The 55,887-nt window shown below is 61.3% G+C and carries 54 protein-coding genes, 4 pseudogenes and 1 riboswitch (1 of these 59 only partly in view); of the genes and pseudogenes, 23 read left to right on the top strand and 35 right to left on the bottom strand.

The features are described from left to right. Positions 1-462 precede the first annotated feature (462 nt). The gene (locus NGM28_RS22660; protein ID WP_240066139.1) at positions 463-1,689 is read left to right on the top strand and encodes an MFS transporter; all 1,227 of its coding nucleotides are present in this window, start codon (positions 463-465) and stop codon (positions 1,687-1,689) included. A gap of 79 nt (positions 1,690-1,768) precedes the next feature. Here NGM28_RS22660 and NGM28_RS22665 read toward each other — a convergent pair whose 3' ends face one another. Then, positions 1,769-2,698, bottom strand: coding sequence for a malate dehydrogenase (locus NGM28_RS22665; RefSeq protein WP_240066140.1), 930 nt, complete (start codon positions 2,696-2,698; stop codon positions 1,769-1,771). A gap of 186 nt (positions 2,699-2,884) precedes the next feature. Continuing rightward, the gene (locus NGM28_RS22670; RefSeq protein WP_252091562.1) at positions 2,885-4,606 is read right to left on the bottom strand and encodes a hypothetical protein; all 1,722 of its coding nucleotides are present in this window, start codon (positions 4,604-4,606) and stop codon (positions 2,885-2,887) included. A 333-nt stretch (positions 4,607-4,939) separates the two neighbouring features. Between NGM28_RS22670 and NGM28_RS22675 the strand changes: the two genes are divergently transcribed. Next, the gene (locus NGM28_RS22675; protein WP_502943883.1) at positions 4,940-6,517 is read left to right on the top strand and encodes an alpha/beta hydrolase; all 1,578 of its coding nucleotides are present in this window, start codon (positions 4,940-4,942) and stop codon (positions 6,515-6,517) included. Positions 6,518-6,584: 67 nt separating this feature from the next. Here the strand turns inward: NGM28_RS22675 and NGM28_RS22680 are convergent, their stop codons facing one another. After that, entirely contained in the window at positions 6,585-7,169 is a 585-nt protein-coding gene (locus NGM28_RS22680; RefSeq protein WP_353620533.1) for an arginase family protein, read from the bottom strand. A 163-nt stretch (positions 7,170-7,332) separates the two neighbouring features. Further along, a pseudogene (locus tag NGM28_RS22685) lies at positions 7,333-7,461 on the bottom strand (LLM class flavin-dependent oxidoreductase); the annotation flags it as partial. Between NGM28_RS22685 and NGM28_RS22690 the strand changes: the two are divergent. From NGM28_RS22690 to NGM28_RS22715, 6 genes and pseudogenes are all read left to right on the top strand, one after another. Further along, positions 7,451-7,701: pseudogene (locus NGM28_RS22690) on the top strand (type 2 periplasmic-binding domain-containing protein); the annotation flags it as partial. The pseudogenes NGM28_RS22685 and NGM28_RS22690 overlap by 11 nt on opposite strands. Positions 7,702-7,833: 132 nt before the next feature. Beyond that, positions 7,834-8,340 carry a sigma-70 family RNA polymerase sigma factor gene (locus NGM28_RS22695; RefSeq protein ID WP_240066143.1) on the top strand — a complete coding sequence of 169 codons (507 nt, stop codon included), beginning with the start codon at positions 7,834-7,836 and terminating at the stop codon, positions 8,338-8,340. Then, positions 8,337-9,335, top strand: a complete 999-nt coding sequence (locus NGM28_RS22700) for a FecR domain-containing protein (RefSeq protein WP_252091566.1) — start codon at positions 8,337-8,339, stop codon at positions 9,333-9,335. The genes NGM28_RS22695 and NGM28_RS22700 overlap by 4 nt, the downstream gene beginning before the upstream one ends. An 81-nt stretch (positions 9,336-9,416) precedes the next feature. Next, positions 9,417-11,825, top strand: a complete 2,409-nt coding sequence (locus NGM28_RS22705) for a TonB-dependent siderophore receptor (protein ID WP_252091568.1) — start codon at positions 9,417-9,419, stop codon at positions 11,823-11,825. A gap of 331 nt (positions 11,826-12,156) precedes the next feature. Then, entirely contained in the window at positions 12,157-12,714 is a 558-nt protein-coding gene (locus tag NGM28_RS22710; RefSeq protein WP_240066146.1) for a hypothetical protein, read from the top strand. A gap of 57 nt (positions 12,715-12,771) precedes the next feature. Next, positions 12,772-12,879 (top strand): annotated as a pseudogene (locus tag NGM28_RS22715) (LysR family transcriptional regulator); the annotation flags it as partial. A 341-nt stretch (positions 12,880-13,220) separates the two neighbouring features. Here the strand turns inward: NGM28_RS22715 and hutH are convergent. The 4 genes from hutH to NGM28_RS22735 form a co-directional block, all read right to left on the bottom strand. After that, positions 13,221-14,744 carry a histidine ammonia-lyase gene (gene hutH / locus NGM28_RS22720; protein ID WP_240066147.1) on the bottom strand — a complete coding sequence of 508 codons (1,524 nt, stop codon included), beginning with the start codon at positions 14,742-14,744 and terminating at the stop codon, positions 13,221-13,223. A gap of 12 nt (positions 14,745-14,756) precedes the next feature. After that, positions 14,757-15,590, bottom strand: coding sequence for a quaternary amine ABC transporter ATP-binding protein (locus NGM28_RS22725; protein WP_252091570.1), 834 nt, complete (start codon positions 15,588-15,590; stop codon positions 14,757-14,759). After that, a complete protein-coding gene (locus NGM28_RS22730) occupies positions 15,587-16,438 on the bottom strand; it encodes an ABC transporter permease (protein ID WP_252091572.1) in 852 nt (283 codons plus the stop codon). The genes NGM28_RS22725 and NGM28_RS22730 overlap by 4 nt, the downstream gene beginning before the upstream one ends. Before the next feature lie 74 nt (positions 16,439-16,512). Continuing rightward, a complete protein-coding gene (locus tag NGM28_RS22735) occupies positions 16,513-17,481 on the bottom strand; it encodes an ABC transporter substrate-binding protein (RefSeq protein WP_252091574.1) in 969 nt (322 codons plus the stop codon). A gap of 102 nt (positions 17,482-17,583) precedes the next feature. Between NGM28_RS22735 and NGM28_RS22740 the strand changes: the two genes are divergently transcribed. Next, on the top strand, positions 17,584-18,498 hold the full coding sequence (locus tag NGM28_RS22740; RefSeq protein WP_252091575.1) for a LysR family transcriptional regulator: 915 nt from the start codon (positions 17,584-17,586) through the stop codon (positions 18,496-18,498). Positions 18,499-18,800: 302 nt separating this feature from the next. On the opposite strand, the gene NGM28_RS22745 is transcribed toward NGM28_RS22740, so the two are convergent. From NGM28_RS22745 to NGM28_RS22770, 6 genes are all read right to left on the bottom strand, one after another. Next, positions 18,801-19,130 carry a hypothetical protein gene (locus tag NGM28_RS22745; RefSeq protein WP_240066152.1) on the bottom strand — a complete coding sequence of 110 codons (330 nt, stop codon included), beginning with the start codon at positions 19,128-19,130 and terminating at the stop codon, positions 18,801-18,803. An 84-nt stretch (positions 19,131-19,214) separates the two neighbouring features. Continuing rightward, positions 19,215-19,544, bottom strand: a complete 330-nt coding sequence (locus NGM28_RS22750; protein ID WP_240066153.1) for a DUF3630 family protein — start codon at positions 19,542-19,544, stop codon at positions 19,215-19,217. A 115-nt stretch (positions 19,545-19,659) separates the two neighbouring features. Then, positions 19,660-20,397: a (2Fe-2S) ferredoxin domain-containing protein gene (locus NGM28_RS22755; RefSeq protein WP_252091577.1), complete on the bottom strand. Its 738-nt coding sequence runs from the start codon at positions 20,395-20,397 to the stop codon at positions 19,660-19,662. 94 nt (positions 20,398-20,491) lie between these two features. Then, positions 20,492-20,696, bottom strand: a riboswitch (cobalamin riboswitch). A gap of 191 nt (positions 20,697-20,887) precedes the next feature. Further along, entirely contained in the window at positions 20,888-21,175 is a 288-nt protein-coding gene (locus NGM28_RS22760; protein ID WP_213660922.1) for a DUF3077 domain-containing protein, read from the bottom strand. Between the two features lie 144 nt (positions 21,176-21,319). Further along, complete coding sequence (locus NGM28_RS22765) at positions 21,320-21,577, bottom strand: hypothetical protein (RefSeq protein WP_252091640.1); 258 nt, start codon at positions 21,575-21,577, stop codon at positions 21,320-21,322. Between the two features lie 360 nt (positions 21,578-21,937). After that, positions 21,938-22,312, bottom strand: coding sequence for a c-type cytochrome (locus NGM28_RS22770; RefSeq protein ID WP_252091579.1), 375 nt, complete (start codon positions 22,310-22,312; stop codon positions 21,938-21,940). A 146-nt stretch (positions 22,313-22,458) separates the two neighbouring features. Here NGM28_RS22770 and NGM28_RS22775 point away from each other — a divergent pair, with 146 nt between their 5' ends. Next, positions 22,459-23,364 carry a LysR family transcriptional regulator gene (locus tag NGM28_RS22775; RefSeq protein WP_240066210.1) on the top strand — a complete coding sequence of 302 codons (906 nt, stop codon included), beginning with the start codon at positions 22,459-22,461 and terminating at the stop codon, positions 23,362-23,364. Between the two features lie 31 nt (positions 23,365-23,395). Here the strand turns inward: NGM28_RS22775 and NGM28_RS22780 are convergent, their stop codons facing one another. Beyond that, positions 23,396-24,793 carry an SGNH/GDSL hydrolase family protein gene (locus NGM28_RS22780; protein ID WP_240066157.1) on the bottom strand — a complete coding sequence of 466 codons (1,398 nt, stop codon included), beginning with the start codon at positions 24,791-24,793 and terminating at the stop codon, positions 23,396-23,398. A 265-nt stretch (positions 24,794-25,058) separates the two neighbouring features. Beyond that, entirely contained in the window at positions 25,059-25,505 is a 447-nt protein-coding gene (locus NGM28_RS22785; RefSeq protein WP_240066158.1) for a VOC family protein, read from the bottom strand. A gap of 235 nt (positions 25,506-25,740) precedes the next feature. Here NGM28_RS22785 and NGM28_RS22790 point away from each other — a divergent pair, with 235 nt between their 5' ends. After that, positions 25,741-26,136 carry an ACT domain-containing protein gene (locus tag NGM28_RS22790; RefSeq protein ID WP_240066159.1) on the top strand — a complete coding sequence of 132 codons (396 nt, stop codon included), beginning with the start codon at positions 25,741-25,743 and terminating at the stop codon, positions 26,134-26,136. A gap of 37 nt (positions 26,137-26,173) precedes the next feature. Here NGM28_RS22790 and NGM28_RS22795 read toward each other — a convergent pair whose 3' ends face one another. The 3 genes and pseudogenes from NGM28_RS22795 to NGM28_RS22805 all read right to left on the bottom strand — a co-directional run bounded on the left by NGM28_RS22795 (position 26,174) and on the right by NGM28_RS22805 (position 29,573). Then, positions 26,174-27,655 carry an AlkA N-terminal domain-containing protein gene (locus tag NGM28_RS22795; RefSeq protein ID WP_252091581.1) on the bottom strand — a complete coding sequence of 494 codons (1,482 nt, stop codon included), beginning with the start codon at positions 27,653-27,655 and terminating at the stop codon, positions 26,174-26,176. A 252-nt stretch (positions 27,656-27,907) separates the two neighbouring features. Next, positions 27,908-28,900: pseudogene (locus tag NGM28_RS22800) on the bottom strand (chitinase); the annotation flags it as partial. A 37-nt stretch (positions 28,901-28,937) separates the two neighbouring features. Beyond that, a complete protein-coding gene (locus NGM28_RS22805) occupies positions 28,938-29,573 on the bottom strand; it encodes a lytic polysaccharide monooxygenase auxiliary activity family 9 protein (protein WP_240066161.1) in 636 nt (211 codons plus the stop codon). 482 nt (positions 29,574-30,055) lie between these two features. Here NGM28_RS22805 and NGM28_RS22810 point away from each other — a divergent pair, with 482 nt between their 5' ends. Continuing rightward, positions 30,056-31,414, top strand: coding sequence for a glutamine synthetase family protein (locus NGM28_RS22810; RefSeq protein ID WP_252091583.1), 1,359 nt, complete (start codon positions 30,056-30,058; stop codon positions 31,412-31,414). Positions 31,415-31,418: 4 nt separating this feature from the next. Here NGM28_RS22810 and NGM28_RS22815 read toward each other — a convergent pair whose 3' ends face one another. Then, complete coding sequence (locus NGM28_RS22815) at positions 31,419-32,189, bottom strand: ribonuclease T2 family protein (RefSeq protein WP_240066163.1); 771 nt, start codon at positions 32,187-32,189, stop codon at positions 31,419-31,421. Positions 32,190-32,388: 199 nt separating this feature from the next. Between NGM28_RS22815 and NGM28_RS22820 the strand changes: the two genes are divergently transcribed. Both NGM28_RS22820 and NGM28_RS22825 read left to right on the top strand, forming a co-directional pair. After that, positions 32,389-32,562 carry a DUF2986 domain-containing protein gene (locus tag NGM28_RS22820; protein ID WP_252091585.1) on the top strand — a complete coding sequence of 58 codons (174 nt, stop codon included), beginning with the start codon at positions 32,389-32,391 and terminating at the stop codon, positions 32,560-32,562. A gap of 27 nt (positions 32,563-32,589) precedes the next feature. Continuing rightward, positions 32,590-33,051 (top strand): VOC family protein, encoded by a 462-nt coding sequence (locus NGM28_RS22825; protein WP_252091588.1) that lies wholly within the window; start codon positions 32,590-32,592, stop codon positions 33,049-33,051. Positions 33,052-33,054: 3 nt separating this feature from the next. On the opposite strand, the gene NGM28_RS22830 is transcribed toward NGM28_RS22825, so the two are convergent. The 4 genes from NGM28_RS22830 to NGM28_RS22845 form a co-directional block, all read right to left on the bottom strand. Further along, positions 33,055-33,876: a MipA/OmpV family protein gene (locus tag NGM28_RS22830; RefSeq protein WP_240066166.1), complete on the bottom strand. Its 822-nt coding sequence runs from the start codon at positions 33,874-33,876 to the stop codon at positions 33,055-33,057. A 191-nt stretch (positions 33,877-34,067) separates the two neighbouring features. Next, positions 34,068-35,408, bottom strand: coding sequence for an MFS transporter (locus NGM28_RS22835; RefSeq protein ID WP_252091590.1), 1,341 nt, complete (start codon positions 35,406-35,408; stop codon positions 34,068-34,070). Between the two features lie 42 nt (positions 35,409-35,450). After that, a complete protein-coding gene (locus NGM28_RS22840; RefSeq protein ID WP_252091592.1) occupies positions 35,451-36,992 on the bottom strand; it encodes a class I adenylate-forming enzyme family protein in 1,542 nt (513 codons plus the stop codon). A 1-nt stretch (position 36,993) separates the two neighbouring features. After that, entirely contained in the window at positions 36,994-38,172 is a 1,179-nt protein-coding gene (locus tag NGM28_RS22845) for an acetyl-CoA acetyltransferase (RefSeq protein ID WP_252091594.1), read from the bottom strand. A gap of 140 nt (positions 38,173-38,312) precedes the next feature. Between NGM28_RS22845 and NGM28_RS22850 the strand changes: the two genes are divergently transcribed. Continuing rightward, complete coding sequence (locus tag NGM28_RS22850) at positions 38,313-38,885, top strand: LuxR C-terminal-related transcriptional regulator (protein ID WP_252091596.1); 573 nt, start codon at positions 38,313-38,315, stop codon at positions 38,883-38,885. Between the two features lie 232 nt (positions 38,886-39,117). Here NGM28_RS22850 and NGM28_RS22855 read toward each other — a convergent pair whose 3' ends face one another. From NGM28_RS22855 to NGM28_RS22870, 4 genes are all read right to left on the bottom strand, one after another. Continuing rightward, the gene (locus tag NGM28_RS22855) at positions 39,118-40,161 is read right to left on the bottom strand and encodes a hypothetical protein (protein ID WP_252091598.1); all 1,044 of its coding nucleotides are present in this window, start codon (positions 40,159-40,161) and stop codon (positions 39,118-39,120) included. 373 nt (positions 40,162-40,534) lie between these two features. Next, entirely contained in the window at positions 40,535-41,251 is a 717-nt protein-coding gene (locus tag NGM28_RS22860) for a tellurite resistance TerB family protein (RefSeq protein ID WP_252091599.1), read from the bottom strand. Positions 41,252-41,366: 115 nt separating this feature from the next. After that, positions 41,367-41,762 (bottom strand): hypothetical protein, encoded by a 396-nt coding sequence (locus NGM28_RS22865; RefSeq protein WP_252091600.1) that lies wholly within the window; start codon positions 41,760-41,762, stop codon positions 41,367-41,369. 303 nt (positions 41,763-42,065) lie between these two features. Beyond that, positions 42,066-42,671, bottom strand: a complete 606-nt coding sequence (locus NGM28_RS22870) for a T3SS effector SopD family protein (protein ID WP_252091601.1) — start codon at positions 42,669-42,671, stop codon at positions 42,066-42,068. Positions 42,672-42,797: 126 nt separating this feature from the next. Between NGM28_RS22870 and NGM28_RS22875 the strand changes: the two genes are divergently transcribed. Further along, on the top strand, positions 42,798-43,025 hold the full coding sequence (locus tag NGM28_RS22875; protein WP_252091602.1) for a hypothetical protein: 228 nt from the start codon (positions 42,798-42,800) through the stop codon (positions 43,023-43,025). Positions 43,026-43,187: 162 nt separating this feature from the next. Here the strand turns inward: NGM28_RS22875 and NGM28_RS28835 are convergent, their stop codons facing one another. From NGM28_RS28835 to NGM28_RS22890, 4 genes are all read right to left on the bottom strand, one after another. After that, positions 43,188-43,346, bottom strand: a complete 159-nt coding sequence (locus NGM28_RS28835; RefSeq protein ID WP_243431341.1) for a DUF3077 domain-containing protein — start codon at positions 43,344-43,346, stop codon at positions 43,188-43,190. After that, positions 43,289-43,474 (bottom strand): hypothetical protein, encoded by a 186-nt coding sequence (locus NGM28_RS28840; RefSeq protein ID WP_353620534.1) that lies wholly within the window; start codon positions 43,472-43,474, stop codon positions 43,289-43,291. The genes NGM28_RS28835 and NGM28_RS28840 overlap by 58 nt, the downstream gene beginning before the upstream one ends. 144 nt (positions 43,475-43,618) lie before the next feature. After that, positions 43,619-43,876, bottom strand: a complete 258-nt coding sequence (locus NGM28_RS22885; protein ID WP_240066185.1) for a hypothetical protein — start codon at positions 43,874-43,876, stop codon at positions 43,619-43,621. Between the two features lie 353 nt (positions 43,877-44,229). Further along, positions 44,230-44,781, bottom strand: coding sequence for a hypothetical protein (locus tag NGM28_RS22890; protein ID WP_252091614.1), 552 nt, complete (start codon positions 44,779-44,781; stop codon positions 44,230-44,232). Positions 44,782-44,890: 109 nt separating this feature from the next. Here NGM28_RS22890 and NGM28_RS22895 point away from each other — a divergent pair, with 109 nt between their 5' ends. The 3 genes from NGM28_RS22895 (at position 44,891) to NGM28_RS22905 (ending at position 48,943) form a co-directional block, all read left to right on the top strand. Continuing rightward, entirely contained in the window at positions 44,891-45,412 is a 522-nt protein-coding gene (locus NGM28_RS22895) for a sigma-70 family RNA polymerase sigma factor (protein WP_252091616.1), read from the top strand. Further along, positions 45,409-46,371, top strand: coding sequence for a FecR domain-containing protein (locus tag NGM28_RS22900; protein ID WP_252091618.1), 963 nt, complete (start codon positions 45,409-45,411; stop codon positions 46,369-46,371). Before NGM28_RS22895 ends, NGM28_RS22900 begins: the two co-directional genes overlap by 4 nt. Positions 46,372-46,462: 91 nt before the next feature. Beyond that, on the top strand, positions 46,463-48,943 hold the full coding sequence (locus tag NGM28_RS22905) for a TonB-dependent siderophore receptor (RefSeq protein ID WP_252091620.1): 2,481 nt from the start codon (positions 46,463-46,465) through the stop codon (positions 48,941-48,943). A gap of 48 nt (positions 48,944-48,991) precedes the next feature. Here the strand turns inward: NGM28_RS22905 and NGM28_RS22910 are convergent, their stop codons facing one another. The 3 genes from NGM28_RS22910 to NGM28_RS22920 all read right to left on the bottom strand — a co-directional run bounded on the left by NGM28_RS22910 (position 48,992) and on the right by NGM28_RS22920 (position 50,840). Further along, positions 48,992-49,888, bottom strand: coding sequence for a serine hydrolase domain-containing protein (locus NGM28_RS22910; RefSeq protein WP_252091621.1), 897 nt, complete (start codon positions 49,886-49,888; stop codon positions 48,992-48,994). 261 nt (positions 49,889-50,149) lie between these two features. After that, a complete protein-coding gene (locus tag NGM28_RS22915) occupies positions 50,150-50,437 on the bottom strand; it encodes a DUF3077 domain-containing protein (protein WP_240066184.1) in 288 nt (95 codons plus the stop codon). Positions 50,438-50,582: 145 nt separating this feature from the next. Beyond that, a complete protein-coding gene (locus NGM28_RS22920) occupies positions 50,583-50,840 on the bottom strand; it encodes a hypothetical protein (protein ID WP_252091622.1) in 258 nt (85 codons plus the stop codon). Positions 50,841-51,273: 433 nt separating this feature from the next. Here NGM28_RS22920 and NGM28_RS22925 point away from each other — a divergent pair, with 433 nt between their 5' ends. The 4 genes from NGM28_RS22925 to NGM28_RS22940 form a co-directional block, all read left to right on the top strand. Then, the gene (locus NGM28_RS22925; RefSeq protein WP_252091623.1) at positions 51,274-51,789 is read left to right on the top strand and encodes a sigma-70 family RNA polymerase sigma factor; all 516 of its coding nucleotides are present in this window, start codon (positions 51,274-51,276) and stop codon (positions 51,787-51,789) included. After that, entirely contained in the window at positions 51,786-52,706 is a 921-nt protein-coding gene (locus NGM28_RS22930; protein WP_252091624.1) for a FecR domain-containing protein, read from the top strand. Before NGM28_RS22925 ends, NGM28_RS22930 begins: the two co-directional genes overlap by 4 nt. Positions 52,707-52,844: 138 nt before the next feature. Beyond that, the gene (locus NGM28_RS22935) at positions 52,845-55,256 is read left to right on the top strand and encodes a TonB-dependent siderophore receptor (RefSeq protein ID WP_252091626.1); all 2,412 of its coding nucleotides are present in this window, start codon (positions 52,845-52,847) and stop codon (positions 55,254-55,256) included. Between the two features lie 119 nt (positions 55,257-55,375). After that, positions 55,376-55,887 carry the 5' portion of a hypothetical protein gene (locus NGM28_RS22940; protein ID WP_252091627.1) on the top strand. The gene runs 163 nt beyond the window's last position, so 512 of the gene's 675 nt are visible here — the first part of the coding sequence; it begins with the start codon at positions 55,376-55,378; its stop codon lies off the right edge, out of view.

Genomic DNA, 55,887 nt, shown 5'->3' on the forward strand with positions numbered 1-55,887 from the left:
GAAACCCCGTCAACCTTTAATTTCAATAAATTCAAATAATTAGCGAGAAGACCGCATCACGGCCGCCGGGCGTGCGCTCAGCAGTTGCATCGCTCTGGGGATCGAGCGCCGCCTTGCGGCGCATCGCGGATGAATCCGCTCCTACAGAGGTTTGTTCCAAGCCCGTACACAGACAGGCAACCATGGTCTTGCAGGTGCGCCACGTTGCATATAGATGTAGGAGCGGATTCATCCGCGATACGCCGCGCGGGCGGCACTCGATCTCATAGGCGCTGCACCTCTAACGTCAAACGCTTGCAATCAACAGCTGGCGCTCTATTCAGGGCGTTCCATCGACCACGCTGATGATGACTATCGAAAGGCGCATCTGTTTGAGTGCAAAGGCCACCCTCTATAATCGCCCCGAATTGTCTCCTCGCTCCTCTCGCCTGCTCCAGGCGACACTCCCTTGGAATCCGCACCATGCCAAGCGCCAGCCAGGCCTCACACGGCCGTCCCGAACATGATCAGCAAAGCGTCAGCCAGCAATGGCTGGCAATTCTCTCGGTTGCCGTGGGCGCCTTCGCCCTGGTCACCAGCGAGTTCCTCCCGGTCGGGGTGCTCAACGATGTCGCCAGCGACCTCGGCATCAGTGCCGGCCACGCCGGGCTGATGGTGACCCTGCCCGGTATCATGGCGGCCCTCGCCGCCCCCTTACTGTCGGTGGGCATCGGCGCCCTGGACCGGCGCTACCTGCTGATCGGCCTGACGCTGATCATGATCATCGCCAACGCAGTCGTGGCCTACGCCACCGACTTCAGCCTGCTGCTGTTCGGCCGGGTACTGCTGGGCATCAGCATCGGTGGCTTCTGGGCCACCGCCATCGCCCTCAGCGGCCGCCTGGCGCCCAAGGGTGTGAGCGTGGCGCAGGCCACCTCGATCATCATGGTCGGGGTGACCCTGGCCACCGTACTGGGCGTGCCGGTGGGTACCTGGTTGAGCGGGCTGATGGGATGGCGCACGACCTTCCTGGTCACCGCGCTGGTGGGCATACCGGTGCTGCTGGCACAGGTTTTCCTGCTGCCACGGCTCAACCCGGACAAGGCCATCCGCATCAGCGACCTGCCTGCCCTGTTCGTCAACCCGAAGGCTCGGGTCGGCCTGATCGCGGTCCTGCTGATCGGCCTGGCCCACTTCGCCGCGTACACCTATGTCGCGCCGTTCTTCAAACACAACGCCAGTTTCGATGGGCCGACCATTGGCTCCCTGCTGTTGCTTTATGGCGTGGCCGGGGTACTGGGCAATATCTTCGCCGGTTTCGCCGCCAACCAGAGCGTGCGCCACACCTTGATGCTGGTGGCGCTGATGATCGGCGTCGGCACCGCGCTGTTCCCCTACTTCGCCACCAGCCTGACCGGCGCGGCGATGCTGATCGCACTGTGGGGCTTCGCCTTCGGCGCCTTCCCGGCCTGCGCCAGCATCTGGATGTTCGTCGTGGCGCCCAAGGATGTCGAACGCGGCATGCCCCTGTTCGTTGCCATGTTCCAGGTGATCATCGCCCTGGGTTCGTTCTTCGGCGGGCAGATCGTTGACCAGATGGGCAGCGCGGTGCTGTTCAGCCTGGCCACGGCGCTGGTTGGCTGCGGCTTTGTGACGGTGCTGGTACTGGGGCGTAGCGTCAGCAACAGCCTGGCAGCTCAACCTTCCTAATGCCTGGCGGCAGCCTTGCAGCGCTCGATCTCGAAGGCGCTGCAAGCGCTCTCGCCGCCACCTTTATAGCGCCCTCCTTCTATAACGCCTTCATCTCAGCAATGTCCCGTACCACAGCGTCCGCGGAGTGGTCGAACATCGCCTGCTCCTGCGCATCCAGGGGCAACTCGATCACTCGTGCAAGCCCCTCTGCCGCCAGTACGCAGGGCACCCCCATGGCAATGTCGTTGCGCCCATACTCGCCCTCGAGAATCGCGACCGTCGGCAGGATGCGATTGCGCCCATTGGCGATGGCATCCACCATCTGCGCAATGGCCACGCCCGGCGCATCGCAGGCGCTGCCCATTTTCTTCAAGCCCAGGATCTCGCCGCCGCCCTGGCGCGTGCGCTGCACAATCCGTTCTATCTGTTCACTGGAGAGAAAGTGAGACAGCGGCACCGAACCGATCGCGCAGCAGCGCATCAACGGCACCATGCTGTCGCCATGCCCGCCCAGAACCAGCGCCGTGATATCCCGGGCGGAAAAACCGGTTTCCTCGGCAATGAAGCACTTCATGCGCGCGGTATCCAGCACCCCCGCCTGCCCGAACACCTTGCCGCGCCCCAACCCGCTCAGGCTCCAGGCCCGGTAGGTCAGCACGTCTACGGGGTTCGACACCACCAGGACCGTCGCCGCCGGAGCATGCCGGTTGATGTCCTGCATGATGCCGTCGAGAATCGGCAGGTTGATGCTCAGCACATCCTGGCGCGACTGACCGGGCTTGCGCGGCACGCCCGCGGTGATCACCACCAGGTCGGAATCCTGCAGCATCTCGGCGTTGGCGCCGCCGTGAACCCGGGTATCGGAACCGGACTCGACGGCGGCCTGCCAGATGTCCAGCGCCTTGCCCTGCGCCAGGTCGCCCTGCACATCGACCAGCATCAACTCACGGCAGTACTCCTCCCGGGCGATGATCTGCGCCGCCGCCTCACCGACCATGCCGGCACCCACGATTGATAGCTTGTTCACCTCACACCTCTCTCAGCGTGCTGATCGCCGCACGCTCGGCTGTACAGAGAAGTATTGCCCGCCAAAGCCAAAGGGCCACTCGATTAGGGCCAGTCTTGCGCGCGATGCCTGGTAAAGCTGGGCCAGGGGCGACAAGCCGACGTGGCAGTTAACCCGCAGCGCTCGCCCCCCTTCGACGGCGTCGCATCATCCATGAATCCAGAAAGCACTCTCGGCAAACTGCTCGCCGTTCCACCAGTTGGCCGTCCCCGTCTCCATGCGGAAACTCCTTGCCCCAGCCTGACTCTGCAGCGGCGCCACCACCTCGCCACTGGCATCGCGCCTCGCGCTCTTCTGCGCCGTTTCAGGGACAACGGCAACGATGTGCCCGGACTTCCCTTCCGCCTTGCGCCGCGCAACGATCAGCGCTATGCCGCCCTGGTTGGCGGCCTGCTGCAATTTGCTCAGGGTGCCCGTCTGGCGCCAGCCAAAGTCGGGGCCAAAATCGCGCAGCCAGCGGAACAGGTCGTTGGCCCGCATTTCGCGCAGGGAGGTGCCGATCAGCGGCTCGACCGGCGTGCCCTGCGACAGCGTGATCAGGGCTTTCTCCGTCCACCACACCCGCGGCAGGTACGCACCTGCCAGCATGCAGTAGTCATGGCAATAGATATTGCAGAAGGTCAAGCCGTCCCTGGGCTGGTAGCGCTTGTGCGCCGGCTTGTCCACGGCCAGCCAGTCAACGATGGCCGCCAGTTCAGCGCGCAAACTGTCGGCCGAGTCACCAAGCCGCTGCGGCATGTTCGCTTCATTGAGTGAATGGGCACCGGCGAAATCGACCCGCCGCGTCACCACACCCGGCTTGCGTGGCATGGAGACGGCGACGATACCACTGGTAGGCGGTGATGCAGATGGGCTGACGACCGGAATGTCCTGTACCGTCGAATCTGCGATCAGGAATTTCTGTGCAACGAAACCGCGCAGCAAGGCACCGTTGAGTGACGTCTCCACCTCCACAAAACCATTGCGCACTTTGCCGGTGACGGTTCGCACTGGCTGGCCGTCCGGCAGGTTAGCGATCACGTTGGCTTGCGGCGGGTCGCTTTTGCGCGGTTCGCTGCGCATACGCAACGGGCTCTCGCGCGTGTCGACCCTGAAGAATTCTCCTTGTGCCGTCAGCTCGCTGGGAGGGGGCACCAATGAAAGCCCCGGCGCAGGCTGAGGCAACAGTGGGGGCTGGCCCTCCACGGCAACGGTGTGTGCCAAGCGGATGAAGTCGAAGAGGTGCTCGCCGTAGAACCGTTTTCCATCGAAAAAGCCTTGGCGCAGCCCTTTGCGGGGATTGAAGCCGCCGGTGTTGTAAGCAATACCGACGGCCGCAAGTTCCATGTCGCTGAGGGACGATCGCTTGCTCAGACCGAGTTGCTTGAGGCCGCGCTTCAATTCGGCAACGCTCAGTTGCAACGCATCGTCGAAGTTGACGTAGCGCCGTTGCAGGAAATAGTCGGGGTCGGTCTTGAAGAACTGCAAATCACGTTGGAATATCCCGAAGCCATGGCAAAGCTTGTCCGGGTTGCGGGCAACTTTGGCGTAACCGTCAATATGTTTGGCCATGTCCACCAGGGCCTGATGGGCAATGTCGAACATGGCCTGGCCGTTGGGGGCGGCCAGCAGTGCCGCCTTGTCCTTGGGGAAGGCCTGGCGCCCCTTCTTTGTATCCTGCTTGTTCACATCCAGGGTGTCGCCGACACAGAGTTCCAGGATCTCGGGCACCGGCAGGCCTTTGTTGCGCAGTACCGGCCAGACTTCTCCCGTTTCCTGGCACGCGATCGCGGCCATGAAGTCCACCGTCAAGGGCGTATTGGCTAGCGCAGGCGACATCTGGCTCTGAAACTGGTTCTTGAACCACTTCACATCGTTGGCGTTGGGCATGTGGGGGATCCTTGACCGGTGAGTCGCCGGTCCGCTTGCGCCCCCATCGCAAACTGCTGGTAAATGAATGACCTGACCTCTTCAGTAAAGTCTCGAACGTTCGAGTGTCAAGTTCATGGCGCGACTCGCCACTCAGCGGCCTTGAAACCAGTGGAAGCGGTGAATGCTGAATGCGCGAAAGCGGCTAGAGTCATTTTGATATCACCCCAACCAAATGGAAAACACCGCTCCACGGAGGACTCCATGCCCAGGTTCCCGCAAGCAGGTTTGACGACACTGTCCGCGCTTCTGATGTCCATGACCATGATCGCCTGCACCTCGACGGATCGCGTCATGACGCCCTATGAGAACGAACTGAAGGTAGATAGCGTCAACGCAGTGAAATTCCACAGCATGCTCTATTTCCCCTCCGGGACAGCCCTCCACTTCCCCGGTTACGTGGTCGCGCTCGAAAAGAGCCCACAGCCGATCATCGGTGGTCCCAAGGTCAACAAAGAGAGCAAGAAGCTGTTTCACGCCGACGCTGCCTACTTCAAGGAGGAGGAAGACAGCAGCACCAATACGTCCCACCAGATCAATCGCATCCAGCGCCTGGATACCAAAGCGATGTTCGTCTCGCACATACTCAAGAATGGCGCGCTATTTGACCAGGCCACAGGCTACGTGGCCAAGTCCCATTGCTTTGTTTACAACGCTTATGTAAGCGACGCCGTGGCCGGCATCCGCAAAGACTACAACCTGACGAAAGTCAGTGACTGGAATGCCTGCAAAGCCCCGCATAAAGTGGAGCCGACTCAATCAAACCTCAAGAGTTTGTACCGAGAGAGCCAGCAAGCACTGGAGTTGCTCGAACACAACCTGACCGAGGACCTTGGCGGCTCTCGCTACACCCATGTCGTCGTCGTGGTCATGGGCTGGAACACCGCCCAGGACGAGGCCATACGCAATATCAACGACATTACGGGCAACCTGATGGCCGCGGCCTATGAAGTTGGCCAAGCGCAAAAGCAAACGCATGACCAGGCCAAGGCCCTGCAGAGCCTGCAGGTCTACAAGCCGTCAGACGAAGAGGCCATCGCCACCCGTCCCAAGACAGACGTCCTCGACACCACTCGCTTTCGCCCTCTCGTCATCGGTGTGACCTGGCCATCGTTCTGGTCCAACTCGTTCACCAACTTCTTCAGCTATGGCAACAAGGCCAACGACGCCGACGAAATTGGCCTGACCTGGCTGAACATGCTCATCAACCAGACCGTGCCCAATGCACTCGCGGCGTCCAAGAGCAAGGCCAAAGTCGTCACCATCGGCCACAGCTTCGGCGCGCGCGCCATGATGCGTGCGCTGTTCAGCTCGCCCGCGCTGGCGCCACAGCAGGCCTATCCGCAAAGCCATGTGGACCTGGCCGTGGGCCTCCAGGGCGCGGTCAGTATCAACCGCTTCACCGTCGGAGACGGCAAGGAAGGCGCCCCCTATCGGGATTTCGCAAAACTGCAGAACACCCATATCGCGCTCACTGCCTCGGAGCACGACGGCGCCGCCGGCGGGCCGGTTTTCTGGTACGACCCCTCCGGTTCGATCAAATCCTGGAACCTGGTCTGTGGGCCGGCAGCCCCGGCCAAGTCCGCCACATTCGACTGCTTGAAAGCCAGCGATACCTCCGCCACCCCGAATGGCCTGTTCAGCCTGTGCAAGGTAGGTGACAGCCATTGCACGGCATCGACGTTAAGTCGAGGCAAGGTCAGTTACATCGATGCATCCAACGGCATTACTCAATTCAACTCACCGGGCTCGGGCGGGGGTGCTCATAGCGATATCTACCGCCTTCCCATGGGTAGATTGTTGTGGCGCCTGGTCGAGCAATATGCGCCGAGCGCCGAGTCTCGGTCCGAGACGCCGTTAGCCGCCCAGTGAGTGCTGCGCATCAGCCCCGTGCCTGCCGCCGCTGACGACCGTCAGCGGCGGCGAATAGCGATAGACCTCAATGGCGACTGTTGGGAAACGGCAGCCGGGCCAAGATCCCGATGATCACGGCGGCGAATCGTCCATCAGGGTCCAGGTCAGGATCAAACACGGTGACCGTCATGCCCCGGCAACGTCGATCGGCCACGAAGGGCGTCATGATCTTCACCAGGTCGTCAGGCGCGATCCCTGGAGACCCCGGGGAGTCGACGGCGGGCATGCTGGCCTGGTCCAGCACATCGACATCGAGGTGAATCCAGAATCCTTGGGCGGCAGCCTGGTCAAGTACACCGCTGATACGCTGTACAACGGCATCGGGGCCGATCGCCAAGGCCTCGAAGATATCGATCCGGTTGATCGAGGTGTGGTTGATATCGGGCCATGCGAAATCCTCGTCGCGGCTTTCACGCTCACCCAGCTGCACGACGTGGGCATCGGCAACCAGCGGAGCCGTTATCCCCGGCCAATGCGTCGCCAGTGCTTCCCCACGGCCAGTCGCCAGGGCAAGGTCCATGCCTGCCACGGCGCCCAGCGTCTGCTCGGGGTCGTAATTGCCGGGATGACGGAAATCGCTGTGCCCATCGATATGGATCAGTGAAAGCAGCCCTGCCTGTCGCGCGCCTGCAAGTCACCTTGGCGCTTTCCCAGGCATCGCAGTAACGCTCAACCAGGGCAGCGGAGCATTGGCCAGCCGCTCGCGGGTGAGTGCCCGTGTCCGACCTATGGAAACGGGCAACCCCCGCCATGGCTACCATGGTTTGCGCATGAGGCTCTGGCCCAATCAGCGATGGAAACAGCGGCAGTACTTCTTCTGCCAGCTCCTCGATGATCTCCAACGGCGGGCGCCGCGCCATCTGCATGCCCAGTGCCGCATGATTGACCCCAGCCCTACGCCATGGCCTGGGCGATTACCCTGGGCTGGCGTCGATACCGCTACTGGCGCCTGTGTTGCTGCCGGTGGGCCGGCGCTGGATGAGCCGCAGGACTGCCTGCAATACCCGCTTCTGCAAGATGCCGAGCATGCCGACTGGACGTTGTGGTTGCAGGCTCATGGTGTCGCCCCCGACCACCGTAGCCGCCGCGGCCCGAGTTTTGATGAAAACTTGCTTTTGTTGCGCGCCGCCACCAGCGGCCAACCCTCTGCCTGCTCTGCGCAGTCATCGAGCACGGGATAACCGACATTGGCCATATCGGTTTTGCGTTCTTGTCGGCACTGAATTAGTCAAATATGATACTAAGTCTCATTTGCATCGATTCCGTGACCGCTAATGGCATCCGTCGATACCGCTCAGTTCACTGCTCTTTACGAACAGCAACACCGCTGGTTGCGTAGCTGGCTATATCGGCAATTGAGCTGCTCGCACCGCGCTGCTGATTTGATGCAGGACACCTTCATGCGTCTGTTGGTCAGCCACGAGGTGTTTGAAGTCCGCCAGCCTCGGCCTTTCCTGGCCAAGGTGGCACGCAGTGTCCTGTCCAACCACTATCGCCGCGCACGCTTGGAAAAAGCCTATCTGGATGCGCTCCGGACGGAAGACGAAAGCGTGCTGCCGGATTTGGCGACCCAATTGATTATTTTCGAGACGCTGGTTCGACTCGACGAAGCGCTATGCGAACTGGATGTCGCCGTCAAAAAGGCTTTTCTCTGGTCGCAACTGGATGGGCTCAGCCACGCAGACATAGCCGAGCGCCTGGGTATTTCAATCGCCACCGTCAAGCGCCATATCATCAAGGCGGGTGCGCGCTGCATGCTGGTGACGGCATCGCTGCAATGACGAGCAGCGCGAACGCCTTTACCCGGGAACCCTCGCTATCGCCGAAAATGTGTGAAGAGGCGATGGAGTGGTGGCTCGATATGCAAGAGGCCAATTTCGATTCACCCGCACAGGCCGCTTTCATGGCATGGCGTAATGAACACCCCTTGCATGCGCTGGCCTGGGAAAAAGCCTTGGCGCTGGGGGAGCAGCTCGACTCATTGCGCACCCGAGGCGATCCAGACCTCGCCCGACAGGCCCTGTTGCTCCCCTCCCCGGAAGGCCTGAGCAGGCGCCGAGCCATAAAGGGCCTGGCCTTGTTGCTGGCTGCAGGCACCGGCGCCTGGTTGAGCCGAGACAGCGAAATGGTGTCGCGGATAAGTGCCGACTACAGCACGGGTGTGGGCGAGCAGCAACGTATTGCGCTGGCCTCGGGTCTGTCGCTTGAGCTCAATACCCGTAGTGCGATAAACGCGCGTGCGACCGACCACCGCTGGCACCTTCGATTGCTCAGCGGCGAGGTCTTGATCGACACTGCCCTGAACCCGGCTCTGTTTATCGATACCGCCCAGATTCGGGCGCAGACGCCCTCGGCGCGCTTCACCATACGGCAGTTTGACAATGGCTCAACCCAGTTGGCGGTCTATCGTGGCTCGCTTCAAGTAATTGCGACTCAAGCCAGCCACTGGACTGCCCTGCAAGCCGGACAACTGGCTCGTTTCGGGCCACTAGGGATGCTCGACCAGCGTGCAATGCAAGCGTCCGCTCCCGCCTGGGCCGAAGGCATGATCGTCGCCAACGGGCAACCGCTTCAGGCGTTCCTCGATGAACTTGGCCGGTATCGTCATGGGCATCTTGGGTGCGACCCCGCATTGGCCAACCTGCAAGTATGGGGCACCTACCCGCTGGCGGACAGTGACCGAATCATCGATGCCGTCGCCCAGACACTGAAACTGGATGTACAGCGTTTCACTCGCCTGTGGGTCAACTTGCGCCCCCCACCCGCTAACGTTTGAAGTTTTTTCGTCCTCGATGAGCCGTTTTGATTTCTGGCGAGACTCATAGGCCATACATCAAAAATCATCGGGAAACTTCACATGCACCACCGCCGTATTTCGTCGTACTACGCAACCTCGCTCGCCACCACCCGTGGTTGCGCCGCAGCGGTGCTGATCGCCACTTCATCGCCCGTGTGGGCAGCCGCCGATAGCAGCGTGCAACACTATGAAATCCCCCCAGCGCCCCTGGGCACTGCGCTCAATCAACTGGGCCAGCAAGCCCATTTGTTGTTGTCGTTTCCCAATGACTTGATTGCCGGACAAAACAGTCCTGGCTTGAGTGGTGACTACACGGTCGACGGTGCTTTACAGGCGCTACTCGCGGGCAGCCAACTCATCGCGGTTCGCCAGCCGGATGGGCGATACACCCTTCAGCCAGCGCCGGTCTCCACCGCTCTGGAGCTTCAAAGCATTTCAATCTCGGGCAAGGCTCCCGGGTCGACTACAGAAGGTACCGGGCTCTACACCACCTACTCCTCCAGCAGTTCGACCCGTCTGAACCTGACGCCCAAAGAAACCCCGCAGTCGCTGACCGTCATGACCCGCCAGCGCCTGGACGACCAACGCCTGACCAATCTCAGCGATACCCTCGATGCCACACCGGGCATCATCGTGCTGCGCGACGGACTGGGTGCCGAATCCGACGGTTACTTCTCTCGGGGCTTCGAGATTCAGAACTTTGAAATCGATGGTGTGCCCACCGTCAAGCGCATGGACAATTACACCCAGAGCATGGCCATGTATGACCGTGTGGAGGTGGTGCGCGGTGCTACCGGCCTGATCAGCGGCCTGGGCAGCCCTTCAGCGACGATCAACCTGATCCGCAAACGCCCGACCGCCGAGGCTCAGGCCAGCGTTACCGCTGAAGCCGGTAATTGGGACCGCTACGGTACGGGCTTTGATGTGTCTGGCCCGCTGACCGAAACCGGCAATGTACGCGGTCGTCTGGTTGCCGACTTCAAGACCGAGCAGTCTTGGGTCGACCGCTACAAGCAGGACTCGCAACTGATCTACGGCATTACCGAGTTTGACTTGACTGAGGACACCCTGCTGACCATGGGCTTCAGTTATCAACGCACGGACGTCGACTCCCCCATGCGCTCTGGCCTGCCGACCCGTTTCACCGACGGCTCTCGCAGCAACCTCAAGCGCTCGCTCAATTCGGCTCAAACCTGGTCATACAACGACCATGAACAAACCAGCTTTTTCACCTCGATCGAGCAGCAGTTCGCCAATGGCTGGAGCGGGAAGATCGAACTGACCCACTCCGAAAACAAGTTCGACGAAGTCTTCAACTACGTCAACGGCAGCCTCAACCCGGATGGAAGCGGCACCACCCAGTTGCCAGTGCGCTTCTCCGGTATCCCGCGCCAGAACAACATCGATGCCTACCTGACCGGTCCGTTCGGACTTTTGGGCCGCGAGCACGAGTTGATCGCCGGCGTGACCTTGTCCAACTACTACGAGAGCGTGCCCAGTTACGGCGGCTGGAAATACGACTACTCCGGCTCTCCGGCCGGCGCGATCGACAACCTGCTGAACTGGAACGGCGGCTCGGTTAAACCGGCATTCGACGTCACTGGCAAATCCACTGCCGACGAAACCCAATACGCCGCCTACCTCGCCACGCGCCTGCACGCCACCGACGATCTCAGTATCTTGCTGGGTAGCCGCGTGATCGACTGGCAGCGCGACATCGAAGATAAGCCCTACAACGCAGAACACACCAAGACCAAGGAGTCGGAAACCGGCGTCTACATTCCGTATGCCGGCGTGGTATATGACGTCAACGACACGTGGTCGCTGTATGCCAGCTATACGAAAATCTTCAACCCTCAGTCGTCCTGGGTTCGCGACATCAACAATAAACCACTGGATCCGATGGAAGGCACCGGTTATGAAGTCGGTGTCAAAGGCAGCCACTTCGACGGCAAGCTGAACTCCAGCGTCGCGCTGTTCAAGATCGAGCAGGACAACCTGGCGATCTGGATCGATACCCCAGGCGGCAACACTTACAAGTCAGAACAGGGAACCACTACCAAAGGCGCTGAGTTCACCCTGGACGGAGAACTGGCTGAAGGCTGGCAGGCATCTGCCGGTTATGCCTATGCGGTCAGCACCGACGCTCACGACCAGCGTATCGTGACCACCCTGCCCCGCCACAGTCTGAAGACCTTCACCCGCTATCGCCTGCCGGGAATTCTGGACAAGGTCACCATCGGCGGCGGTGTGAACTGGCAGAGCAAAACCGGTGCCGACCTGCACACCTTCACTCAGGGCAGCTACGCCGTCACCAACCTCATGGCCCGCTACGACTTCAACCAACACCTGAGTGCGTCAGTCAATCTGAACAACGTGTTCGACCGCGAATACCTCAGCTATGCCGGTGATCACGGTATGTACGGCGCGCCAAGAAACATCATGACGGGTATCAAATACAACTTCTGACGTTCGCACGCTCGGTGCTGTACCCGGGCCATCGGTTCAATCCAGTATCAACGTCCGCACAACCCAGCGGAATGTACATTACTGGAAATCGATGGCTCGAAAGCGTGCGCCTGCGGCGCTCGACACTTGGTTTCGCGACGGTTTGAGCCATGGCAGATTCGACCCCGATAATCCCTCAGTCAAGAGCGCTGCGACTTGGCGAAGATGCTTCGACTGCGTTGCCAACGATAAGCTAGCCCCCTGTTACACTCGTCCCCTTGGACACTGAGAATTCGCAATGAAATGGACCACTGTAGTGCTCGCTGTTGCTCTCTCGCTGGGAGGATGCGCCGTGAGCAAACCCACCTGGAAAGCGACCTCTTCGACGGACGAGTCCACCAACAACACGACCATGATGGTCAGCACTGGCGACACAGAGTGTGCCAGCTGGTTCTTCACCAGGCCGGTGTACTACTTCCCGGTGATTCGCAAGGACGGTGATGAGCTTTTAGTTGGCGTGATGTCCGGCGGCAGGGCCAGGCTGCCGGTCGGTACCGTGCAACTGCTTGTCGATCAACATGAAGCCTGGACCATCACCCCGCAGGAAAACCCGGTGAGTCTCTCCCCGACCGTTTTCCCGAAGGATGTGACTGCCTCTGGTGAGCACGCTGAAATTGTCAAAAATGCCGAAAAGCAGGCCAGGGATTCCGCTACGCAAATGATGAGCCCCTACACGCTGGCCTCCGGCGAAAAAGCGAAGCAGATCATCCGGGACCTTGTGACTGGGCAAAAGCTGCAGTACCGAATTGTGGCTATCGATCAAGCTGCCTCGACCACAGGCGAAGCTGTCATCGATCGCTCGTTCTCTCAAGCCCTTCGTGCGATCGGCATCGACCCCGACACCTTGTGAGCAAATGCTGCTCATCACACCCTGGTGCCCGGCCGACTCTGTGGTTCACACCTACGCACTTCAGCCAGCCGGCGCTGCAAGCAGTCTGTGGCGCCGCGGTTCGATGAAATCGAACTGGCCGCAGTCAGCGAGTTTCCTGACACCCCGGAAGGCAATGTGCGGATTGCGCGCGCTTGCAAATCAGTACATTCGGTCAGGGGCCGTCTCAGCAAGAAACCCGGCGCGGTGGCCTAACGCTGTTCATTTAAGCGCTGGGCCGGCTGAATTGGGGCCGCTTTGCGCCCCATCGCGACACAAGGCCGCTCCTACATCAACCGTGTATGCCTTTATTTTGGTGGCAAGCGCGGAAATGTAGGAGCGGCCTTGCCGGGGCGCCGGACCGGCCGGAAAAGGCTGCGCAGCAGCCCCGGCATTCTTGAATGAACAGAATTAGGCACGGTGGCCGGTTATGAAATTGCACCCGGATTCGACCCGCACGGGTCGAAACAGCCAGATGCCTGCCCCCGTCACAGCAGCTCGGGGAAGGCAGCGCCAAGCAGGCCGGGGTCCTTCAGGATCGATGCACTGCTGGCGATATCCGGGGCCAGCCAACGGTCCTGGGTATAGGCCGGGACCCGTTCGCGCAACAACCGCCAGGCAACGTGGGTGCCTGCGCCAAAGCGCTGCTCCTTGAGGAACTCGAATGCCTGGGCCGCCAACAGGTACTCGATGGCGAGGATCTGCGTACAGTTCTCCAAGGCGCGGTGCAGCTTCAACCCGGCATTGGTGCCCATGCTCAGATGATCCTCCTGCAGGCCGGAGGTGACGTAGTTGTCGATGACGGCCGGTTGGGCCAGCTGACGGTTTTCGGCACAGAGTGAAGCGGCCACGTACTGGACAATCATCATCCCCGAGTTCACACCCGGTTGGCTGACCAGGAAGGCCGGCAAACCGCTGACCAACGGGTTTATCAGGCGATCCAGTCGACGCTCGGCAATCGCCCCGATCTCGGCCACTGCGATGGCCAGCAAATCGGCCGCCATGGCCACGGACTGGCCGTGCGGATTCGCTTGGGAAACCACTCGATATGCCTCGGGTGTACCCAGCAGCATCGGGTTGTCGGTCGTGGAGTTGAGTTCGGTTTCGATCTGCCTTGCCGCGTGTTCCAACTGATCGCGCGCGGCGCCATGAACCTGCGGAATCGAGCGAATGCTCAAGGCGTCCTGGGTGCGAATGCCCTGGCTGCTGGCAATGATTTCACTACCGTCCAGCAGGCGACGCAAATTGCTGCCCACACGCTGCATGCCGGGGTGGGGTTTGAGCGCGATGATTTCAGGGTCGAAGGCATCGAGCTGGCCGCGCAGGGCCTCGAAGCTCATGGCGCCGATAACGTCCGCCCATTGGCTCAAACGGGTGGCGTCATCCAGAGACAGGCAGCTCAGGCCGGTCATGCAAGGGGTGCCGTTGACCAGGCACAGACCATCCTTGGCCCCCAGTTTGATCGGCGCCAGGCCGACCTCGGCCAAGGCTTGCTGCGCCGGCACGATCTGGCCGCGATAGCTGACCTGGCCGACGCCCAGCAAGCTGATGCTGATATGGGCCATGTGGGTCAGATACCCCACCGACCCCTGTTTCGGAACCTGCGGCGTGATGTGCTGATTGAGCAGGGTCAGCAGCGCCTCGACCACCTTGCGCTGAAGGCCGGAACGGCCCTGGCAGAAGTTGATGATCGCCGCGCACATGATCGCCCGGGTCTGTTCGTCCGACAGCGCGGCACCCACGCCGCAGGCATGGCTGAGCAAGGTGTTGTGCGAGAGCTGGCTGAGTTGTTCGTCCTGCAACGAGACATTGCACAAGGCGCCAAGCCCGGTGTTGACGCCATAGGCGCGATCACCGCTGGAAACGATGCGCTGGACAATCGCCTGGGCGTTCTCGATCCGCGCCCAGGCCGATGGGGCCAGCTCAAGCTTCGCGCCATGCCGGGCCACAGCCACCACGTCCTGCCAGCGAACGGGCGCCTCGGCGATGATGATTTTTTCGGCAAACGACATACACGCGGTTCCTTAAAGCGAAGCTACGCGACGCTGCACGAAACGATCTACGTATTCGTCCGCAGGCTGGTAGAGGATTTCCTTCGGCGTGCCGACCTGGATCAGGCGGCCGTCCTTGAGAATGGCAATTCGGTTGCCGATGCGCACCGCTTCGTCCAGGTCATGGGTGATGAAGACGATGGTCTTGTGCAGGGTCTTTTGCAGCTCCAGCAACTGGTCCTGCATTTCGGCGCGAATCAGCGGGTCAAGCGCACTGAAGGCTTCGTCCATCAGGATGATGTCGGTGTCGGCAGCCAGGGCACGCGCCAGGCCCACGCGCTGGCGCATGCCGCCCGACAACTGGTGCGGGTACGATCGCTCGTAGCCCTTGAGGCCCACGGTGTTGATCCAGTGCAGGGCACGCTCCGTGCACAGGGTTTTGCTCTCGCCACGGACTTTCAGGCCGTAGGCGACGTTGTCCAGCACGGTACGGTGCGGCAACAGGCCGAAGCTCTGGAACACCATGCTGATCTTGCGCCGGCGGAATTCGCGCAGGGCTTGCATGTCGTATTGCAGAATGTCCTCGCCATCGACCAGGATCTGACCGCTGGTGGGGTCGATCAGGCGGTTGAAGTGACGCACCAGGGTCGACTTGCCCGAGCCCGACAGCCCCATGATCACGAAGATCTCACCGCTGCCGATGGACAACGAGAGGTCGTTGACCCCGACCACGCAGCCGGTTTCGGCCAGGACCTGCTCTTTGGTGTTGTTCTGGCGGATCAGGTTCAGGGCATCTTCGGTACGTGCACCGAAGATCTTGAACACATGTTTGACTTCGATCTTGTTCATCGTCTGCTTGCTGCTCATTTGCCCACCCCATGCCGTGGCCGGCCATAGGCCTGGGTAATGCGGTCGATCACGACCGCCAGAATCACAATGGCCAGGCCCGCTTCGAGGCCGCGCCCCACATTGAGGGTCTGGATGCCGACCAGGACGTCTTCACCCAAGCCACGGGCACCGATCATCGACGCGATGACCACCATCGACAGGGCCATCATGGTGGTCTGGTTGATACCGGCCATGATGCTCGGCAACGCCAGTGGCAACTGCACGCCGAACAGTTGCTGCAGGCGATTGGCACCGAACGCGTTGATCGCCTCCATGACCTCGCCATCCACCTGGCGAATGCCCAGGTCGGTCAGGCGAATCAGCGGCGGGGCGGCATAGATGACGGTGGCAAAGATTGCCGGTACCTTGCCCAGGCCGAACAGCATCAATACCGGGATCAGGTACACGAAGCTGGGCATGGTCTGCATGATGTCGAGCAGCGGCATCAACACCGCCCGCAGGCGATCGTTGCGCGCCGACAGGATACCCAGCGGGATGCCGACCAGGACCGAGATCAGCGTGGCTACCAGCATCAGCGCCAGGGTCTGCATCAGCTTGTCCCAGAGCCCGACCGCACCGACCAGAAAGAGCAGGCCGACGATCACCGCCGTGGGTACGGCTCTACGGGTGGCGTGCCAGGCGAGACCGCCGACGATGGCCAGCATCAGCCACCAGGGTGTTGCGCGCAGCAAACCTTCGAGGTTGACGATGGCCCACAGCAGGGTGTCGGAAATGTGCCGGAACACGTCACCGTAGTTGGTGACCAGCGCGTCGACCCAACCATTGACCCAGTCGGCAATGGAAAACGTGAAGTCTTTGGGAAACATGGATTTCTCTCGAGCAATGCATGAAGCGGACTGCTATGTGGCCTGTCCGGCAGGCGCCGGCCCCGCCCACACCCTCAGAGTGCCGCATCTACCTTTTTGGCTGCGTCTTCGCTGACCCAGCTGTGCCAAACCTCGGGGTGCTCCTTGAGGAACAACCTGGCCAGTTCCGCCGACTCGATACGATCCCTGCTCATGCGCGCCAGGTTCTGGTTCAGCAGATCGATCGGCAGATTGACCTTTTCCAGCACAGCCACCAGCTCCGGCGCCTGCTCGTGGAACGTCTTCGACACACCCACCTTGATGGTCACGGATTTATCCACGCCTGGCTTCTCGTCCAGCTTGACCAGCTCGGCCTGGCCCATCAGCGGGGTTGGCGACCAGTAGTAGAAGAGGATCGGCTCGCCACGCTTGTAGCTCGACAGCACGGCGGCATCCAGTGCCGGGCCGGTGCCCGGGCGGAAGTTGGTGTAGGTGTTTTCCAGGCCATAACGCTTGAGCATTTCGCTGTTGTCCAGCTCGCAGGTCCAGCCGGCCGGGCAGTTGTAGAAACGCCCCTTGTCCGGTTCTTCCGGATCCTTGAACACCTGGGCGTATTGCCCCAGGTCGGCGATGCTCTTGAGGTTCGGTGCCTTGGCTTCGAGTTTGCGCTTGGCATCGCCTTCGATCACATAACGCGGCACATACCAGCCTTCCACCGCGCCAGCCACCGGTGAGCCGACGCCGACGACCTTGCCGGCGGCCTCAGCCTTGTTCCAGACCTCGCTGCGCCCTACCCACTCCTCGGCGAAAACCTGGATATCGTTGCTGCTCAGGGCGTTTTCCATGGAGATGGAGTTGCCCGGCAGGCTGTCGGTGTCACAGCCATAGCCATTTTTCAGCACGAACTGCATCACCTCGGTGAGCAGCATCCCGCTTTCCCAGTTCAACCCGGCAAATTTCACCGGTTTGCCGGACTCGCACCAACCGGCCGCCTGGCTGGCGCCAGCGGACGCCAAGAGCCCTAGAGAAAGTGTCGTGGTCAGCAGAGCCTTTGTAATTGTCATTGTGAAGCTCCCAAACAAGATGATCACTGCGCAGGAGAAATATTTCACAACCTTAAAAAAGGATAAAATAATAAGTCCTGATGCATCACCACGGAAAAAGCTATGAAGTTCACACTGCGACAGCTTCGCTACGCGCTCGCAGCGGCCAAGCACGGAAACCTGACCACTGCCGCCATGGAGCTTCATGTTTCACAACCTTCCATCTCGGCGGCCATCACCGAACTGGAGGAGGTGCTGGGCCAATCGATCTTCATACGCCAACGTGGCCTCGGGATATCGCTGACCCCATTCGGTCGTACCGTCATGGTCCAGGCCCGTCGCGTGCTGGCAGAGGCTCAGACCTTTGCCGAGATCCATGCCAATGCCGGCGAGTGTGTCGGCGAACTGGTGGTCGGCTGCTTTGAAGACCTGGCGCCCTATTGCCTGCCGCAAATCGTGCGCCGGATGCAGGAGGCCTGCCCAAGGGTCACGGTCGATATGCGCGATGGCAGCTTCGATTATGTTGGCAAGCGGCTCAGTGAGGGCGCGATAGAACTGGCCATCACCTACGACCTGGGTTTACCGCCGAACACGCATTGCACCCAGCTGTGCCAGCTGACCGCCCAGGTGCTGCTGTCGGCCGATCACCCGTTGGCCAAAGAGTCGCGTGTCAGCCTCAAGGCGCTCTCCGAATACACCCTGGTAGTCACCGACCAGGTCCACAGTTGGCAGCATGTGTTGGATCTGTTCAGCTTTTACGACCTTTCCCCTGCCGTTGTGCACCGTGTGCGCACCTTTGAGCTGCAACGCAGCCTCGTCGCCAATGGCTTTGGCGTGGCGCTGATCTATACCCGGCCATTTGGTGACCGTAGTTACGATGGTCAAGCGCTGGTATGTCGGCCGACGCAGGAGAAACTGCCAACCCACAGCATCGTGCTGGCGCATGATCAGCGCTACCCGCTGACGCCTTCGGCCGAGGCGTTCAAGGAGCTGGCGGTGGCATGGTTCGCGGAGCGACCGTCGTTTGCGTCCGAATGAACAACGGGTGGGGAATGTCACATGACGATTGCTGGCGGGTAGATGAGATGCCCGGCGAGCTCGATCTAGCGGCCATGCCAGTGTTTACTCAGTGCTGAGCGGCGCAATGAAATCGCAGATGCCCCTCTGAAAATGGGCATCCGTTGGGCCTGGCGGGGAGTGCTATGTGGCTGGCAAGCAGCACCAGATCGACAGTGGGTCACGCTAGGTAAGTGCGTTCGACTGCCACCTGAGGAGTGTCTGCTTTCGACCCATGGCAGCCATGCAGACAGCACGGCAATTAACAGGAAGCGGACATGGGTTCAAACTCTTGACCTTTGTCGACAGGCAAGCTTACGTGCCCTGTGGCGTCGAGACTGAGCCAGCGTCCGATCCTCGGCGCTCTGAATCAATAGCGTGGTCAGTTCGGGATCCATAGGGAACCCATCTTCCAACCATTTGAGCGCTAACCCCGACCAATAGTCGGAATGTGACGTCAGCGCTGTAACGACCAGCGGCTGCAAAGCTATGCCGGCAGGAAGTGTGCATTTTTCTCCAAGGTCTTTTATCGCACGGGGCAACTCTTGTGCGCCTTCTTCTAACGGCTTTTCCAGCAGCGGCAGTAACCATACATAGGTGAAATTCTCGCTCATCTACTTCCTCCGAATACTCACTAGTGTGCTTGGAATGGTAGTGACCGTATTGACCGGCTTCTGCGTGCTTTCAGCCGCTGCCGGCTACGCGCCACAGCTACTCAACAATGCACGTACTCGTTGAGCCATCTCATCGGCATTATCAGGTACAGATACTGAAATGCCCAGATAGTGCTCAAGGTGAAGGGTAAGCGTCTGTTCGCCCACTATGAGATCCCAATAGCGCTGGTCAAGTCCGTCCAATTTTTCATTCCAGTAACCGCTTAATCCGTGCTCAAGCTTCTGAGCCACGTTCTCGAACAGTTTCCAGTCGGCGAGTTCTGATATTTCTATGGTCGTCATGCGCCACCTCACCAAGCGAATGCAGATTTTCGTGTTTCTCGCGAGCGGCAGCAATGGGTCGTAAGCGGCCATAGCACCACCTGGATTAAAGCCGAACATCCCTTCCCTACCCAACCGACTCTCGCACCAAAGTGAGACTGAATGACCTACGCACGACCACTTGCATGTTTGGCGTAACCCTCAACCCCTACCGATTGAGCTCTCGCCCGTGAACCAGCAGTTTGGTCGCAACCTCGCCGCCCGACAGATGTACCTCGACGAGGTGCTGCACCTCTTCATTGTCGCGCACCCGATACCAGCAAGCGTCGGGGTACACCGTCAGCACCGGCCCCAGGTTGCAGGGGAACTGGCAAGCCGTGCGCGTCAGCAGCACACCACCCGGCACCTCGATCAGTTGCCGCTGCAGCAACTCGCGGCGCAGTTGCTTCCACAGTGGCAAGGCGCCTCGACGGACGCAACGCGGGCCAGTGCAAAGGAACACCTGGCGTGCATGGTCCGGGATCTTCGACCAGTCGGCGTCGGCTGCCACGGCATTGACCTGATCGCAGGCCAGATGCCGTGAGTGATCCTCGATGCTCGCACAGGCCATTCGCGCATCCAGGCCACGGCGTCCCAACGCCTGCGCCGTGACCCAGACTTGCGGCTGGTGCCCATGCTCACGTGCGATGCGCCCCAGTTCATCGCGCAGCCAGTCCAGGTAGGCGCCGTCGGAGATGGGTTCCAGGTCCACCACCAGCACGCGTTCCAGCCCGTCGGCGAAGGTCTTGCGCAAGACCGCCCACAGGCCCTCAAACCCGTCCAGGGTGTCGACGACATCGTCCCGAGCGGATTCGCCCCGCAGCTGGCGGATCTCCGCGCCAAAAGCTTCGGCCGCTGAACCGCCCGCAAGGCCCGGCCCGACAAACAAGACGCGCTGGTAAGTCATCACATGCTCTTCTCGAAGTGAATTTCGCAGAAGCACACACAGGCAGGCATCGAGCATGGGCCCAGACCGACCCATGCCTGCCCTCCGCAGGATTGTCGCCAAAAGATTCCAGGCCGGTCTCCGGGCTCGCGAGGCTGGATGCCCTCGCCTTCCCATGGCCGGCTGGCCACAGTGGTCTGATTGAGGGCATCACTCGCATACCGTTGCGGGGGCAGCACCGGACTGGCGCGAAGCGCGTACCGGTTTCCCGTTTCACCCCAGGCGCGGCGGCTTGGGACACCTGAAACTGGGCGGCATGTGAACATTCGGTGCAGTGCGCGTCAAGGTGGTGAACCAGGCCCGGCACTCCCACAGAGGCCAATGCTGCACCAGGAACCGTAGGAGCCAGCCTTGCTGGCGATGCCCGGCACAGCCGGGCCAATCACCAGGCGAAGGCATCGATTCCCCTAGGTTGCGCACCTATTTGAAACGTCGTGGCTGGGTTGCCATTTCAGACTTTCTTCAAGATCCCCATATGCGCATCGTCCATCAACGCCTTGGCCATATCGCTGAGGTAGTGCGACGCCCAGACCAGCACCGGTTCGTTGTCCATCACACCGATGAATGAGGCGCGGCGGGCGCTATCGAGTAGCACCGAGGCTTGTTCCATGGCGTGATTGGCGCAGTTGCCGGGCTCTACGCGGAACAGGCGCGTGCCTTTGGTGGCGCCTTCCATGAACGTGCACGCGCCGACGGTCCAGCCGAGTTGGCCGTGGTCTGCTGGGAGATCGTTGTCCATTCGAGGTTCCTCTGAAGCTTTGAAGGGGTGACCGAGCTACCTGTAGGAGCGGCTTCAGCCGCGATCACCAGCAACGCTGGTGCCAGGTACCGCGGTGCCTGCATCGCGGCTGAAGCCGCTCCTACAGGGGCCTGCGCAGGGCTGTCAGTGCAGCGTGTATGACGGCGGCCGGGTGCTCATCTGTAGCTGAGCCAACGCCGACTCCAGCAACGTGCGGGTGGCATCGAGTTCGTGCATCACCGTCAGCATCACCAGCGTGGCAGGTGATTTGGGCAGGTGAGTCAGCGATTGATGCGTCACCGCCAGCGCGCACATGACGTACTCGGTGGCGTGGACCAAGGTGTCTTCGAGGAAATGAGGGGATTCGATGGAAGGTGGTGGATCCGGGACGATCTTCAACATGACTTCATACTCGACGTTCATGAATGATCAACCGGGCACCCGATCACCTGCCGGGAGATGGGTGGCGGCTACGTGCGGGTCTGCAAGTCCGGGGAACATCGAGCACTAACCCGGCCGGCCCGAAGGCCAACCGCACGCAGCCACCATTGAGCACAACCACTGACAAGCGCCAGCGACTCAGAAAGTGAGCACAGATCGATGTTCAGACGGGCTTGCAGGCCCGGTCGTTGATTTGGCAACGACCCGGCGAGACTAGCCGTCACTTCGATAGCGCAAAAGTGCTCAAAGCATGCTTGGGAAACGCCCTACGTGAAATGGGGAAAGTCTGATTAGCCCATGTGGGACTTCATCCCCAGCTAGTCATTTCCTCAAAATCACGCCACTCATGTATTCATGCAGGTCGCGAAAATCCTTGACGCTCCAGGCATGCGGCGGGATCTTCACCCCGTTCTCCTGCAGCGTTTTCGGAATCAGGTTTCCATTTGGGCGAAGGATGACCGAAGACACGATAACGCCTGGATAGTCGTTCAAGCGCTTCTTGAACGCAGCGCTGGTAAGGTCCGGCGTTGGCGGGTTGCTCTTTTTGGCCAACGGCCCCGTCCCCTTGATATCCGCGCCATGGCACACGGCACACCGCTGCACGAAGAGGTTTTTTCCGTTGGCGTTTTCCGCCAAGGACAGCGGCGCTTGCAGCAGTGACAAGAACCCCAGCATCGCAATACGTGAAACATTCATTCCCAAGCAGCTCCCACGGCTCAAAATCCATTTGATACCAGCATCACACGCCACCACCCGACCGCGCCATCCATAAGTGCGCAGCTGTCATCCCCTTCGACATGTTGCTACCCTGCCCCGACGCATCGGACAGAATCGAGCACATGCTGGAAGCACTACGACGGATCGACCTCAACCTCCTGCTGACCCTCCACGCGCTGTTGCTGGAACGGCACGTGACACGTGCATCGGTGCGCCTGCATAAAAGCCAGCCCGCCGTCAGCCATGCCCTGGCTCAACTTCGCCTGCACTTCGACGACCCCTTGCTGATACGCCGTGACGGCCAGTTGGTGCTGACCGCCCGCGCTCAAAGCCTGCTGGGGCCGCTCGAGCAGTCCCTGAGGCATCTCAATGATCTGCTGGGGGCATCCAACTTCGACCCGGGCCAATCCCAGGCGCGCTTCCGGTTGTCACTTTCCGACTACGCTGCGCGCCGTGTGCTGCCCAGGCTGGTTCGTCATGTTCGCCGCGTCGCGCCCGGGGTGGACCTGGCGGTCAGCCAGGCCAACCGGGAGACCATGATGGCCCAGCTGGCGGATGGCGAGCTCGACGTGGCACTGGGCATTTTCCCGGAATACCCCCAAGGCGTCCTGGTGCAGGAGCTGTTCCCCGAACACTTCGTCAGCCTCGCCGATGAAAGCGCCCTGCCGGCGTGCGGCTGCCTGTCGCTCGAGGAGTGGCTGGAGCGTCCGCACGTCATGCTCGCCCTGCGCCCTGATGCCAATGATGAGATCGAACGCGTGCTGGCGCACATGGGGGTACGGCGCAGGATCGCCGTGGCACTGCCGCACTGGAGTGCCGCCATCGAACTCATCGCCGGTACCGACCTCATCCTCACGGTGGCAAGTTGGGCGGTGCAGGGCCTCGACCGTTACCCTACGCTGCGCACCTTCGATGCCCCGCTGGACCTGCCGGTGCTGTCGTACCAACAGGCCTGGCACTCGCGCAAGGATGCAGACCCGGCGAACCGCTGGATCAGGGATGCGATCCTGGCGTGCAGCCAAGGCACCTGATGATCGGATCACGCACTGAACTGAACCCCGGCTATTTCGTGAAGAGTTTGGCCAGCTGTTTGATGGCCTGGCTGAAATGCGTATGGTCTCTCAGCCGGTCTGGCGAATCGGTGGAGAACCAATTGGCGTCGTTGAATGGCCTGAGCACATCGACATAGTTCAGGAGCGCGTCCAGTTCCATTGGGTAGTTGCTGAGCAACCGATCCTGGTCGAACGCGTGTTGCATGATTGCATCCCGGTCATGGGGCAAGTTGAGCTCGGTCATGACCCGGCAGGCGAGATCGGCATATCCCGCACCACTGGGATGCATGCCATCGATGCTCAGGTAGCCGCCGGCCTTGAGGCGTTTCCCCTGCGGGGCGGCGAAGTCCAGCTCGCCATCCAGATAGCGATTATCGATAGATTGGCTGGCATTCACCCTGACACGCGCCGTCTCGTTCAACCGATTTTTATAGTCGATTGCATCAAATGCCTGGTAGGTGTCCACAAACACCAGGCGGTGTGCCGTTTGCGTGGCGTTCGCGGCCTCGATAAACAGGTCTCGTATTCTTGAGTTGACCTCACGGACTTGTGCGTCGGCCTGGACAACGACACTGCGGTCAATCTTCAACGATGTCGGTAGCAAACGGACACGGTAGGCCTCGGGGTAGCCATCTTCACGCAGGTCGGATACAGGCTGCAACGCGGCAACCGCGCTGACCTTGGGCAGCAGCACGATCACCACGCGCTCGACCGACGCTGGAAGCCTGGCAATCCGTTCAGCCACCTCCTGCCACTGCTGGAAATAGTTTCTGCCGTTGTGCTCCCCCTGGGTGATCGGTTGGTTTTTCCCCAGGAAGCCAAACTTGAAAAGCCCGTGGTTGTGCCCGGAGTGCACCACCAACATTTCCGGTTGCCGCCGCTCGACCCAATCCAGCGGGGAAAAGTCATCGAAATCGGCGACCTTCTGTGGGTTCAAGACATACTGCCCGTTGATCGCGATATGCAGGTCGGAGAAATGGTCGAGCTGTGCCGCGAGATCTGTTCTCAGGTGCGCCTGTACTTGCCTGAAGAACGTGTTCCACGAACCGCTGTACATATGGTGAACCTCGCTCCCGGCAATGGCGAGGTTGTCGAAGGATTGATGCAGGGAGTTGGGGGTGGCCGCCACCCAGAGATTCAGGTTGTCCAGGATGCGATCCGGCAAACCGACCAGGGAAAGCGCGGAGGGCGCGACGAGGATCGGGTTCAGTCGCCTGATTTCCTGTTCGAGATCGAACAAGACCTCCCACGGATGATCAGGGGGGACAAAGTCCCAGCCTTGCGCGGCAGCAAGGCGAGCCGGCCAGGACTGGGCACAGAGCGAGGCTCTGACGGTCAGGCTTCTGCAGCCCTGGGGCAGTGAGTCCCCCACCACCATCAGCTTTGGGTTGAGTCTGGCGATGTTCATGACACTTTGTCCTCACAGTGGCTAAAGCAGGTAATGCTTCATAAGGGACACTGCGCGGACTTCCCTTTGTTCAATCCGTTATTTCGGTCAAGGCGGTTGTCATCGGCAGTCGAACGGAGGCAACCCTCCCAGCCGGCGTTGCAAGGTCAGTGTAGCCGCGCACCTCAATCGAGAAGTTGGCGACAGACATGAAACCGAAGAAAGGCATTCGCTGGAACCGGAGGTGCCGGGTACCGCAGTGCCCATTTCGCGGCTAAAGCCGCTCCTACAGGGGGGTAACCCCGGATAATCCTGACGGTTTGGTTTCCGCCGGCCCCTTCAGCTCCACCTGGTTGCCGTCTGGATCGAAGCAGTAGAGCGACAAGCCCACACCCTCGGCCCCGTATCGGCTAGCGGCCTTTTCCACCGCGATGCCGTGCCCTTGCAGGTGGGCAATGATTGCCTGCTCGTTGAACGGTTCCACACGCAGGCAGAAGTGATCAACGTTGCGCCGCTCCTTCCCGGGCGCCCCGCCGCCCTTGGCACCCAACGGGCCCTCGATATCCACCAGGTCGATCATCGAACCGCCAGCCGCCAGGTGGATCATGGCGAGCTCCTCGTTGTGCTTGCTGATCGAGCAACCCAGTACCTGGGTATAGAAATCCACGCTGCGCTGCATGTCCTGCACGCGCAGCACGATGTGGTCGATTTGCTGGATAGTGAAAACCGTCACCTTGTCACCTCCTGAGCTTCGGTGATGTATTCCGATGGGGATGACCAGCTTGGTCCATCCAAGCTTCGAATGAAAATCGACAATCCGTACATGGAACATTCGCCAGTCGAATGGCATTGCATCCCGGGCTGGCCACTGCTTCATGAATCGCCCTAATACCCTGTCTGCAAAGCTAATTTCAATCTCGCCTGGTGAACACCCTAGACTGCCCGCTCACTCCCACAGGATCCCCGCGATGAACGGCGAAACCTCGCTTGTAAAACTGCTCCAGTCCATGAAGCCCGAACTCAACGACGGCGAATATGTGTTCGTCACCGGCATTGACCCAAAGTCGCTGCCAGACGTGGAGGTTGTCGGTAGTTTCAAGGAGCGCGAAGGATGGACCGTGATTCTGCAGCGCAGCAGCGCCGATGCGCTGAAGCTGCCCTACAGCTACGTGTGTGCCTGGATCACCCTGACCGTCCACTCCTCGCTCGAGGCCGTGGGGCTCACTGCGGCGTTTGCCACTGCGCTGGGCAAGGCCGGCATCAGTTGCAATGTGATGGCCGCCTATTACCATGACCATATCTTCGTCGGCGTGAACGACGCCCAGAACGCCATGGCGGTGTTGAAAGCGCTCTCACGCCAATAAGTGATCGACCCTGCGCCTGAGTGGATCGCCTCGCACGTCATCGTGTTGTGTCTGCCAACCCCAACCAGGCGCGCAACACTGCATAGCCACGCCAAGGCCGCCATCCCTCCGCTGCTTGCGTGGCGGCTCTGGCACTGCTCACGCCCAGGGCTTTTTGCAGGGCCACATCGCCGGCCGGGAATGCATCGGGCCAGCGCAGTGCGCGCATCGCGATGTACTGGGCCGTCCAGTCGCCGATCCCGGGCAATGCCCGCAACTGGGCGCACGTCGCGGCAACATCCACGCCGGGGCTCAAGACCAGGCGCCCCTCCTCCACGGCCCCGGCCAGGGCCTTGAGCGCAGCCTGGCGCTGGCGGGTAATGCCCAGCCGGCCAAGCGCATCGCCACTGGCCACCACCAGGGCGGCCGGTGTCGGGAACAGGCGGTCCAGGCCTGGGACGGGGGTCGCGATGACGGCGCCAAACGTGGTGGCGAGTCGCGAACCCAGCGTGCGCGCAGCCGCCACGGTGATCTGCTGCCCGAGCACGGCGCGCACCGCCAGTTCGAAACCGTCCACCGCACCGGGAACACGCACGCCTTCGCCCAACGGGAACGCGGCGTGCAAGACGCTGTGAATGGCGAGCGGATCGGCATCCAGGTCAAAGGCGGCGCGTACACGATTGATCAACGTGGGCAGCACGATCGCCAGTGACTCGCTGATCGTGACCAACACCTGGGCCTGCGCCTCGTCGAAGCGCACCTGCAACCAGCCGCTGTGTTCATGTTGGTCCTTGACGAGGCGCAGAGTGCGCGAGTACTGCAACCCCTCCACGCATTCCACGCCAGGTATGGCGCGCAGGCGCAGGAAACCCAGCATGGCTTGCACGTTATAAGGGGGGCGCCAGCCCAGGCGCACGCTGACACCCTGCCCGTCCGGCGAGGCCTTGGCGCGGCGCAGCGCACTCGGGTTCAGGCCGTAGTGGTGGGAAAACGCATCGTTGAACCGTCGCACGCTGCCGAACCCGCTGGACAAGGCCACCTGGGTCATCGGCAGTTGCGTGTCGGCGATCAATTGCTTGGCCGCCAGCAACCGTCGCGTCTGGAGGTACTGGAGGGGCGAAACACCGAAGTGCGCCTCGAAAATGCGCCGCAGGTGGCGGTCGCTCACGCCCAGATGGTTGGCGATGGCGACCATCGAGCCCGTCCCCGTCACACCCTGCAAGGCATCCGGCTCGTCCATCAGCCGCGCCGCCTGCAGCGCCAGGATGCGCGACGCGTCCTCGGTGCTCCACGCGGCCGCGCGCGGCGCCAGCTCCGGCCGGCAGCGCAGGCAGGGCCTGAACCCGGCCGCTTCGGCTTGGGCGGCATGGCGGTAGAAACGGATGTTCTCGCGCCGTGGCGTCTTCACCCGGCACACCGGCCGGCAATAGATGCCCGTGCTGGTCACGGCCGTGAAAAAGGCACCGTCGAAACGGGCATCGTGCGCCTTCACCGCCAGGTAGCAGGCGTCGCTTTCGGGGGGATCGATGATGTTTGGCATGGAGGACATCCTATGCCTTGGGCAGGGATGAGGCTCGCCATTTTCGGACATCTGGTCTGCCGCTTCGATACCTCGGCGAGTCACGGCAAAAATCCGATGCCTTGCGGCATCGGATTCCCATTGATTGGCCTCGACAATCAAATCCGTGGCACATCCGGCACGTCTGCCGGATGTCGCCTTGATCGCGTGTTACTCAGCCGTCTGCGCTTGCAGCGCGTCCTGCGTAGCGCCAACTGGGTTGCTGCCGCTGGTCAACGGCCCATAGCGACGGCTGAACTCCTGGTTGTAGGGCACGTGGTTCTTGTTCACCCCGCTGTCCCAGTTGACCGACCAGGTCATCAGGCCCTTGATCGAAATGCCCTTGGCGTACAGCCGCTTGAACGCGTTGGACACGGCCGTCGGGTTGATCACGTAGCCAGTGGCCGCAGCGTCTACGTTTGCCGGCAGGCCGATGACGAACTTGTCGGCCGGGATCTTGGTGAAACCGCGGGTACCACTGACCAGGCTTTCGGTCATGTAGTAGAGGAAGTCCTCTTTCATCGCGTCGTTGTTCTGGGCGATCCAGGCGCCCCGGCCGTTGTTGGCCTCCTCGACCCAGAGCCCATCGCCGCCCTGGTTGTAGAACTGCGGCGCGATGAAGTCGTAGTAGCCTTCCAGCGCCTTGAGGTAGGGTACGTAGCGGCCAGCGGCGGTCAGGTAGGGGAACTCCGGCGCCATGCTGATGATGAAGTGCTTGCCTTCGGCGGCGTAGTGGTCCTTGACCAGTTTCAGCGCAGCGGGCAGGACGGTCTTGTTGGCAGCGAAGTCAATCGCGCTCTGTTCAAGGTCGATGTCCAGCCCATCGAAGCCATAGGTTTCCACCAGGCGGATGATTTCATTGGCCAGTGGCTGTTCGTGGCCCGGGTTCAGCGCGATATGTGCATCGGCGCCGCCCAGGGACATCAGTACCGCCCTGCCCTGGCTGTTCAGCACGCCCACCTGGCGACGGAACTCGGCGTCGGACAGGTTGTAGGGCTTGAAGGTCGGGATACCGCTGCCCTTCATGAAGGCCACGGCCACCACGTTGTAGTCCCGTGGCACATCCTCCAGGCTCATGTTGGCGAACTGCCCGCGCTGGTAGCCGTCGGCGGGGCCGGCGGGCCAGTTGTGCCAGTAGCCCATGAGGATCTTCTTGCCGGCCAGGCTCGGTATCTTCGAGGCGGCATCCTCCGCCGTTTTCAGTTGGGTGAAGTCAAACGTAGACATGTTCTAATCCTTCAGAACGTGTGGAATATCCGTCGGCTTACTGGAAGTCGACGTCGAAGGCCTGATAGAAGGCGTTGCCGGTGTTGGCCACGATCCACATCAGCACGATCACATGACGGCCCTTCTTGTTCGAAGGCAGCTTCACTTCGTGATCGATCTTGGCCTTCAACTCGCCGGCGTGGCTGTAGTACGGCACCTGCGGGTAGAAGTCCTCGGCGAACGGCTTGGCTTCCAGCTGGGCGCGGGTGATGCGCTGTTTCGGGTCCCAGCCATCCTTGGTGATCAGCCAGCGGTAGCCACGGGTGGTGTGCGCCGCGGTGTACACCCAGTTCACCTTGAACAGCTGGCCTGGGTCGACGTTGAGCAGCGGCCAGGTGAACGCGCGGTTGAGCTTCTTGCTCATTTCCTCGTCGGTGAAGTTGACGCAGTCACGGGCATCGGCCTTGCCGCCGCTGAGGATGTAGCCGTCGGCGGGTGGCGCGACGCTTGGGTTGTCGGTCTCGAACGGTGCGGGGAACGGGCCGGCGACCAGGGCCGGGAAGTTCTTGCCGCCTTCCATCTCGTTGACCTGCCAGCCACCGAGCAGGCCGAGGTCGATGGCGACGGCGCCGCGGGAGGCCGGGGACATGACGCGGCCGTGGCGAAGGGGGGATTGCGATTGTGGTTGGTTCATCGTTGTAGCTCCATTTAGTTTGAGAACTCTCCGTTTCCAGCGGAGAGGCCTTCAAACTAACCGAGCTGGATTTTCTGTCCACGGGGCCATTTTTCGTTCTGGGGCACGCGGGAACTGGAAAACCCCGCAAATACTGGATGGATGTACAGTGCACTCGTGATTCTCTTACTCGACCTGCAGCCGAAGTCCTACATGCACAGGCTGCGCTTATCCGTTGGTTCCATACCCAGAGAGTGCCTATCCAGAGCGCTTTATCAAGAATTTACGAAAGCAGGCGGGAAATCGACGGCAACTTGATACACGAATCCTTACTCTGTTGACGCCCTCTGTAGGAGCCGGCTTGCCGGCGAACCAGACAACGCGGTGGCTGGCACCGGCTGCACCGGTGTTCGCCGGCAAGCCGGCTCCTACAGAAGCACCGCGCAAAGGCGTCCATCGCCTTGTGCGCCAAACGGATGATTCATGAAACCGCCGAGACTTGTATGAACACTCCCGCCAACCTCCTTGAACGCCAGCTCAAGCAACAAGGCATCACCGAAGTCGAATGCATGATCAGCGACTTCACCGGCATCGCCCGCGGCAAGATCGCATCCACCGCCAGGTTCCTCGAGGAAGGCGGCATGCGGTTGCCGGAAAGCGTGTTGCTACAGACGGTGACCGGCGACTTCATCGACGATCCGATCTTCTATGCGCTGCTGGATGAGGCCGGCGTCGACATGTTCTGTCGCCCGGCCACGCAGGCCATCTACGTATTGCCCTGGCTGACGGAGCCGACCGCCATGGTCATCCACGACACCTTCGACCGCTTCGGCAAGCCCATCGAACTGTCGCCGCGCAATGTGCTCAAGCGTGTGCTCGGCCTCTACGCAGACAAGGGCTGGAAGCCGGTCGTCGCGCCGGAGCTCGAGTTCTACCTGACCCGGCGCAGCCACGACCCCGACCTGCCCCTGGAGGCCCCTGACGGCCGCTCAGGCCGTGCTGAACGTGGGCGTCAAAGTTACTCCATCGATGCGGCCAACGAATTCGCCCCCCTGTTCGAGGACCTCTACCTCTGGTGCGAAGCCCAAGGGCTGGACCTGGACACCCTGATCCACGAAGGTGGCCCCGCGCAGATGGAGATCAACTTCCGCCACGGCGACCCACTGCGCCTGGCCGACCAGCTCATCGTGTTCAAGCGCTCGCTGCATGAGGCCGCGATCCGGCACGGTGTCGGCGCGACCTTCATGGCCAAGCCGATCGCCCATGAGCCCGGCAGCGCGATGCATATCCACCAGAGCGTGCTGGACATGGCCACCGGCGGCAACCTCTTCGCCGGGGCGGACGGCGCCATGAGCGAACGCTTCCTGCACTACATCGGCGGCTTGCAGCGCTACCTGCCGAACGTGCTGCCCTTGTTCGCGCCCAACGTGAATTCCTTCCGCCGTTTCCTGCCGGACAGTTGCGCCCCGGTGAACGTGGAATGGGGCACCGAGAACCGTACCGTCGGCCTGCGCGTACCCGCGTCCGCGCCTACGGCGATGCGCGTGGAAAACCGCCTGCCCGGCGCCGACGCAAACCCTTACCTGGCGCTGGCCGCCAGCCTGCTGTGCGGTTACCTCGGCATGCTCGAACAGGTCAGCCCGAGCGCTCCCGTGCACGGCCGCGCCTACGACCACAACGGCCTGCGCCTGCCGCAAACGCTCGAGGAAGCACTGGCCCGAATGGAGCATTGCGAGGCACTCCGGGAATACCTCGGAGAGCGCTTCATACAAGGTTACGTCGCGGTGAAGCGCACCGAGCACCGGCATTACCGGCAAGTGATCAGCGCCTGGGAGCGCGAATATCTCCAACTCAGTGTCTGAACGCTCACTGATACGGCGACCGGACCTTGATCTGCTGGTTGTCGGGGGTACCGCCTGCCGGACATGGCATGGGCGCGAGCTGCTTGTCGAGGCAGACCCAGAGCTCCTTCAGGCGGTTGCCCGAGCCCACCGACACCCGCAGGCTCTGCGCGGGCAGCGCCGGGTTGCGCGACAGGAAGGCCTGTTTGATCGTGCTCACCTTGGTCTCCACCAACTGGTTCGGGCCAGGGTCGGTGCCGAGCATTTCTTGCGTGGTGGGACGGCGCAGCGTGTCGTACACCCGCTGGATGTCGGCGAAGTAACGGTCGGGGGACGACCAGCCGCACGTGCCGTGGGCCTGCCATTCGTTCTGCATCAGGTCCGCGCCCGGCATCATGCACAGGTGCTGCTTGACCAACGCGGCCGGCAGAGAGCCAACACTCTGGCAGTTACGCGGATGATCCCGGTCGGAGCGAGCGTAGCCGTTCTGCGGCCACAGGCCATGCACCACCCATTCGAAACGGTTGCCGGAGAAACACTGGAAGGCGTGCTTCTCACGTTGCGCCTTGGGTTTGTTGCGCTGGGCCTCGCAGTGCTCCGGCGACCAGGACAGCACCAGGGCCAGGTAGTCCGTGGGCAGGTCCTTGTTGACGTAGTCCACCGGGCGCGCCGGCGCGGGCTCCACGGTATCGGGCAAAGCGCAGACTTCCTCGGCGGTGGCTTGGCTGGCTAACGCTGCCAGTGCCCCCCAAAGCAGTGCTTTCATCCAGGCCGAACGCAATGATTGGCTTGCCATGATCAACTCCTTGTCTGGTTCGATGCGCTCCATGCGCGGGTGTGCTGAGTGCCAGCCAGGCGATGGTGTGCCTCGAATATGACGATTCGTCAGTGGCGGGTCGGTTGGTGCTGGCCAGCCAGCGGCCAAGGCGAAGTATAATCGCGCGCTTCGCTGCCCTCGGGTACAGTCTTCACCCGCCTCTTTTCGATCACAGAACATGAACCGTCGCAAAAAGATCAACCAGCTGTTGAAAGCCCACGCCAAGAAGGCCAGCGCCAAGCTGGCGCCGAAAAACCGCAACACCTACATTTCCAAGGCCGACCGGGCGAAGCTGGCTGCCGAGGCCAGCCAACAGGCCGAGCCGAACCCCGACACACCGGCACAGCCCTGAGCGCAGCCGCAGCTGGAGAGCAATGCGATGGACCTGAAGTTCAGCCATGTCGATGTGCTGGTCAGCGACCTTGAGGCCGCCTGCGGTTACTACGCCCAGGTGCTGGGCGCACGAATCTCCAGGACATTGGTGTGGGAGCGCGGCGGCCTGCACGTGCGCTACGCGATCGCCCTTATCGGCGAGGAACGCTTCATGCTGGTCCAGCCGTTGGCAGGCAACCTGAAGGACCTGCTGGACACGCATGGCGAAGGCATGATCTACCGCCACTGCTATTGCACGCCGGACATCGAGCAGGCCTATGACCAGCTGGTGGCCAACGGCGTGCAGCCCGAAGACGAGAACGGCAACCTGCTGGCCCGCGAGCACCTGCAGTCCCCAGCCGGTGCGCGGATCATCTGGCTGCCGAAACGCTTCGGGCACTTCTCGATCGAGATCCTCGAGGCCCAGGCGCTCGAGACCTTCATCGAAGAGGCGTTCCGCGCACCGTAGGTGTCAGAACGCGTACTGCACACCGAAGGTGGACGTCACCGGCGTATCCTGGCGAATGATCGGGCTGTCGCGCACCTGGTCGGTGTAGTGCATGACATTCACGCTGGCGATGGTCGACCAGTGCTGGTCGAACTGGTGCATCCACGACAGTTCGCTGGAGTAGGCGTAAATGCCCTGGTCCGCCTTGAAGCGCTCGAACACGGTGTTCTGGCTTTGTTCGGCGGTGACACCGAAGTAGGTCTGGTTGTACTTCGCCTGCCCCGCATGGCCGTTCAGGCTCAAGGTGACAGTGTCCCGGTCGCCCTGGTGCAGCGTGCTCAGCAAGCCAAACTGATAGCGGTCGCCACGCTTGTAGCCACCGGTGCGCAACTCGGCCTCGGCGGTGACCGCCAGCCACGGCAGGAGCTGCTGCGACAGGTTGATGTCGACCACCGTCGCGCCGCCCACCGCCCCCATGCCCTTGAGCCTGTCCGAGCCATTGCGGTACTTGCTGTCGCCGTCGGCGCGGCCGAAGTCGTAGCCGAGCGCGGCACTGGCGCTGAAACCATTGTCGGACTGGTACTGCACGCCCACGCCCGACAGGCTGTCGGCGAAGAAGATGCCACGCTGCACGGTGACCGACGGCAGCAAGTGGCCCTGGCTGCCCTTGGCGCCGAAGTAGCGCGGCGCGGTGTGCAGGGCGAAGCCTGCGGTTACCTTGGTTTCGTCACCCCAGATGCTGTCCAGCGCGCTCTTTTCATTCGCGCTGGCCTGGGCCGATGCCAGGATCGCATTGAAGGCGAACGAGGCGCCGAGGACTTTCCTGATGGACTTCGATTCGAACATGTTCATGACTCGCTAGTGTGTATGGGGAACATGCTAGCGAGGGACATTCAACGTTCCTTTCAGGGTTTATCAAGTTTCTGTGAAGATGGGTGAATTCCCGTTGTAGGAGCCGGCTTGCCGGCGAAACAGGCAACGCGGTGGCTGGCACCGGCTTTGCCGGTGTTCGCCGGCAAGCCGGCTCCTACAAGGAATCAAACCGAACGCAGGTTCAAGGGGCTCGGCTCAACACCGCCTGGCTGTCGTGCATCGTGGGCGCAGGCCACGAAGTCTTCCTTGCGCAGCACCACCAGCGCAATCAACGACGCCACCCCGGTCGCCACATAGAAATACCAGGGCGCGGTGATATCACCGGTCACCTTGATCAACCAGGTGGAAATCAACGGCGCGCTGCCGCCGAACACCGCCACCGGGATGTTGTAGGCCATGGCAATGCCGGTGGAGCGAATGCGCGTCGGCAGCAGCTCGCTCATCAGCGCATAGGTCGACGACGCATACAGCCCGAACAGGATCGCCACCGCCATCAATGGCCAGAACAAGGTGGCCGGTGTGGCGCCGGGCGCCGCCTTGAAGAACCAGTACATGGCCAGGGTTGCCAGGACGCCGACCACCATCAGGAACGGCTTGCGCCCGTAGCGGTCGGTGAAGGCGCCGCCAAACGGCATCACCACCGCCGCCGACAGGCTGGCGACGAACACGTAGAGCAAGGTGGTGCCGCTGTCGAACTTGAGGGTGTTGGACATGTAGGTCGAGGCGAAGGTCAGCACCAGGTAGAAGATCGAGCTATGCAACGTGATGATGAAGAACACCAGGGCGATCGAACGCTTCCACTGCCACACCTCGCGCAGCGGCGCCTTGGAGGTTTCCCCGGCCTCCACCAGCGCGATGAACTCCGGGCTGTCCTCCAGCTTCAGGCGGATATACAGCGAGATGAAGCCCAATGGGCCGGCAATCAGGAACGGGATGCGCCAGCCCCACTCCTGCATCAGCTCGGCACCCAGCGCCCAGGTCATGCCATTGGCCACGGCACCGCCCAACAACAGACCAAGCACGGCGGTGACCATCAGCCAGCAGGTGGCGAAGCCACGCCGCCCGGGGCCGGCGTATTCGGAGATGAAGCTGGTGATGGTGCCGATCTCGCCGCCGGCGGAGAAGCCCTGCACGCAGCGGATCAGCACCAGGATCACCGGCGCGGCGATGCCGATGCTGGCGTAGGTCGGCAACAGGCCGAGCAGGAAGGTGGAGCCGGCCATCAGCACCAGCACCGTGATCAGCGTGCGGCGGCGGCCGATGCGGTCCGCCAGGGGACCGAAGAACAAACCGCCCAGGGGGCGGATGAAGAAGCTCAGGGCAAAGGCCGCAAAGCTGGCCAGCAAGCTGCTGGTGGGGTCGTCGGAGACGAAGAAGGCCTTGCCGATGTACAAGGCCAGGAAGCCGTAGACGCCGTAGTCATACCACTCGATCAAGTGGCCGGTGGTGGCGCCGAGAAACGCCCGGCGCCGTTGGCGCTGGGGGGTGCTGGGTGACATGCCCATCAAGGGAACTCCTGTCGTGTTGCTGTCCATGAATACCGTGCGTCAGGGGCTGCTCAAGGCCCCTTTCGGGTCTTGCAGCCACTGGCGCACGCGGGTCTTGAGAATCTTGCCATAGCTGTTTTTCGGCAGCTCGGCGCAGAACTGGTATTTTTTCGGTTTCTTGAACGAGGCCATGCGCGCCAGGAACCAGTCGTTGAGCGCCTGGGCCTGGAGGCAACCCGGCCTGCGCGGCACCACGAAGGCTACCACCGACTCACCCCATTCGGGGTCGGCCTCGCCCACCACGCACACTTCGAACACCCCGGGGTGCTGCATCAGCACCTCTTCCACTTCCCGCGGGTAGATGTTGCTGCCACCGGAGATGATCACATCCTTGCTGCGGTCGGTGAGGGTCAGGTAGCCCTGTTCGTCGAGCTGGCCAATGTCGCCGGTCAGCAGCCAGCCGTCCACCAGGGCGGCACGGGTGGCCTGCGGATTGTCCCAATAGCCCTGCATCACCGGCGCGCCGCGCACGGCGATCTCGCCGGTTTCACCGGGCGGCAAGGGGCGGCTGTCCGCACCCAGCACCCGCACCTCGACGCAGGCCTGGGCACGCCCCACCGAGGCGGCGATACGCGGCCAGTCGGGATTGGCCCGGTCGGCGATGGTTTCCCGGGACAGCGCGCTGATGGTCATCGGGCACTCGCCCTGGCCGTAGATTTGCACCAGGCGCGGGCCGAAGGTGTCCAGCGCCTGTTCCAGATCGGCCAGGTACATCGGCCCACCGCCGTAGATGATGGTCTTCAGCCCTTCTCCGCCATAGCCCTGCTGGCGGGCCTGCTCGACCATGCGCTTGACCATGGTCGGCGCGGCGAACAGGCTGACATTGCCCACCGCCTGGGCCAGCTCGAACAGTTCCGCCGCCTGGAACCCACGGGACTCCGGCACCACATGCCGGGCGCCGCAGCGCACATGGATGAAGTTGTAGAGCCCGGCGCCGTGGGAGATCGGCGCGGCATAGACCACCGCATCGTCCGCGCCCACCGTGTCCACATCCAGCGGGTAGCACAGTGACATGGCGACCAGGTTGCCATGGGACAGCTTCACCCCCTTGGAACGCCCGGTGGTGCCTGAGGTGTAGAACAGCCAGGCCAGGTCGGTGTCTGTGCGTGGGTGCGGCCGCAACAGCTCCTCGCCCGCCACCTGCCGAAGCTCGCCCAATCCGGGCGCGGCCAGTTCCCGGCAGCCGAGCGGCAAGGCGATGCCGTCGAACACCTGGCCGTCATCGGTGTAGATCAGCCAGGCCCCGGCATTGCCGGCAATCCACGCGGCTTCCAAGGCGTGCAGCTTGCTGTTGATCGGCACCGCCACTGCCCCGCACCACCAGATGGCGTAGAGCAGTTCGAGGTAGCCGCAGCTGTTCTTCATCAGCAGCGCCACCCGGTCGCCCGGCGAGATGCCGTATTCGTGACGCAGTTGCAGGGCGCGGGCCCTTGCCCGTGCGGCAAACGCCTGGTAATCGGCCACCTGGCGCGCACCCTCGAACAACGCCGCGCGTTGGGGCCAGCGCTGGGCGGTGTCGCACAACCAGTTGGCGATGTTCATGTCACACCCGCACCGCCTGCAGGACACTGGCGTAGTTGGCCACCGCCATGCCGCCCATGTTGAACAGCAGGCCGAACTCGGCGCCCGGCACACCCAGCCCGATAGGCTCGCCAACCAACTGGGCAAAGCCCAGGGCATGCATCGACACCCCGGTGGCCCCCACCGGATGCCCCTTGGCCTTGAGCCCGCCGGACAGGTTCACCGGCAAACGCCCGCCTGGGCGCACGGTACCATCGTCGATGGCACGGTGCCCTTCCCCTCTGGGCGCCAGGCCCATGGCTTCGTAGATCAGCAGCTCGGCGATGGTGAAACAGTCATGGACCTCGGCGAAGCTCAGGTCGTTCAGGGTCACGCCGGTTTCGCGCAACGCCCCGTGAATCGCCCGCTGCGGCCCCTCGAAGGCCAGCATGTCGCGGCGCGACAACGGCAGGAAGTCGTTGACCTGGACCATCGAACGAATCGCCACCTGGCGCCGCATCGACCGCGCCCGGCGCGGCGATGCCAGGATGATCGCCGCCGCGCCGTCGCTGATCAGCGAGCAGTCGGTCAGGCGCAGCGGCGAGGCGATCAGCGGGTTGCTCGGCGACGGGTTGTTGCAGTGCTCGAAGTCCATCACCCGGTGCATCTGCGCCAGCGGGTTGGCCATGGCGTTGGCGTGGTTCTTCACTGCGATCGCCGCCATCGACGCCAGGGGGCTGTGATAGCGCTCGGTGTACTGCTGCGCCACCTGGCCAAACAGCTGGGCAAAGCTCAGCCCCGCCTCCGACATCGCGTTCTGGTAACCGGCGCCGGCCAGCGCCCGGGTGACCTCGACCGTGCTGTTGCCGGTCATCTTCTCGGCCCCCACCACCAGCACCAGCTCGGCGGCGCCGCTGCGGATGGCGTGGATCCCCGCCTGAATCGCCGCAGCGCCCGAGGCGCAGGCGTTCTCGCAGCGGGTGGCGGGTTTGAAGCGCAGTTGCGGATCGGCCTGCAGCATCAGCGAGGCGGGAAAGCCATCGGCCACCAACCCCGAGTTGAAGTGGCCGAGGAACAACGCGTCGATCTCGGCGGCCTCGATGGCGGCATCGGCCAGGGCGTCGCGGGTGACCTTGACGATCAGGTCCTCGAGGTTCAGGCCATCCAGGCGACCAAAAGGACTGTGCGCGGCAGCGACGATGGAAACGGAATCATGAAACATGGTGATTTTCTTCTGTCCTTGAAGCGGGTAATCCCTACAATGTGTCAGCACCCGAATCCCACGCTAGTTGGGGCAACTACGTACGTGAGTAAGTAGTAAGCGCTACGGGGCATGACCATGACACCGAGGCAGGACGCCTGATGACCGTACATACCCCACCCTACCCCGACCTCGAGCGCCTGGCATTTCAGGTGTCGCCCGCGCCACAGTTGATTACCGGGCATCGGCGGATGCTTGATTGCAACCAGGCGTTTGCGCGGCTGTTTGGGTATACCCGGGAAGAACTGCAAGGGCACCTGACCCTGTTGTTGTATCCCTCCCATGCGGATTACCAGGCTATTGGCGAACGTAGCGAGCACTGGCTGCGCAATGGGCTGGGGGCTTTCTATACCGATGAGCGTTTTATGCAGCATCGTAACGGCGAGGTGTTCTGGGCGCGGGCGCATGGGTTCACGTTGACGACGGAGGATCCGTTCGAGCTGATGATCTGGCATTTCGAGCGGTTGGATCGGCAGCCGGCGCCGACGGTGCAGTTGACGCCGCGGGAGCGGGAGATTTCGTTGCATATCGTGAATGGGTTGACGTGCAAAGAGGTGGCGCGGCGGTTGGGGATATCGCATCGGACGGTGGAGGTGCATCGGGCGCGGTTGATGAAGAAGTTGCAGGCGAAGAACAGTGCGGAGTTGGTTTCGAAGATTATTTTTATTAGCTAGCGACCCGTTGGCACTGAAGTGCGAAGAGATGCCTATTATTCACTTTGCTTCGAATTGTCACCAGCAAAAAAAATAATAGGGATCGTTAAAAAGCACGAACCCTAACAAAATAAAGACCTGGAAGGTTACTTGCCTTATCGATGGCAAGATAGAGCTTCATCCAAGCTGGGACACTCATCCATCGGTTCTTTTCATCTTCCGACCAGAGGCGAATGCCCTCTCCAATCTGACGTCATTTCAGGATCGTTTTTGAAAGATGGCTTGCGGGGGCAGCCTGAACCCTATTTTCCCTGAAAGCTGTTAGAAAAACATCCCAGCCACTTGCATTATTCTGCGCCAAGGCTTTCTTGACGACACTTTGAAAATACATGGTGAACTTTGGCTTCAGCGGCCTTTCAGGCGTCAGACCATCTACAGCATCCCTGCCATTGGCGCGATAATAGGCAGCCACGCTCTCATTGAATTCCTTTAGCGCGCCGCCCAAGTCCTGATCAAACTGCGAGAGGCGTTCATCGATAAGCTTTTTTGCCTTGATGCCTTCACTGGCGCATGCCGAATTTTTTTCCACGCGATAGACATTATATAGCGAAAGGGCGCCAATTATATAAACGTCCTTGAGTGCATCATGATAGCAACCATCGACAATACTATATCTCCCATTGACAACTTCGACATCCTCCCGGGAGGTCTTCAGCATTTCATAAATATCAGGCTTCAACGGTTTCAAACGCGCACACCCATCACTAAAGTGCTTGTAGATTTCGCGCTTGACCTTGTCGAATTGACCATCACCCTTGATGTTGGATGCCGTTTGCAACGCCAGTCGCTTCATGAGATAGCCGATTTTACCTTTACCACTTCTGCTTACCTTCTTGAAAAAAGCCCGGCCTTCCTCTGCCTCGTACGTGATTATCCTTTTACAAATACGCTCAAAGCTTTCATACGTTTCCCCGCTGGTTTTATAAAGATCGCGGAACGCATTGGTCAACGCCTCAGCGTGTTTTGATTTGAGCTGGTCATCCAAAATCGCTCCTACCGTCCACGTAACCGGTAGACATACGACACCTAATAATCCGATGGCGCTGACACTTGAGATGCGCAGGGCTTTATTAAGTCGGTTTAACAAGCCATTCTCTGTCAATGCTTCGTAGCGCCTTGCGATGACTTTTACTTCTGATGAAGTTTCTCGAAAAGCAGCAGACTCAGACCCCGAAGTCGATAGACCTAAAGTGCTCACCGAGCTATTTGGGCTCACTGCATGTAAATTAATTGGCATTACGCACCCCCACTCTCTTATGAAAATCCTATTTATGCTAACGAACCATTAGCCTACGCTGAGGCGACCTGCTGGAAACCAACGCTTTGCCCCCCTGTTATTCCACGCACTCCTGCTTGCCTTGACGGGCCTGCATTTTGCGTCCGGGGCGTTCGATTATTCTGATATTCTTAAATAGCTTTTTCGGTCGCGCATGGTCGTTTTTTTATTTTCTGCTGTTGGCGCCCAAGGGAATACCGAACACGTCGTCCAACCGCCGAAAACATGCCGAGAAGGACCATGTCGCCTTTCTCAGGCTGATACATTTGCGGATCGCGTTTGCCTTTGACTGCGCGGGCCTCAGAGTGATGAGCAGCGCTGGCACCTGGCCTGGTCAGGCAGTGCCCTTGGCCTGCTGTTCCAGGTGTACCTGCAACGTCGGATCGATCTGTAGTGCGCTGGCCAACTCATCAAGATAGGCCCGCTCAGCGGCCTGCTGGTCATCCACCAGCATCACACTGGCCAGGTACATTTCCGCGGCCATGGCCGAGTCTTGGGCCGACTGTGCCACTTCGGCGGCATTGAGCGGCTTACTTACTTCATCATCCAGCCATTGCTGCAGTTGCGGGTCGTTGGTGTGACGCTTGATTTCGGCATAGATCAACTGTTCTTCTTGCGGGTCGATGCGCCCGTCAGCCTTGGCTGCCGCAATCAGCGCGCGCAAGATGGCATGGCTGTGATCGTCGGCCTCGGGGCCGGACAATTGATCGACCGTACGCAGGGCCTGTTGCGGGGCTGCCGCCTGGCTGCGCTGCCAGCTTTGATAGGCCTGGAACGCCAACATGCCCAACGACGCCAGGGCTGCGTAGTTGGTACCACCTGCGGAGCGCCCTTGGGTAACGCTGCCAGCGCCGCTGCCCCCCAACAGGCCGCCGAGTAAACCACCAAGGCCACCACCGCCACCCGCTGCACTGCTGCCGCCAAGCAGCCCACCCAGCAAGCCGCCCAAACCGCCCAGGCCGTCTTGCGATGACATGCCACCGCTCCCTTGTTGCGCTTGCGAGCCCTGCCCGGCCCGAAGTAACTGTTCGAGTAGATCACTGGTGTTCATTGCAGCGCCCTCGGTCGGTAGTCGTTACCCAGAGAAGCAACGATAGCCCCCGCAAGGCAATTCGCCATGACCGTCTGGCCGGCAGTTCATCCGGGAGCTAATACTCCGTGTTCGCCTAAACAGAGGAGATTACACGGAAAAATGGTTCTTCTCGGAGTGCCTGGTGCTGCTCAGCGCTCCCTTCGCGATTACTTCGATGCTCCTGCCTGTACGAAGCGTAAGCCCAATGGTCTGCAGATACGTCAGAATCAGGCTTTTTGCCTGGTTTGATGTTATTTTTTTGTAAAACATCCTCGATTTTTTTTAGGAAGTCCGCCATGCCTTTCAGCTGATCGAGTGAAAACTCTTGTTTCGAATCATCAGTGCATGCATAAAGCGTAATCTGCCCGCCTTCCGATAACCGCACCGCCTTCTCACCAATCTTTTTAGCTTTATCTAGGTTGGTAACCTTCCAGAAAGAGAAAGGATTGTCTGCAGAATACAGCAGATGCGCTAAGGCATCGAACGCCACCGGCAAAAAATTTCTCATCTACACTGATATGGATTTTATCACCGAACGTGGAATGGGCGACAGTATTCTTACAAGCCCTAACGAACATCGTGCCATGCATTTGCGCAGTTTCGAACCTACCTACAAGAGTAGGATTAAAAAAGCTTTTAACTTGAAGAGTATCATTGCAACTTAACGGCTTTTCTTCAGGACTGAACACCGCAGGAGGGAGCCCAGACAGTTTCTTAACTACACGCTCGACCTCCTCATCCACTTTTTCATCCATTTCAATCCGGTGTGAAATATGCTCGTTGAGCTTGCGCATTACTGTATCACACCCCCACCAACAAACGGTGTGGGCATAGGCTCTCTACCAAACCCAAAAAACTTCAGTACGTTCTTCAGTACGGGATTAGCCGCATAAAACGCACAAGCACGTTCAAGCAATTCATTCTCACAAGCCACTCCCGGGCCATCACCCCTTCCTTGCGCCGCACCCGACCTGGCTAAAATAGCCTCATAATTGTCGAGCAGACCGACGCCGTTTACCGAAAAATGGCCCACGATCTCGCTGATCGCTTTTTTGCAAATAACATGGCCGTCAATCATGAACTCAACCTTTTGCTTGTCATTCACACAATACTGAAATCTATCCTTGTACGCATCACCTGAACATGCCTTCAACCTATTGAACGCTGCAATCTCCCCTAACCACACACCCTGCGCCCCTTTTTTACCGCCTCCGTAAATAAGCTTGCGCAGCGCAGCAAGCACGTCGGATTTTTTTTCAGCCCTGAATAAGTCCTTGAACTTGTCCCACAACCCCATGCTAACAGCAAGCTTATCATCCGGACCAATTAGTTTTTCAATTCGACGAGGCGAGACTTCATAATCAACCTTCCTGCCACTAACCGATACTTCAACTCTCATTTCGTCACCCTATAAGACCTGCTGTAGACTTTCGCAGATCACGACACAGCAACATTGCGTACGCGACCAAGCATAAGCTGACCGAATTCAGGCTTGCACGCCGTTTTTACGGGGCCACTACCGACAGTGGAACGCCATCTCGAAGCTCAAGCATTAGCCATTCTATTTGAAGCACCCGGCGCCACGCTGTCGACCAGAGCCGCATTTTTGTTAATATACTTCATCGAAATAGATGAAGGGGTTGCGAAAGCGCTGCCGCAAAGGCATGAAGCGATGCTGATCAAGCATTCAAAATGCGTTGATCTGACGAATATATTGAAAACCGACTATCAAGGTCTTTCAGGCAGTGCCTAAGCAAACGCTCATAAATTGAATTACCCCAAACGTTACCAACGTGTCTGCTGGAATAACGGAACTGGCGCGACCGTTCTTGCTTTGGGGGCCTCTGTGGATCAGAAGAAGCGGCTCCGTCGAGGTATGGAATAGATGCCCCCGCCAACCCACTCGATCGTCATTTCAGACCTTCTTCAAAATGCCCATATGCGCGTCGTCCATCAGTGCCTTGGCCATATCACTGAGGTAGTGCGACGCCCAGACCAACACCGGTTCGTTGTCCATCACACCAATGAATGAAGCACGGCGAGCGCTGTCGAGTAGCACGGAGGCTTGTTCCATGGCGTGGTGGCGCAGTTGCCGGGTTCAACGCGGAACAGGCGCGTGCCTTTGGTGGCGCCTTCCATAAACGTGCAGGTGCCCACGGTCCAGCCGAGTTGGCCGTGGTCTGCTGGGAGATCGTTGTCCATTCGAGGTTCCTCTGAAGCTTTGAAGGGGTGACCGAGCTACCTGTAGGAGCGGCTTCAGCCGCGATCACCAGCAGCGCTGGTGCCAGGTATCGCGGTGTCTGCATCGCGGCTGAAGCCGCTCCTACAGGGGCCAGCGCATGGCTGTCAGTGCAGCGTGTATGACGGCGGCCGGGCACTCATTTGTAGCTGAGCCAACGCCGACTCCAGCAACGTGCGGGTGGCATCGAGCTCATGCATCACCGTCAGCATCACCAGCGTGGCGGGTGACTTGGGCAGATGGGTCAAGGACTGATGCGTCACCGCCAGCGCGCACATGACGTACTCGGTAGCGTGGACAAGCGTGTCTTCGAGGAAATGAGGGGACTCGGTGGAAGGCGGTGGATCCGGGACAATCTTCAGCATGATGTAACGCTCCAGTTGCGCTGATCGGACCGCCGCCAATCGCTTGCAGGCGATTGGGTGGCGGCTACGTACGGGCCTGCAAGACCGGGGCAACTAGAGAAAGCCCGGCTGGCGCGAAGGCCACCCGTACGCAGCCACCAAAACGCACAGTCAATGGCTGAAGCCAATGACAGGAGGTGGTGCTGATCTAGTTGTCCCGCTCGGGCTTGCAGACCCGGCCGCTGTTTTTCACAACGGCCCGGCGAGACTAGACCTCTGGTGGATGGCGCAAAAGCCGCAAAAGCATGCTTCGGAAACGGCCTACTCGAAATAGGGAAAATCTGATTCATCTGTGTAGGACCCGCTCCCCTACCTCAGGCTCTCCCCATTTCCTGGTACCAGGCAACGACAGCCGTACCGCACTCCCCCCAGGCAACTTCAGCGACATAACGGATGATGTCCGCAAGCAACTCAACATCTGCCCCCTGCGCCTCGATGCAGGCCAGGCGCCTGGGCGACCAATCAAGGAACGCACACTGCGGATATTGCCGTAGCACGTCGCAGAGGACTTGCCGAGGCGGCTCTTCGCGGGTGTACATGAAATCAAAGTACGGGGTATCGGTGTCGTGAATCGGATACAGCCGAACCCAGGCATTCAACGGACTGGAAAACACCAGGGTGACAGTGCGATTCCTCCACGCCGGCCCGCCGTGCTTGATGTGGCGAAGCACTTCGATGAGGCTGTGACAATCGGGTATTCGGGTCATGCAGCTGGGATCGAACACCCAGTCAGGCTCAGCCTGATAGGCAGCTGTAACGGCCAGCAGTGCAGCCATTCTTCTTGCTTTTTTGTTCATCGCATTGCCTTGATTTCTGGCATCTGCCTCTGCTCGCAAGCAGTCAGTCTGGCTGACCGCATCACCCATGCCGCGTCGCGAGTCTGACACGACTTTGTTGAAACTGGGCTTGCTATTGCAAACCGCCCCGCACCCGCACGACAATGCGAGTCATTATCACTCGCGAATTTCCCCGTTCATGTCCTCCAACGATCTATCCCTGCGCAGCGCCGTCAATGCCCTGTACTGCGACCATCACGGTTGGCTCAACGGCTGGCTGCGCAAGCGCCTGGGCAACACGTTCGATGCGGCGGACCTGACGCAGGACACCTTCGTGCGGGTGCTGAAAGCACGCAGCGCGATGGACATTCGCGAGCCGCGCCCCTATCTGTCGAGAATCGCCAAGGGCTTGCTGATCGACCTGTTCCGCCGACGCTCACTGGAACAGGCCTACCTGGAAGCGCTGGCGGGCATGCCCGAAGCGGTACAGCCTTCGCTGGAGGAACAGGCGATCTTCCTGCAAGCCCTGGTGGAAATCGATCGTTTGCTGCAAGGGCTGGGGGCGAAGGTCAAGCAGACCTTCCTCCTTTCCCAATTCGATGGCCTGACCTATCCGCAAATTGCCGAGCGCCTGAACATCAGCGTGCGTACGGTCAACAACCACATGGCCAAGGCCATGGAGCATTGCTGCCTCATGCAGTTCCAGTTGCAGCAGGCATGAGCCTTTCGCCCGCAGAGTTGCAAGCAATCCGCACCGCGGCCCAGTGGTACGCGCGGCTTCGCTCGGGTATCGCCAGCGATGCGGATCGGGCGGCCTGGAGCGACTGGCTGGCTGCCGACCCTGACCATCGCCAGGCCTGGCAGCGCATGGCCGAGGTCGGTCAGCAGATGGCGAGTGTGCCAGGCACTCTCGCTTCACCGGCATTGCGCGCCGCCGACCGTTCCCGCCGCCAGGTATTGCGCAGCGTGATGGTGCTGGCCTCGGCGGGCTCGCTCGGCTGGCTGGGCTGGCGCAGCGAAACGTCCCAGGACCTGTTCGCCGATTTTCGCACCGCCGTGGGCGAGCGCCGGGCGTTTCGCCTGGCCGATGGCAGTTCGTTGCTGCTCAACACCGACACCTCGGCAAACCTTCGTTTCGACGGCCGTCAACGTACTCTCGAACTGCTACGCGGCGAGATCCGGGTGATCACCGCGGTCGATCCCTTGCGGCGGCCGTTCAAGGTATTCACTGCGCAGGCCGAGGTACTGGCCCTCGGCACGCGCTTCATTGTTCGCGCCCTGGAGCAAGGGGGTGGCGTGGCGGTACTCGACAAAGCCGTGGAGGTCCGTGCGCCAGGGGGTGGCCCGGCGCTGCGCCTGGAAGCAGGCCAGTCCGTGGCGTTCGACCGCCACTCAGTTGGCGCGGTACAGCGCAGCGATGCCTCGGTGGGGGCCTGGGAGAATGGCAGCATCATCGCCATCGACCGCGCCCTGGTTGACTTGCTGGCAGAGCTTTCGCGCTATCGCATCGGTGTGCTGCGCTGTGACCCGCGCATCGCCCGGCTGAAGGTCTCCGGCGCCTTCCCCATCGATGACACTGACCGCGCATTGGCGGCGCTGGAAAGCGGGTTTTCGCTGCGTGTCACGCACTACAGCCGTTATTGGGTCAACGTCTCGGGCGGCACACCCACGCCGAGCTGAAAATAATTTTCATTCCGTTGCACTTTTCAGACACGTCATCCGGCTCATCCCCCAGTGAGTTTTCATTGATAGTTGTTGGGGGAGCGTAAGCATGTTTCGAGGTTACAAAATGGGCCGCCTGGCTACGGCGGTGCAGGTCGGGTTGCTGGCGGCGTCGACGGTCGGGAGCTGGTCCACGGCGGTGTTGGCGGCGCATTCGCCCGCACAACAGCAACAGGCCGCGAAGGCCTTCGACATTCCCCCAGGCAGCCTGGCCGAAGTGCTCAGCCGTTTCGCCAGCGCGGCGGGCGCCGCCATCTCCTTTGATGCACAGCAGGTCGCAGGCTTGAAGTCCCCGGGCCTGCACGGCCAGTTCGGCATCAACGAAGGGTTTGCGCGGATTCTGCTGGGCAGCGGGCTGCAAGCCGAACCCCAGGCCAATGGCACCTATGTGCTGCGGCCAGCTCCGGCCAGCGGCTCGGCGCTGGAGCTGGGCGCTACCAACATCGACGGGCAACTGCTGGGTGCAACTACCGAGTACAGCGGCTCATACACCACCGGGGCGGTCACCATTGGCAAGGGCGAGCACTCGCTCAAGGAAACACCCCAGTCGGTCACCGTGATGACGCGCAAGATGCTCGACGACCAGAACCTGAACACCATCGACCAGGTCATGGAAAAGACCCCGGGCATCACCGTCTACGACTCGACCATGGGCGGCAAGTACTTCTACTCGCGCGGCTTCCGCATGTCGGGCCAGTACCAGTACGACGGCGTGCCGCAGGACATGGGCAACCTCTACGTCCAGGCCGACAGCTTCAGCGGTGACATGGCCTATTACGACCGTGTGGAAGTCCTGCGTGGCGCCGCCGGCATGATGAAGGGCTCGGGCGGTACCGCAGGTGGCGTGAACTTCGTGCGCAAGCGCGGCCAGGCGACCGCGCATACCGATATCACCTTGTCGGGTGGCAGCTGGGACAACTACCGCGGCCAGGTCGACACTGGCGGCCCGCTGAACGCGGCGGGCACCTTGCGCGGGCGCGCGGTGGTGGCCGAGCAGAGCCGGCATTACTTCATCGACAACGCCAGCCGCAAAGACCAAGTGTACTACGGCGCCCTCGACGCCGACCTGAGCCCCGACACCACCGTCGGCATGGGCGTTGCCTATGAAGACGTGGATGCCAACCCTTGCTGGGGCGGCCTGCCGCGTTACCGCGACCGCAGCGACCTGAAGCTCAGCCGTTCGACCTGCCTCGACCCGTCGTGGAACACCTGGCGCAGCCAGCGCACCACGGTCTTCGGTGATGTGAACCACCGAATCAGCGAGGACTGGGCGTTGAAGGTCGCCGGTGTCTATACGAAGAACACCCAGGACATCAAGTACGCCTTCGCCTCCGGCGCCGTGACGCCGGGCGTCAATACCACCGGCATGCTGGGCAGCATGTACGACTACGACCAGGTCGACTATGGCCTGGATGCCTATGTGGACGGCAAGTTCGACGCGTTTGGCCGGCAACACGAGCTGGTGGTGGGCGCCAACGCCAGCCGGTCGAAGAAGGATGATTTCTACTCGGTGGCGTTCCTGCCCCAGCGGCAGAACGTGTTCAATCCCGACAAACATATTCCCGAACCCGCCGACAGCTACTTCATCGACAATGCATCGCGCGGCGGGCCGGTCAATACGTCGATCAAGCAGAAGGGGGTGTACTCGACCCTGCGTTTGAAACTGGCGGACCCGTTGACCGTTGTCGTCGGGGGTCGGGTGAGCTGGTACAACGCCGACACCGATTCGGTGTTCATCAACTCGGGCACCTCGGAACATTCCAGCACCACCGAGAGCGGGCAAGTCACGCCGTTTGCCGGTGTGTTGCTGGACCTGAACGAAAACCTGACGGCCTACGCCAGCTATTCGGACATCTTCACCCCGCAAGGCAACTACCGCTCCGAAGACGGCTCGGCGCTCAAGCCACTCGTTGGCGAGAGTTATGAGCTGGGGATAAAGGGGGCCTGGTTCGACGGGCGGCTGAACAGCTCGTTCAACCTGTTCCGCACCATCCAGAAGGACCAGGCCCAGACCGACTTCAATTCATCCTGCCCTTCCTCCGACGGTTACTGCTACGTCAATTCGGGCAAGGTGCGCGCCCAGGGCTTCGAGGCCGAGATCAGCGGCGAGGTGATCGAGCGGCTGCAACTGCTGGCGGGTTACACCTATACCCAGACCAAGACCCTCGACGACCTGGACAGCAGCCTGAATGGCGCGGCCTTCAACAGCTATGTGCCGCGGCATGTGTTGCGCCTGTGGGGTGAATATGCCCTGGGCGGGGCGTTCGAGCGGTTCACCGTCGGTGCCGGCGTAAACGCGCAAAGCGACAACTTCCGGGTATCGCCGGCCAGTGGCGAGAAGATCAGCCAGTCGGGTTATGCGGTGTGGAATGGTCGCATCGGTTATCGCATCGACGACACCTGGTCGGTTGCGCTCAACGGCAACAACCTGTTCGACAAGCGCTACTACACCACGATCGGTACCGAGAGCTTCGGCAACTACTACGGTGACCCACGCAACTTCATGGTGTCGGTCAAAGCGAGTTTCTGACCTGAGGGCAATGCCCGTTTCGCGAGATACGGGCATTGCTGTTCAAGGTCAGTGGCTGCGCATCGCCCCAAACGCCTTGCATATTTCCTGAACGACCCGCGCTTCGAGACGTCCCTCATCTGAGGCCGTCGAGAATACTGCGCAACACGCGGCTGCCTCTTCAACGGCGCAACGATAGACCGCCAACACACTTCCAGGCCCACACCCGGTATGCCCGGCCAGCGTCAAGCCGCCCTCGATCGTCCCTCGCATCAACCCCAGGGCATAGCCTGGCTCGACCCACGGCCGGCCAGCTATCGGGCCACCCAATACCTTTGTCGCCTGCATTTCCTGGAGCAGGTTGTCCGGAAGGTATTCCCAGGCGAACAGCCGATCCAGGAACAGCGCAGCCTGCGAAACAGGGCCTGTCAGCAATCCGTGATAGACCCAGCCTGGGTCGTAGCTCAACGAATTGCCGAGGTAGTCCCCGTTCAGGTCTGCGCGTTGCGTTGCCAAGCGCACCGTCGAGATATCGAGTGGTTTCAGAACTTGCTGCCTGAGCGCTTCTTCAAGCGGCAGATCTGCGGCACGCTCGATAAGCCTGGCGACCAGCATGAAACCCACATTCGAATAGCGCCAACCCTCGCCAGGGTCGTAGCGAAGCCGCGCACCATCCAGGCGCTGCATCATCTCGTCCACGGGCCACGCGGGCTCATGATTGGCAACGGCCGCGTGGTACTCGGCAAGCTCTGCATAATCGGCGAGGCCCGCTTCGTGACGCAGAAGCTGGCGCAAGGTGTAAGGCGTTTCAGGCAGCGGCGCATCCAGCACGAGTCGACCGTCGCGTACCAACGTCAGTGCCGTTGCGGCCAACACCGTTTTGGTGAAACTCCACCACGGCACACTGGGCTCGGGATGGAGGGATGGCGTTATTGATCGGCCATTGAAAAGCGTGGAGATCAGCATCGAATACTCAAGCAGTCATGACGGGCTGGTGTGCAAGTGTAGAGACGCAACATACCCCATTCCCGCGATCAGGCTTCAAATTAGCGTTCTTCTACTAACTAGAGGTACGGGCTCACGAATGTCGCTTTCTGGTCGCTCGCTACCAGTCACGACGGGCGTAGCTGGCGCGAAAGCGCTTGCTCGAAGGGGCCCCCGTGAACCAGAGGAGGTTGCTCTGCATCGAATCATGAAGCAAAGCTGCCCTCCCCCTCGATTGTCATTTCAGACCTTCTTCAAAATGCCCATATGCGCATCGTCCATTAGTGCCTTGGCCATATCACTGAGATAGTGCGACGCCCAGACCAACACCGGTTCGTTGTCCATCACACCGATGAATGAGGCGCGGCGGGCGCTGTCGAGTAGCACGGAGGCTTGTTCCATAGCGTGGTTGGCGCAGTTGCCGGGTTCCACGCGGAACAGGCGCGTGCCTTTGGTGGCGCCTTCCATGAACGTGCAGGTGCCGACGGTCCAGCCGAGTTGGCCGTGGTCTGCGGGGATATCGTTGTCCATTCGAGGTTCCTCTGAAGCTTTGAAGGAGTGACCGAGCTACCTGTAGGAGCGGCTTCAGCCGCGATCACCAGCAACGCTGGTGCCAGGTATCGCGGCGTCTGCATCGCGGCTGAAGCCGCTCCTACAGGGGGGCTGCGCAAGGCTGTCAGTGCAGCGTGTAGGACGGCGGCCGGGCGCTCATCTGCAGCTGAGCTAGTGCCGACTCCAACAACGAGCGGGTGGCATCGAGCTCATGCATCACCGTCAGCATCACCAGCGTGGCGGGTGACTTGGGCAGGTGGGTCAAGGAATGGTGGGACACCGCCAACGCACACATGACGTACTCAGTGGCGTGGACCAGGGTGTCTTCGAGGAAGTGAGGAGACTCGGTGGAATGGGGTGGATCGGGAACGATCTTGAGCATGGTAAATCCTCTTTTGCATTGGATTTCAGCCACCACGCCACCCTTGCAGTGGATAGGGTGGCAGCTACGTACAGGTCTGCAAGACCGGCGCAAAAGAGAAAACCGGCAGGCCCGAGAGCCTCCCGTACGCAGCCGCCATGACACATCAAGCAACACGGGGGACATGTTGTTGATGCCTTGGCAGTGAATCTTTTGCGGCGGGCTTGCAGGCCCGGTCGTTGATTTGGCAACGACCCGGCGAGACTAGACCTCTGATGGATGACGCAAAAGCGGCCAAAGCATGCTTCGGAAACGCCCTACTCGAAATAGGGAAAATCTGATCCGTCCATGTAGGACGCCAGCCCCATACCCCCTTCTGGCCATTCCCGTCCTCACCCAGTACACTTGCGACAAATTCTTATTTGCATCCAGATATGTCGTCAGGGGAGCCTCGATGTCCACCGTTGTGTCCGACGGAGCTGCACACTTTGGCTTGGAAACGCTCTACCGCGAGCACAGCGGCTGGCTGCACGGCTGGTTGCGCCAGCGGCTGAACAACACCGCCGATGCCGCCGACCTGGCCCAGGACACCTTCATCCGGGTGCTGCTGGCCCGCACCGCGGGCACGCTCAATCAACCGCGCCACTACCTGGCAACCATCGCCCGTGGCCTGGTCATCGACCTGTACCGCCGCCGCAGCCTGGAAAACGCCTACCTCGAAGCCCTGGCACAGCAACCGGAACACTACGCGCCCTCCGCCGAAACCCGGGCCGCCATCCTCGATACCCTGATGGTAATCGACCGCATGCTCGATGGCCTCGGCCCACGCACGCGGGCAATCTTTCTCGCCGTGCAGCTCGACGGCCTGAGCTACGAAAAAGCCGCTGAGCGGCTCGGCGTTTCGGTGACCACCGTGCGCAAGCACCTGGCCCGCGCACTGATGCATTGCCTGCTGATCGAGGGTGCATGAAGGCCATTCTCGCCGACGCCGTGGACTGGTATGTGCGCTTGCATGACAGCCATGTCGATGACGCCACCCGCGCCGCATGGCAAGCCTGGCACGCCGCCGACCTTCGCCACGCCGCTGCCTGGGCGCGGCTGGAACAGCTGCAATGCCGCCTGGGCAACGCCCCCAGCGGCGCCGCGCAAACGCTGGAAGTCGCCCGGCGAGATCGACGCCATGCCGTGAAGGCTTTGGGCTTGTTGCTCGGGGTCGGGGTGGTCGGTTGGCAAGGCTATCGGGCCTCGCCGTGGCATGCCGATTATTCGACGCGGGTCGGCGAGCGGCGCCAGCTGACCCTGGCCGATGGCACGCGCCTGGACCTCAATACCGACAGTCGTGTGGATGTTCGCTTCGATGCCGGTCGGCGCCTGATCCATCTGCACCAGGGCGAGATCCTGGTGGAAACCGCCAAGGACCCGCGCCCACTCAGCGTGCGTACCGCCGAAGGCGAGGTCCTGGCCCTCGGCACCCGGTTCAGCGTGCGCCAGGACAATGGCCTGTGTCATGTAACAGTGACCGCCCATGCCGTGGAAGTGCGCCCCGACCGAACAGCCCAGGTGGTGCGCATCGATTCCGGTTACAGCTTGAGCTTCAGCGCCGACACCGTCGGGCCGCTAACTCCCCTGCCCCTCGGCGCCCAGGCCTGGGCCCAGGGCATGCTGGTCACTGTCGATTGGCGCCTGGGCGATGTGGCCCATGAGCTGTCGCGCTACCGCCCCGGTTATCTCGGTTGCGCCGCCGAAGTCGCCGGGCTGCGCCTGTCCGGTGCCTTCAACCTCGACGACACCGACCTCGCCCTGGCCAGCCTGGAAGACGCCCTGCCCGTCCGCGCCCGGCGCATGACCCGCTACTGGGTGCGCCTTGAGCCACTCGGCATCGGTTAAAGCAACTGCCCACCACCTTCCCCTCACATCCCTGAGAATTTTTCGCATTTAGGGGTGACAGATTTCTTTCACTGCTTCGGCTCTAGAGGACGCGCGCATCAGCCGCGCCCAAGCCAACCAGAACAGGAACCCCCTTTCATGTCCGCACGCCGTACCTCGCTAGCCTGCAGCATTCGCCAGGCGACCCTCGCGCTGAGCCTTTGCGGTGCCGCGCTGGCGACCTCGACCGCCTGGGCCGCCCCGCAGCGCTACGACATTCCGGCCGGCAGCCTGGCTTCGGCGATCAGCCAGTTCGCCGCCGCCAGCGGTGTGACCATCAGCTTCAGCCATGACGAAACCACCGGGCTGCAGTCTTCCGGGCTGCGCGGCAGCTTCGAGCTGGAGCAAGGCTTCGCCACGTTGCTGCAGGGCTCCGGGTTGCGGGTGCAGCCGATGGGCGAAAAGCGCTATGTGCTGAGCAAGGCGCCCACTGACGGTGCCGTCGAGCTGGGCGCGACCAGCATCGACGCCATGGGCCTGGGCAGCACCACCGAAGGCACGGGCAGCTACACCACGGGCTCGGCCAACACCGCGACCGGGCTGCGCCTCTCCGCCCGCGAGACGCCGCAGTCGGTCAGCGTGGTCACCCGCCAGCAGATCGAAGACCAGAACCTGACGGACGTTGCCCAGGTGCTCGAGCAAACCCCGGGCGTGGTGGTCAGCAGCATGGGGCCGGCCGGAAGCGACGGTAACCATATCTATGTGCGTGGTTTCGAAGTCGGCAGCATCCAGGTCGACGGCGTCAACCGCCCCGACACCTATGGCTTTCGCGACGACCTCGCCGACATGGTCTCTTACGACCGGGTGGAGGTGGTGCGCGGGGCCACGGGCCTGATGTCGGGGACTGGCGACCCCGGCGCCACCATCAACCTGATCCGCAAGAAGCCGACCGCCGAGACCCAACGCAAGCTGACCCTCAAGGCCGGCTCGTGGGACAACTACCGCACCGAGCTGGACGTGTCCGGCAAGTTGTCGGAGAGCGGCCATGTGCGCGGGCGCTTCGTGGCGTCGACCACCGACAGCCAGAGCCATATCGACCGCCAGTCGCTGAAAAAGGAAGTGGCCTACGGGGTGGTGGAATGGGACGTCACCGACAGCACGATGCTGACCGTGGGGGCGGAATACCAGAAGATGGACAGCGACGGCGCTGGCAACCATGGCTTCCCGATGTACAACACCGATGGCAGCCACTTCAACCCTTCGCGCTCGTTCAACTCCGCCTCGGACTGGAGCTACCACAAGCGCCGCGCGAAGACGCTGTTCACCACCCTGGAGCACCAGCTGGACAACGGCTGGCAACTGAAGCTCAACGCCGAGCACAGCCGCCGCAGCTACGACGACGCCTTCGCCACCGCCGCCAGCGGCACCGTCAACCCCGATGGCAGTGGCATCAGCACCTGGACCGGGCGCTGGGCGGGCGAGCCCCGGCAGACGTCGTTCGATCTCTCGGCCAACGGCCCGTTCGAACTGTTCACCCGTGAACACCAAGCGTACCTCGGTGCCAGCCACTACCGGGCCTACTACCGCAACAACGGCTACCCGCTCTGGTCGCTGCAGAGCATCGACAACATCCACACCTGGGACGGTTCGCTGCCGATTCCGGACGCCATCCACGCCAAGTCCACCAAAGACGCGCTGGACGAAACCCAGGACGGCCTGGTGGCGTCGGTGCGCTGGAGCCTGGCCGACGACCTGTCGCTGATTACCGGGGCGCGGGTGATCGACTGGAAACGCGACGAAGCCAACACTACCCTGGCCACCGGCGACACCAGCCGCACCTCGCGCAGCGAGACCGGGGTCGTCACGCCTTACATGGGGCTGGTCTACGACCTCAACGAGAACTGGTCGGCGTATGCCAGCTACACCACCATCTTCAAGCCGCAGAGCAAGCAGGATGTCAGTGGCGGCTACATCGAGCCGGAAGAGGGCGTGAACTACGAACTGGGGCTCAAGAGCGAGTTCTGGGACAAGCGCCTGACCACCGCGTTCAGTGTCTTCGAGGTGCACCAGGACAACCTGGCCGTGGCGGACGGCAGCAACCTCGCCCCCGATGGCAACCAGGCCTACCGCGCCGAGTCGGGTACCAAGACCCGTGGCTTCGAGATGGAAATGGCGGGCGAGGTCCTGCCCGGCTGGCAAGTCTCCGCCGGCTACACCTATGCCGTGGCCAAGGACGCCGATGGCAAGCGCCTGCTGACGGACGTGCCACGTGACACCCTCAAACTGTTCACGAGTTATCGCCTGCAATCCCTGCCGCAGTTGAAAGTGGGCGGTGGTGTACGCTGGCAAGGTGCCGAGTACTCCAAGAACGCAGGGCCCGATGGCGAGACGTTCAACCAGGGCGCCTACAGTGTGGTCGACCTGATGGCGCAATACACGTTCACGCCGCAAACCAGTGTCGCCCTGAACCTCAACAACGTGTTCGATGAGAAGTACTACACCGCGATCGGCTCGCGGGGTTGGTATGGCACCCCGCGCAGTGCCACGGCCACGTTGGTCTATGCGTTCTGACCCAAGGGTGTGAAACCTGGTGGCCTCTCGTGCGAGGGGCCACCACACGGCGAATGATAGCCTTTTAGAATCACCGCGCAGTCTCTACAATCATGCCCCGATTTCCCAGGAAGCTCTGCATGACTGTCTTCACACGCCTGTGCCTGTGCATTGGCCTCGCCCTCGGCGGTTGCGCTGCCGTCCCCCAGAATCAGGTGGCACCCGTCACCCTGCCGTCACCGGTGAACGAGGCGCAAAAGCCGAGTGTCCATGTTTCGGTCAGCCACTACTTCGGCACCCCGTTACCCCACCAGTTGGCGGGTTCGCTCAAGAACGCTGCCTTGGAGATGGACACGCAACGCTTGCAAAGGCTGGCCGCCCTTTCCCCGCTCGCCCCCGCCGGCGTGCAGCAGAACACCACGCAACAGGTGCGCCAGATACTCGACGAAACCGGGTTGTTCGCGCATGTCAGCATGAATGACGAAGCGGCGCGCCCTGGTGATTACCAGCTGGACCTGAGTGTCTACACCTACTGGCCGTTCAGTGCCGGTGAGGCACTGGCAAGCATGGCCACACTGGTCACCCTGGGGCTTGTCCCCAGCAGCCGGCCACAGGAATTCAAGTTGATACTGAGCTTGCATGGCCCAGACAG

Source organism: Pseudomonas sp. MWU13-3659, assembly GCF_023757525.1.
Lineage (GTDB): Bacteria > Pseudomonadota > Gammaproteobacteria > Pseudomonadales > Pseudomonadaceae > Aquipseudomonas > Aquipseudomonas entomophila_E.

Coding starts and splice junctions, on each gene's coding strand:
- NGM28_RS22660 (WP_240066139.1), top strand. CDS start 463: ATGCCAAGCGCCAGCCAGGCCTCACACGGCCGTCCCGAACATGATCAG.
- NGM28_RS22670 (WP_252091562.1), bottom strand. CDS start 4,606: ATGCCCAACGCCAACGATGTGAAGTGGTTCAAGAACCAGTTTCAGAGC.
- NGM28_RS22675 (WP_502943883.1), top strand. CDS start 4,940: ATGACGCCCTATGAGAACGAACTGAAGGTAGATAGCGTCAACGCAGTG.
- NGM28_RS22695 (WP_240066143.1), top strand. CDS start 7,834: ATGGCATCCGTCGATACCGCTCAGTTCACTGCTCTTTACGAACAGCAA.
- NGM28_RS22700 (WP_252091566.1), top strand. CDS start 8,337: ATGACGAGCAGCGCGAACGCCTTTACCCGGGAACCCTCGCTATCGCCG.
- NGM28_RS22705 (WP_252091568.1), top strand. CDS start 9,417: ATGCACCACCGCCGTATTTCGTCGTACTACGCAACCTCGCTCGCCACC.
- hutH (WP_240066147.1), bottom strand. CDS start 14,744: ATGTCGTTTGCCGAAAAAATCATCATCGCCGAGGCGCCCGTTCGCTGG.
- NGM28_RS22725 (WP_252091570.1), bottom strand. CDS start 15,590: ATGAGCAGCAAGCAGACGATGAACAAGATCGAAGTCAAACATGTGTTC.
- NGM28_RS22730 (WP_252091572.1), bottom strand. CDS start 16,438: ATGTTTCCCAAAGACTTCACGTTTTCCATTGCCGACTGGGTCAATGGT.
- NGM28_RS22735 (WP_252091574.1), bottom strand. CDS start 17,481: ATGACAATTACAAAGGCTCTGCTGACCACGACACTTTCTCTAGGGCTC.
- NGM28_RS22740 (WP_252091575.1), top strand. CDS start 17,584: ATGAAGTTCACACTGCGACAGCTTCGCTACGCGCTCGCAGCGGCCAAG.
- NGM28_RS22745 (WP_240066152.1), bottom strand. CDS start 19,130: ATGAGCGAGAATTTCACCTATGTATGGTTACTGCCGCTGCTGGAAAAG.
- NGM28_RS22750 (WP_240066153.1), bottom strand. CDS start 19,544: ATGGCCGCTTACGACCCATTGCTGCCGCTCGCGAGAAACACGAAAATC.
- NGM28_RS22755 (WP_252091577.1), bottom strand. CDS start 20,397: ATGACTTACCAGCGCGTCTTGTTTGTCGGGCCGGGCCTTGCGGGCGGT.
- NGM28_RS22760 (WP_213660922.1), bottom strand. CDS start 21,175: ATGGACAACGATCTCCCAGCAGACCACGGCCAACTCGGCTGGACCGTC.
- NGM28_RS22765 (WP_252091640.1), bottom strand. CDS start 21,577: ATGTTGAAGATCGTCCCGGATCCACCACCTTCCATCGAATCCCCTCAT.
- NGM28_RS22770 (WP_252091579.1), bottom strand. CDS start 22,312: ATGAATGTTTCACGTATTGCGATGCTGGGGTTCTTGTCACTGCTGCAA.
- NGM28_RS22780 (WP_240066157.1), bottom strand. CDS start 24,793: ATGAACATCGCCAGACTCAACCCAAAGCTGATGGTGGTGGGGGACTCA.
- NGM28_RS22790 (WP_240066159.1), top strand. CDS start 25,741: ATGAACGGCGAAACCTCGCTTGTAAAACTGCTCCAGTCCATGAAGCCC.
- NGM28_RS22795 (WP_252091581.1), bottom strand. CDS start 27,655: ATGCCAAACATCATCGATCCCCCCGAAAGCGACGCCTGCTACCTGGCG.
- NGM28_RS22805 (WP_240066161.1), bottom strand. CDS start 29,573: ATGAACCAACCACAATCGCAATCCCCCCTTCGCCACGGCCGCGTCATG.
- NGM28_RS22810 (WP_252091583.1), top strand. CDS start 30,056: ATGAACACTCCCGCCAACCTCCTTGAACGCCAGCTCAAGCAACAAGGC.
- NGM28_RS22815 (WP_240066163.1), bottom strand. CDS start 32,189: ATGGCAAGCCAATCATTGCGTTCGGCCTGGATGAAAGCACTGCTTTGG.
- NGM28_RS22820 (WP_252091585.1), top strand. CDS start 32,389: ATGAACCGTCGCAAAAAGATCAACCAGCTGTTGAAAGCCCACGCCAAG.
- NGM28_RS22825 (WP_252091588.1), top strand. CDS start 32,590: ATGGACCTGAAGTTCAGCCATGTCGATGTGCTGGTCAGCGACCTTGAG.
- NGM28_RS22830 (WP_240066166.1), bottom strand. CDS start 33,876: ATGTTCGAATCGAAGTCCATCAGGAAAGTCCTCGGCGCCTCGTTCGCC.
- NGM28_RS22835 (WP_252091590.1), bottom strand. CDS start 35,408: ATGGGCATGTCACCCAGCACCCCCCAGCGCCAACGGCGCCGGGCGTTT.
- NGM28_RS22840 (WP_252091592.1), bottom strand. CDS start 36,992: ATGAACATCGCCAACTGGTTGTGCGACACCGCCCAGCGCTGGCCCCAA.
- NGM28_RS22845 (WP_252091594.1), bottom strand. CDS start 38,172: ATGTTTCATGATTCCGTTTCCATCGTCGCTGCCGCGCACAGTCCTTTT.
- NGM28_RS22850 (WP_252091596.1), top strand. CDS start 38,313: ATGACCGTACATACCCCACCCTACCCCGACCTCGAGCGCCTGGCATTT.
- NGM28_RS22855 (WP_252091598.1), bottom strand. CDS start 40,161: ATGCCAATTAATTTACATGCAGTGAGCCCAAATAGCTCGGTGAGCACT.
- NGM28_RS22860 (WP_252091599.1), bottom strand. CDS start 41,251: ATGAACACCAGTGATCTACTCGAACAGTTACTTCGGGCCGGGCAGGGC.
- NGM28_RS22870 (WP_252091601.1), bottom strand. CDS start 42,671: ATGAGAGTTGAAGTATCGGTTAGTGGCAGGAAGGTTGATTATGAAGTC.
- NGM28_RS28835 (WP_243431341.1), bottom strand. CDS start 43,346: ATGGAACAAGCCTCCGTGCTACTCGACAGCGCTCGCCGTGCTTCATTC.
- NGM28_RS28840 (WP_353620534.1), bottom strand. CDS start 43,474: ATGGACAACGATCTCCCAGCAGACCACGGCCAACTCGGCTGGACCGTG.
- NGM28_RS22885 (WP_240066185.1), bottom strand. CDS start 43,876: ATGCTGAAGATTGTCCCGGATCCACCGCCTTCCACCGAGTCCCCTCAT.
- NGM28_RS22890 (WP_252091614.1), bottom strand. CDS start 44,781: ATGGGTGATGCGGTCAGCCAGACTGACTGCTTGCGAGCAGAGGCAGAT.
- NGM28_RS22895 (WP_252091616.1), top strand. CDS start 44,891: ATGTCCTCCAACGATCTATCCCTGCGCAGCGCCGTCAATGCCCTGTAC.
- NGM28_RS22900 (WP_252091618.1), top strand. CDS start 45,409: ATGAGCCTTTCGCCCGCAGAGTTGCAAGCAATCCGCACCGCGGCCCAG.
- NGM28_RS22905 (WP_252091620.1), top strand. CDS start 46,463: ATGTTTCGAGGTTACAAAATGGGCCGCCTGGCTACGGCGGTGCAGGTC.
- NGM28_RS22910 (WP_252091621.1), bottom strand. CDS start 49,888: ATGCTGATCTCCACGCTTTTCAATGGCCGATCAATAACGCCATCCCTC.
- NGM28_RS22915 (WP_240066184.1), bottom strand. CDS start 50,437: ATGGACAACGATATCCCCGCAGACCACGGCCAACTCGGCTGGACCGTC.
- NGM28_RS22920 (WP_252091622.1), bottom strand. CDS start 50,840: ATGCTCAAGATCGTTCCCGATCCACCCCATTCCACCGAGTCTCCTCAC.
- NGM28_RS22925 (WP_252091623.1), top strand. CDS start 51,274: ATGTCCACCGTTGTGTCCGACGGAGCTGCACACTTTGGCTTGGAAACG.
- NGM28_RS22930 (WP_252091624.1), top strand. CDS start 51,786: ATGAAGGCCATTCTCGCCGACGCCGTGGACTGGTATGTGCGCTTGCAT.
- NGM28_RS22935 (WP_252091626.1), top strand. CDS start 52,845: ATGTCCGCACGCCGTACCTCGCTAGCCTGCAGCATTCGCCAGGCGACC.